Source organism: Pseudomonas mandelii (assembly GCF_002251635.1).
Classification (GTDB): Bacteria; Pseudomonadota; Gammaproteobacteria; order Pseudomonadales; family Pseudomonadaceae; genus Aquipseudomonas; species Aquipseudomonas mandelii_B.
The window spans coordinates 1-57,671 of the sequence record NZ_NMOJ01000128.1 but is presented as its reverse complement, the minus strand read 5'-3'; the positions used below and the strand labels follow the sequence as shown (position 1 = coordinate 57,671).

50 protein-coding genes and 1 pseudogene (1 of these 51 running past the window's edge) are annotated in these 57,671 nt (G+C 59.6%); 11 read left to right on the top strand and 40 right to left on the bottom strand.

The annotated features are described in order from the left end of the window. Nucleotides 1-933: the 3' portion of a lysozyme inhibitor LprI family protein gene (locus B7L09_RS17935; RefSeq protein WP_010465249.1), read on the top strand. 87 nt of this gene lie to the left of the window's left edge; the window shows 933 of its 1,020 coding nt (coding positions 88-1,020); its start codon lies beyond the left edge, outside the window; its stop codon occupies nucleotides 931-933. 147 nt (nucleotides 934-1,080) lie between these two features. Here B7L09_RS17935 and B7L09_RS17930 read toward each other — a convergent pair whose 3' ends face one another. The 26 genes from B7L09_RS17930 to B7L09_RS17800 form a co-directional block, all read right to left on the bottom strand. Beyond that, nucleotides 1,081-1,584, bottom strand: a complete 504-nt coding sequence (locus B7L09_RS17930; protein ID WP_238547505.1) for a hypothetical protein — start codon at nucleotides 1,582-1,584, stop codon at nucleotides 1,081-1,083. Nucleotide 1,585: 1 nt separating this feature from the next. Next, complete coding sequence (locus tag B7L09_RS17925) at nucleotides 1,586-3,343, bottom strand: peptidoglycan-binding domain-containing protein (protein ID WP_081853979.1); 1,758 nt, start codon at nucleotides 3,341-3,343, stop codon at nucleotides 1,586-1,588. 11 nt (nucleotides 3,344-3,354) lie between these two features. After that, on the bottom strand, nucleotides 3,355-5,787 hold the full coding sequence (tssI, locus tag B7L09_RS17920; RefSeq protein ID WP_094469965.1) for a type VI secretion system tip protein TssI/VgrG: 2,433 nt from the start codon (nucleotides 5,785-5,787) through the stop codon (nucleotides 3,355-3,357). 28 nt (nucleotides 5,788-5,815) lie between these two features. Next, the gene (locus B7L09_RS17915) at nucleotides 5,816-6,817 is read right to left on the bottom strand and encodes a serine/threonine-protein kinase (RefSeq protein ID WP_176457722.1); all 1,002 of its coding nucleotides are present in this window, start codon (nucleotides 6,815-6,817) and stop codon (nucleotides 5,816-5,818) included. Next, the gene (locus B7L09_RS17910; RefSeq protein ID WP_094469964.1) at nucleotides 6,814-7,542 is read right to left on the bottom strand and encodes a PP2C family protein-serine/threonine phosphatase; all 729 of its coding nucleotides are present in this window, start codon (nucleotides 7,540-7,542) and stop codon (nucleotides 6,814-6,816) included. Before B7L09_RS17910 ends, B7L09_RS17915 begins: the two co-directional genes overlap by 4 nt. Beyond that, on the bottom strand, nucleotides 7,542-11,081 hold the full coding sequence (gene tssM / locus B7L09_RS17905; protein WP_094469963.1) for a type VI secretion system membrane subunit TssM: 3,540 nt from the start codon (nucleotides 11,079-11,081) through the stop codon (nucleotides 7,542-7,544). The genes B7L09_RS17910 and tssM overlap by 1 nt, the downstream gene beginning before the upstream one ends. A 13-nt stretch (nucleotides 11,082-11,094) precedes the next feature. Beyond that, a complete protein-coding gene (gene icmH / locus B7L09_RS17900; RefSeq protein ID WP_010465262.1) occupies nucleotides 11,095-11,970 on the bottom strand; it encodes a type IVB secretion system protein IcmH/DotU in 876 nt (291 codons plus the stop codon). A gap of 5 nt (nucleotides 11,971-11,975) precedes the next feature. Then, complete coding sequence (tssK, locus tag B7L09_RS17895; protein ID WP_094469962.1) at nucleotides 11,976-13,307, bottom strand: type VI secretion system baseplate subunit TssK; 1,332 nt, start codon at nucleotides 13,305-13,307, stop codon at nucleotides 11,976-11,978. Between the two features lie 2 nt (nucleotides 13,308-13,309). Further along, the gene (gene tssJ / locus B7L09_RS17890; protein ID WP_094469961.1) at nucleotides 13,310-13,810 is read right to left on the bottom strand and encodes a type VI secretion system lipoprotein TssJ; all 501 of its coding nucleotides are present in this window, start codon (nucleotides 13,808-13,810) and stop codon (nucleotides 13,310-13,312) included. Nucleotides 13,811-13,815: 5 nt separating this feature from the next. Beyond that, entirely contained in the window at nucleotides 13,816-15,012 is a 1,197-nt protein-coding gene (gene tagH / locus B7L09_RS17885; RefSeq protein WP_094469960.1) for a type VI secretion system-associated FHA domain protein TagH, read from the bottom strand. A 17-nt stretch (nucleotides 15,013-15,029) separates the two neighbouring features. Next, a complete protein-coding gene (locus B7L09_RS17880) occupies nucleotides 15,030-15,170 on the bottom strand; it encodes a hypothetical protein (protein ID WP_007894589.1) in 141 nt (46 codons plus the stop codon). A 304-nt stretch (nucleotides 15,171-15,474) separates the two neighbouring features. After that, on the bottom strand, nucleotides 15,475-16,992 hold the full coding sequence (locus tag B7L09_RS17875) for a sigma-54 interaction domain-containing protein (RefSeq protein WP_094469959.1): 1,518 nt from the start codon (nucleotides 16,990-16,992) through the stop codon (nucleotides 15,475-15,477). A gap of 10 nt (nucleotides 16,993-17,002) precedes the next feature. Further along, entirely contained in the window at nucleotides 17,003-19,651 is a 2,649-nt protein-coding gene (tssH, locus tag B7L09_RS17870) for a type VI secretion system ATPase TssH (RefSeq protein ID WP_094469958.1), read from the bottom strand. A gap of 13 nt (nucleotides 19,652-19,664) precedes the next feature. Continuing rightward, complete coding sequence (gene tssG / locus B7L09_RS17865) at nucleotides 19,665-20,672, bottom strand: type VI secretion system baseplate subunit TssG (protein ID WP_010465275.1); 1,008 nt, start codon at nucleotides 20,670-20,672, stop codon at nucleotides 19,665-19,667. Further along, entirely contained in the window at nucleotides 20,636-22,423 is a 1,788-nt protein-coding gene (gene tssF, locus B7L09_RS17860; protein ID WP_094469957.1) for a type VI secretion system baseplate subunit TssF, read from the bottom strand. Before tssF ends, tssG begins: the two co-directional genes overlap by 37 nt. A 15-nt stretch (nucleotides 22,424-22,438) precedes the next feature. Next, nucleotides 22,439-22,918: a hypothetical protein gene (locus B7L09_RS32430; protein WP_255142158.1), complete on the bottom strand. Its 480-nt coding sequence runs from the start codon at nucleotides 22,916-22,918 to the stop codon at nucleotides 22,439-22,441. A gap of 363 nt (nucleotides 22,919-23,281) precedes the next feature. Beyond that, a complete protein-coding gene (locus B7L09_RS17845) occupies nucleotides 23,282-23,560 on the bottom strand; it encodes a hypothetical protein (RefSeq protein ID WP_224795533.1) in 279 nt (92 codons plus the stop codon). Between the two features lie 26 nt (nucleotides 23,561-23,586). Further along, nucleotides 23,587-24,339, bottom strand: a complete 753-nt coding sequence (locus B7L09_RS17840) for a hypothetical protein (protein WP_010465285.1) — start codon at nucleotides 24,337-24,339, stop codon at nucleotides 23,587-23,589. A gap of 5 nt (nucleotides 24,340-24,344) precedes the next feature. Next, nucleotides 24,345-24,851 carry a PAAR domain-containing protein gene (locus B7L09_RS17835; RefSeq protein WP_094469956.1) on the bottom strand — a complete coding sequence of 169 codons (507 nt, stop codon included), beginning with the start codon at nucleotides 24,849-24,851 and terminating at the stop codon, nucleotides 24,345-24,347. Between the two features lie 10 nt (nucleotides 24,852-24,861). Further along, nucleotides 24,862-25,269: a type VI secretion system baseplate subunit TssE gene (gene tssE, locus B7L09_RS17830; RefSeq protein ID WP_008150080.1), complete on the bottom strand. Its 408-nt coding sequence runs from the start codon at nucleotides 25,267-25,269 to the stop codon at nucleotides 24,862-24,864. Nucleotides 25,270-25,283: 14 nt separating this feature from the next. Next, nucleotides 25,284-26,759 (bottom strand): type VI secretion system contractile sheath large subunit, encoded by a 1,476-nt coding sequence (gene tssC, locus B7L09_RS17825; protein WP_094469955.1) that lies wholly within the window; start codon nucleotides 26,757-26,759, stop codon nucleotides 25,284-25,286. Between the two features lie 28 nt (nucleotides 26,760-26,787). Continuing rightward, complete coding sequence (gene tssB, locus B7L09_RS17820; RefSeq protein WP_019650069.1) at nucleotides 26,788-27,291, bottom strand: type VI secretion system contractile sheath small subunit; 504 nt, start codon at nucleotides 27,289-27,291, stop codon at nucleotides 26,788-26,790. 32 nt (nucleotides 27,292-27,323) lie between these two features. Continuing rightward, nucleotides 27,324-28,880, bottom strand: coding sequence for a type VI secretion system protein TssA (gene tssA / locus B7L09_RS17815; protein WP_094469954.1), 1,557 nt, complete (start codon nucleotides 28,878-28,880; stop codon nucleotides 27,324-27,326). A 651-nt stretch (nucleotides 28,881-29,531) separates the two neighbouring features. Next, complete coding sequence (locus B7L09_RS17810) at nucleotides 29,532-29,807, bottom strand: HU family DNA-binding protein (protein WP_003213368.1); 276 nt, start codon at nucleotides 29,805-29,807, stop codon at nucleotides 29,532-29,534. Between the two features lie 193 nt (nucleotides 29,808-30,000). Next, the gene (locus B7L09_RS17805) at nucleotides 30,001-31,149 is read right to left on the bottom strand and encodes an NAD(P)/FAD-dependent oxidoreductase (protein WP_094469953.1); all 1,149 of its coding nucleotides are present in this window, start codon (nucleotides 31,147-31,149) and stop codon (nucleotides 30,001-30,003) included. 22 nt (nucleotides 31,150-31,171) lie between these two features. After that, nucleotides 31,172-31,339 carry a rubredoxin gene (locus tag B7L09_RS17800; protein WP_094469952.1) on the bottom strand — a complete coding sequence of 56 codons (168 nt, stop codon included), beginning with the start codon at nucleotides 31,337-31,339 and terminating at the stop codon, nucleotides 31,172-31,174. A gap of 202 nt (nucleotides 31,340-31,541) precedes the next feature. Between B7L09_RS17800 and B7L09_RS17795 the strand changes: the two genes are divergently transcribed. Both B7L09_RS17795 and ubiA read left to right on the top strand, forming a co-directional pair. Beyond that, a complete protein-coding gene (locus B7L09_RS17795; RefSeq protein WP_094469951.1) occupies nucleotides 31,542-32,093 on the top strand; it encodes a chorismate--pyruvate lyase family protein in 552 nt (183 codons plus the stop codon). Beyond that, the gene (gene ubiA, locus B7L09_RS17790; protein ID WP_094469950.1) at nucleotides 32,093-32,983 is read left to right on the top strand and encodes a 4-hydroxybenzoate octaprenyltransferase; all 891 of its coding nucleotides are present in this window, start codon (nucleotides 32,093-32,095) and stop codon (nucleotides 32,981-32,983) included. The genes B7L09_RS17795 and ubiA overlap by 1 nt, the downstream gene beginning before the upstream one ends. Nucleotides 32,984-33,042: 59 nt before the next feature. On the opposite strand, the gene B7L09_RS17785 is transcribed toward ubiA, so the two are convergent. Then, the gene (locus B7L09_RS17785) at nucleotides 33,043-33,426 is read right to left on the bottom strand and encodes a COG4315 family predicted lipoprotein (protein WP_094469949.1); all 384 of its coding nucleotides are present in this window, start codon (nucleotides 33,424-33,426) and stop codon (nucleotides 33,043-33,045) included. A gap of 152 nt (nucleotides 33,427-33,578) precedes the next feature. Here B7L09_RS17785 and phoB point away from each other — a divergent pair, with 152 nt between their 5' ends. The 3 genes from phoB (at nucleotide 33,579) to B7L09_RS17770 (ending at nucleotide 37,100) form a co-directional block, all read left to right on the top strand. Continuing rightward, nucleotides 33,579-34,268 (top strand): phosphate regulon transcriptional regulator PhoB, encoded by a 690-nt coding sequence (gene phoB, locus B7L09_RS17780; protein WP_094469948.1) that lies wholly within the window; start codon nucleotides 33,579-33,581, stop codon nucleotides 34,266-34,268. Between the two features lie 81 nt (nucleotides 34,269-34,349). Next, on the top strand, nucleotides 34,350-35,636 hold the full coding sequence (gene phoR / locus B7L09_RS17775; RefSeq protein WP_255142165.1) for a phosphate regulon sensor histidine kinase PhoR: 1,287 nt from the start codon (nucleotides 34,350-34,352) through the stop codon (nucleotides 35,634-35,636). A gap of 123 nt (nucleotides 35,637-35,759) precedes the next feature. Beyond that, nucleotides 35,760-37,100, top strand: a complete 1,341-nt coding sequence (locus B7L09_RS17770) for a hemolysin family protein (protein WP_094469946.1) — start codon at nucleotides 35,760-35,762, stop codon at nucleotides 37,098-37,100. Between the two features lie 150 nt (nucleotides 37,101-37,250). Here B7L09_RS17770 and B7L09_RS17765 read toward each other — a convergent pair whose 3' ends face one another. The 8 genes and pseudogenes from B7L09_RS17765 to B7L09_RS17730 all read right to left on the bottom strand — a co-directional run bounded on the left by B7L09_RS17765 (nucleotide 37,251) and on the right by B7L09_RS17730 (nucleotide 48,030). Next, nucleotides 37,251-38,171 (bottom strand): peptidoglycan DD-metalloendopeptidase family protein, encoded by a 921-nt coding sequence (locus B7L09_RS17765; RefSeq protein WP_094469945.1) that lies wholly within the window; start codon nucleotides 38,169-38,171, stop codon nucleotides 37,251-37,253. 205 nt (nucleotides 38,172-38,376) lie between these two features. Next, a pseudogene (locus B7L09_RS17760) lies at nucleotides 38,377-39,326 on the bottom strand (response regulator). A 167-nt stretch (nucleotides 39,327-39,493) separates the two neighbouring features. Beyond that, complete coding sequence (gene phoU, locus B7L09_RS17755) at nucleotides 39,494-40,255, bottom strand: phosphate signaling complex protein PhoU (protein ID WP_094469944.1); 762 nt, start codon at nucleotides 40,253-40,255, stop codon at nucleotides 39,494-39,496. Nucleotides 40,256-40,368: 113 nt separating this feature from the next. After that, nucleotides 40,369-41,202 carry a phosphate ABC transporter ATP-binding protein PstB gene (gene pstB, locus B7L09_RS17750; protein ID WP_094469943.1) on the bottom strand — a complete coding sequence of 278 codons (834 nt, stop codon included), beginning with the start codon at nucleotides 41,200-41,202 and terminating at the stop codon, nucleotides 40,369-40,371. Between the two features lie 93 nt (nucleotides 41,203-41,295). Next, nucleotides 41,296-42,966, bottom strand: coding sequence for a phosphate ABC transporter permease PstA (pstA, locus tag B7L09_RS17745; RefSeq protein WP_094469942.1), 1,671 nt, complete (start codon nucleotides 42,964-42,966; stop codon nucleotides 41,296-41,298). Nucleotides 42,967-42,981: 15 nt separating this feature from the next. After that, the gene (locus tag B7L09_RS17740) at nucleotides 42,982-45,015 is read right to left on the bottom strand and encodes an ABC transporter permease subunit (RefSeq protein ID WP_176457723.1); all 2,034 of its coding nucleotides are present in this window, start codon (nucleotides 45,013-45,015) and stop codon (nucleotides 42,982-42,984) included. Nucleotides 45,016-45,498: 483 nt separating this feature from the next. Further along, nucleotides 45,499-46,500, bottom strand: a complete 1,002-nt coding sequence (locus B7L09_RS17735) for a phosphate ABC transporter substrate-binding protein PstS (protein ID WP_094469940.1) — start codon at nucleotides 46,498-46,500, stop codon at nucleotides 45,499-45,501. Between the two features lie 231 nt (nucleotides 46,501-46,731). Further along, on the bottom strand, nucleotides 46,732-48,030 hold the full coding sequence (locus B7L09_RS17730) for an MFS transporter (RefSeq protein WP_094469939.1): 1,299 nt from the start codon (nucleotides 48,028-48,030) through the stop codon (nucleotides 46,732-46,734). A 383-nt stretch (nucleotides 48,031-48,413) separates the two neighbouring features. Between B7L09_RS17730 and B7L09_RS17725 the strand changes: the two genes are divergently transcribed. Both B7L09_RS17725 and B7L09_RS17720 read left to right on the top strand, forming a co-directional pair. Next, nucleotides 48,414-48,818: an acyl-CoA thioesterase gene (locus B7L09_RS17725; protein ID WP_094469938.1), complete on the top strand. Its 405-nt coding sequence runs from the start codon at nucleotides 48,414-48,416 to the stop codon at nucleotides 48,816-48,818. 57 nt (nucleotides 48,819-48,875) lie between these two features. Continuing rightward, a complete protein-coding gene (locus B7L09_RS17720) occupies nucleotides 48,876-49,775 on the top strand; it encodes a D-hexose-6-phosphate mutarotase (RefSeq protein WP_094469937.1) in 900 nt (299 codons plus the stop codon). A gap of 134 nt (nucleotides 49,776-49,909) precedes the next feature. On the opposite strand, the gene B7L09_RS17715 is transcribed toward B7L09_RS17720, so the two are convergent. The 5 genes from B7L09_RS17715 to B7L09_RS17695 form a co-directional block, all read right to left on the bottom strand. Next, the gene (locus tag B7L09_RS17715; protein ID WP_094469936.1) at nucleotides 49,910-50,446 is read right to left on the bottom strand and encodes a DUF3299 domain-containing protein; all 537 of its coding nucleotides are present in this window, start codon (nucleotides 50,444-50,446) and stop codon (nucleotides 49,910-49,912) included. A gap of 87 nt (nucleotides 50,447-50,533) precedes the next feature. Then, nucleotides 50,534-50,779, bottom strand: coding sequence for a GlsB/YeaQ/YmgE family stress response membrane protein (locus tag B7L09_RS17710; protein WP_010465333.1), 246 nt, complete (start codon nucleotides 50,777-50,779; stop codon nucleotides 50,534-50,536). Between the two features lie 111 nt (nucleotides 50,780-50,890). After that, nucleotides 50,891-51,973 (bottom strand): 5-(carboxyamino)imidazole ribonucleotide synthase, encoded by a 1,083-nt coding sequence (locus tag B7L09_RS17705; RefSeq protein WP_094469935.1) that lies wholly within the window; start codon nucleotides 51,971-51,973, stop codon nucleotides 50,891-50,893. Nucleotides 51,974-51,984: 11 nt separating this feature from the next. Continuing rightward, the gene (gene purE, locus B7L09_RS17700) at nucleotides 51,985-52,476 is read right to left on the bottom strand and encodes a 5-(carboxyamino)imidazole ribonucleotide mutase (protein ID WP_003195648.1); all 492 of its coding nucleotides are present in this window, start codon (nucleotides 52,474-52,476) and stop codon (nucleotides 51,985-51,987) included. A 332-nt stretch (nucleotides 52,477-52,808) separates the two neighbouring features. Beyond that, entirely contained in the window at nucleotides 52,809-53,726 is a 918-nt protein-coding gene (locus tag B7L09_RS17695) for a LysR substrate-binding domain-containing protein (protein ID WP_094469934.1), read from the bottom strand. A 180-nt stretch (nucleotides 53,727-53,906) separates the two neighbouring features. Here B7L09_RS17695 and aspA point away from each other — a divergent pair, with 180 nt between their 5' ends. From aspA to B7L09_RS17680, 3 genes are all read left to right on the top strand, one after another. Next, nucleotides 53,907-55,331: an aspartate ammonia-lyase gene (gene aspA / locus B7L09_RS17690; RefSeq protein WP_094469933.1), complete on the top strand. Its 1,425-nt coding sequence runs from the start codon at nucleotides 53,907-53,909 to the stop codon at nucleotides 55,329-55,331. Between the two features lie 525 nt (nucleotides 55,332-55,856). Next, the gene (locus B7L09_RS17685) at nucleotides 55,857-57,308 is read left to right on the top strand and encodes an alanine/glycine:cation symporter family protein (protein WP_094469932.1); all 1,452 of its coding nucleotides are present in this window, start codon (nucleotides 55,857-55,859) and stop codon (nucleotides 57,306-57,308) included. A 104-nt stretch (nucleotides 57,309-57,412) separates the two neighbouring features. Then, the coding region (locus B7L09_RS17680; protein WP_176457721.1) for an asparaginase domain-containing protein at nucleotides 57,413-57,671 on the top strand (259 nt) is incomplete at its 3' end.

Sequence of the window (57,671 nt, the reverse complement as noted above, 5' to 3'; positions counted from 1 at the left end):
TTCGACTGCGCCAATGCCGCTACACCTACAGAAAAAGCAATCTGTACTGACCCATACACGCTTGGACTGGATAGTAAATTGGGGCAGGCATGGAAAACGGCAAAGGCGACAGTGAAGGACACGGTGACACTGAAGGCTGATCAACGCGAATGGATTGAACACCGCGACCACTGCGCTACCGACTTTCATTGCTTGCGACACAGTTATTTGACGCGGATTGTAGCGCTCCAACACGCAGGCAAACCTTTCAACTGGAAAGGGACTTGGCGACGTATCCCTGATGGGCGATTCGACAGCGCCGAATGGAAGATAAGCGGGCGCGCGCCAAAATTCGATTTCACAGTAAAAGCGGCTAATAAAATGGGCTCAGGAACGTTGACTGATACGTTCAACCTGGAAGGCTCCCAAGGTATTTATCGCAGCGAAGATTGCACGTTACTGATGACACCAAGCACCGGCCTCCTTTACGTCATCCAAGTGGGTGAATGCCGAGGAACTGACGCATCCTTCGGTGGACGTTATGTCGCATCCGAACAGCCACTAAGTATGAACTATGACCTGCTGTCCCTGGGACTAGTCCGCACGCAAGAAGAAGACGACGCAGCTCGGCAATTGCTTAAGGATGACTATCAAACCATTCTGGATGCCAGTGACTCGTTTTACTACGTAGACGAGTCAGCCGCAGACAACCTGGGGGCTCAAGTCGCCAAAATTCGAGTATTGGGGCTTCCGCCTCCCAACGCTGCACTACTCATGCGTGGGCGCGACGCTCAACTTTGGGTCGCGGTGCTGGTCAGCGATCAGAAGCAGAACTACCGTGTGCGCTACTACACTAACGTGCCGGGCTGGAAAGGACGTTTGCCAGGTCCGATTGAACGCTGGTATGCCGAACAATTCGATTGGCGCAAGGCGCCGCTGGACTACATGCCGTAGGCGCCAAAGGAAAGGGGACGTATTGTCCCCTTTTCCATCTAATATCAGACAACAAAGGGGACAGATTTATTTATCGAAAGCTAAACCTACTTTCCAAATAAATCCGTCCCTTTTTTGCTTCGTCCCATTTTTTCTTTTTGCTCTAAACTATTTCGACTCACCTTCGTACTGCTTCGTTTCTGGATTAAAACGCCATAGATGAGGCGTGGTTAGAGCTTCGTCTCCCTTGTACTTCACATTACCCCTACTATCCCTATCGTAGGAAAAAATCTGTATATCTTTAAACGAACCATCCCCACTTGAACTATCAAGCACCTTCACATCCGCAAAATAATCTCCGCCGACGGACCTAAGAAAACCACGACACTGAACTAAAAAACTGTATGTTAAATCTTTACTTGACCCTGCACTATCATACGAAACAAATATAGAATCCTTAACTCCATCCCCATTTAAATCTTCGCCATATACGACCCGACCTTCTTGCACCGAAAATTTTGGTCCATCTACTCTTGAAAGAGTGGCTACTGAACTACCATCCTCGGACCACTGCGATACAAAGTACTTAACCCCGTCCCTGGGGAAACAAACATCTACTGGGGCAGCACTAACTACTGGAGCAAGAAACATCAGTGCAAGTGCGAATTTCATATCAACTCTCCAGAACAAATGTATTTCGGCCAGTTCTTACAGCCCCTTGAGCTTCGCTAGCACCATGACCGATGCTGCCTGTGATTGTATCGTTCAACAAGGCAAGAGCTGTCAGTAATTTAGCGGTCAAGGCCGACTCATGAGCGTCCCCCCAACTGGTCACCGGAAGACTCCAGTTAACTCCAGTGGAGCCAGTTATCGTATTTTGAAGAACAGGTGAAACCTTATCATTGCCGTCAAAAACCACATGCGCAGGTCGATAAACATGCCATCGAAGAAGTATTGCTACTGACTTCTCGGAAGTATAAATTTTCCCTAGAGTACTATTCACAGTCGTTCCCCCAACTTGAAAACTTACCTCCCTACTCAGCATTTCCTTCAGTCTAGTTTTTGCCATTGACCACATTGCGGCTCTGTAGCTTGGAATAGTACGACCTGCCATACTCATTCGATAAAACCAATGCCAAGTCTTTAGATAGTGCGCTTCTTCTTTAGACTTAAGCAAGTCATTAAACTCACTATCAGCGTGCGTCTGCTGCGAAGGAATATGCGTATCGTTTGCGAGCCTCACCCAACCTGCATAGGTTCTAGTGTCTTCATTGTACAGCCTAGAATCACCCCAATCATACTTAGGATATAAACCAAACCCGCCAAACACCTTATTGAAAGCATCAATGTTTTGATTCTTAAGATATGCAATAAACCCTACCAGCTCACCTTTCTTGTACTCCCCATTGTCGTATAACCCCATCGTCCAATGGCAAGGCCCCGCAGAAATCAAAGCATTATCCCAAGCATTGAGAACGTCGAACCGACCGAAACATTCTGCTTCAGCTACCACCCTGATGGTCCGATATGTAGATAATGAAGGGGTATTTGTTTGTGCCGGATTTACAGCTGCCCCCGTAATATTTTGAACGGTCATGACAGTCTCAGGCGACCAGCTATGTCCTTTTGTGGCATTCGGCCCGCCGTAGGATCCAGATTGATAATAGCCTACCGACTGATACTGTGTTTGATCTCGTCCCTCTGGAAAAGAAAAGTGATTACTAAAATCCCTAACCATAATTCTCGGAGCTCCACCAGTGAAGCTATCATGGGCCCAAACATTACACCCTGAAGGAGCTAAATTTACTCTAGCCTCTTGGGTAATTGTCCAAGCCTCGAACACAACCGGGCATCTATAATCATTATCTAGCCAGTGTTCTATTGCGATTCTGGTTTTTTCGTTTACCACACCACTTATTGGCCCAGTATATCTACTAGCATTCGCTGCTGACTTAAGACCATCTACATAATAACTAACAGGACCCGCGGTACTACCGCTCACGGTAGGAGACTTCCCTGCCTTGGCAACGATATCCGCTGAACCATCATAGTAAACGTCTAAATTATTTACTTTTACAGGGGAGCCAGCCGGATCTAACAGTAGCTGCCCTCTTTTCTCATCTCTAACACATGCGACCTGACTCATCGACGCGTATATCTGAAACTCTCTAACAGCCCATTCAGTTCTGGTTCCAAAATCCCCACCAGGTTTACCGAGTACGGAGAAACCTAAGCTAATTAGATCTTCCTGAAGCTTTCGGACATGCTCGGGAACAGCTAGCGCAGCCCCACTCCCCAGAAATACAGCCGCTGTTTCTGCATTGACTAGCGTCAATACAGGGTTATCGTTACCCCCCCAACGCGGAGGTGTATTCTGGGCCGGTTTTCCATCATGATCTCCACGCCGAAGATCAAAATTTCCATAAATCATTGCTTACTCCATTATGCAATATGCTGCTCTTCCAAGCGTTTAAAGTCGCCGGCAGAGAGGTAATCTTTATCCGTTAACTCACACGAGCGATGGAAGCAACGGGTGGCGTACTTTGTTTTCGGGCCATTTTCCCCGTCGATCTTTCCGTCATAGAATCCAAGGTTCTTAAGTCGTGATTGAAGCCCCTTGATATCCGAAGCTTCCGACTGTGCTCTTAAATCCAGTTCCCATTGCCATGGCTGCGACTCTGCGCCGAATGGATAAAAAGTAAGTTTTCCTTTCTTCGCATTATGTGGAACTGGTTGATCTACAAATCCATCAGCAGATGTCGTGCCTTTATAAGTTACGCCATCCACTTCCAATATATAGGACTGTCCAGCAATTCCTTTTAGAGCTTGAGCGTTACGTTTGGCCCGGGCCAGACATTCCTTGCAGACTGGCGGTGGCGGCATTGGCGCATTGCCGAGCGCCTGTGGCGGTACCGCACCAGCGATGTCTGAATCCGCAGCGCCCGGCAGACGCGGTGGCTTGATGCCAATCCCCGTGCCACTGCCCGCCGAACCGCCGGCATTGATCTTCACCACCGGCCCAACCACAGTCACACCACTGGCATCCAGTTTGATGAAGCTGCCACTACCCTTGATGGTCAGCTCCGAACTAGCCTCAATAACAATCTTCGCCCCAGCCTTCAGATGAATCTCTTTCCCGACACTCGTCAGCTGCGCAGTCCCGAGCTTCACATGCTGGTTCTGCCCAATCGTCAGGTGATCATCCAGCCGCGTTTCAACCTTACGATCAGCAATCGTCGTGCGATGCTCTTCAGCCTTGAGTTCGGTGTAGGTGTTCTTGACCACCGTGTCATGCCGCTCATTGCCCACACGAATCTTCTGATCATGCTCAATGTTTTCATCCCAATCCCGCTGGGCATGAATAAAGATCTGCTCGGCTCCCTTCTTGTCCTCAATCCGCAGCTCATTGAACCCACCGCCCCCCGGTGAGCTGAGGGTTTTGAACACGGTGCGGGTTTTATTGGCCGGCAGTTCGTAGGGAACCTGATTTTCCTTGTGGTACAGGCAACCGGTCACCAGCGGTTGGTCGGGGTCGCCTTCGAGGAAGGTGACGAGTACTTCCATGCCGATGCGCGGAATGACAATCGCGCCATACCGATCCCCGGCCCAACTCGAAGAGACGCGCATCCAGCAGCTGGTTTTGTCATCCGCCAACCCTTCGCGGTCCCAGTGGAATTGCACTTTGATGCGACCGTATTGGTCGCAGTGGATTTCTTCGCCTTTGGGGCCGGTGACCATGGCGGTTTGGCTGCCGAGCACGCGCGGTTTCGGGTGTTGCAGCGCAGGGCGGTAGAAGACGTTCCATGGGGTGGCGAGGAAGCGGTTGCGGTAGCCCTGGTGGAAGTCGTCTTTGTTGTCGGTGGTGTCGCTGGTCACCGACTCTTCGAGGACTTGCGGTTGTTTGCCTTCGTGGACGATTTCGGTGAGCAGCCAGAGGTCGTTCCACTCGGTGCGTGGGTGGTCGGACATTTCCAGGAAGTGGCCGCTGACCAGGGTGGTCTGATCGCTTTTGCCTTCGGCTTGCTGATAGTCGGCGCGGTGGCGTTCGAGGGCGCGTTGGCTGAGGAATTTGCCGCGCGCGCGGTCGAGGAAGCGGCCTGGGTAGTCGTAGTCTTCGAGGTCGGGCTCGGTGCTTTCGCCGTCGGGTTTGTACGCGGCTTCAAGTTGCAGGCGTGGTTTTTCGAAGTCGTAGTCGCGGCGCGTGACGCGGCCGGTGCGGGTTTCCAGGCGCAGTTTGAAGCCTTTGATGACGGGCTCGTCGGCGACCATGCCGCTGCCTTGCACATAAGCCGTTGGCTGCCCGAGTTTCGGGAACACGGTCTGGTCGTCGCCGAAGACCAGCAGATGACCTTTGGCGCTGTGCTGGAAGTGGTAGTGAATGCCTTCTTCTTCGCACAGGCGCTGGACGAAGTGCAGGTCGGTTTCGTCGTACTGCACGCAGTAGTCGCGGTCCGGGTAGGGCTGGCTGAGCTGGAAGCTGTAGGCGTTGCCCTTGATGCCGTGCTCGTCGAGGATCAGCGCGATGATTTTCGGCGCGGACATCTGCTGGTAGATGCGCTGGTTGGTGCGGTGATGCAGGTATTGCAGTTGCGGCACCAGGGAGACTTTGTAGCGGGTCAGGCGCTTGCCGGCATCGCCTTGGGCGACACGGTAGATCTGGCCATGGATGCCGGAGCCCTGCGGATCGAACGCCAGGAACGCCTGTTTGTGCAGGAGTTTTTCCAGGTCCAGGTCGGGGTTTTCGCTGACCAGTTCGAGGTCGAAGCGATACGGCTGGCTGATGCCTTCGGTGCCGGTGAACGACAGCACTTGCAGGTCGCCGACGTAGTCTTCAACCGTCAGAGTGAAATGTGTTTCGTTAGCGAGGTTGAACATTGCTTGCTCCCTGTTCGGTAGTCATCCGTTACGCCCGCAGTCGCAGGCGTTGCAGCAAAGACGAAGTGGCGCCCAGGGCGTCACGCAATTGGGCGGCGGTGATGGTGCGCTTGGCCGCATCGAAAGCCAGCGCCGTTCGCAGGGCTGGCCAGCAGTGTTTCGGTAGATTGCGCGGTGCGTGCAGCTCGCGGTCGAGTTGGCCGTCGCGGGCCTCGACTGACGACAAGCGGCGGAACGGGTGTTTGCCGCCCGCCAGTTCGTAGAGCACGCAGGCCACGCCGTACACATCGGCACTGGCCGACAGCGGTTGGCCTTCGAGCAGCTCCGGGGCGGCGTAGCCCGGGGTCCAGGCGTTGAAACGGTCGCGACTCAGGTGTGGCAGGCCGGGCAAGATGCCCTCCTCTGCCTGGCCGAGGCCGAAGTCGAACAGGCGCACGCCTTCTTCGCTGAGCATCACGTTGCTCGGCTTCATGTCACCGTGCAGCACGCCGCGAGCGTGGGCGTAGGCCAGCGCGTCGAGCAGCGGCAGCGCGATTTCGCGCAGTTCTTTCCACGGCAGGCCCAGGGGGCGCTCGCAGAGTAATTTATCCAGGGTTAGCCCACGCATGAGTTCCATGGTGATGAAGGCGCGCTGGCAATCGGTGTCCACTTCAAAGGTGTGGAAGCGCAGCACGTTGTCGTGGCGCAGGCGTCGGGTCAGGGCGAACTCGCTGTAGAGCAAGGCGCTGGCGTCCGGCGATTCGGCAAATTCTTCGCTGAGGATTTTCAGCGCGATGTAAGGGTCGGGATCGCCGAACTGTTCGCTCAGCAAGTCCCGTGCGCGGTAAACCGCGCCCATGCCGCCGGCACCGAGCAGACGCTCGATGCGGTAACGGCCTGCGAGCACGTCGGGCATTTCGCCGATGCTGGCCTTGGTAGGCGCCAGCGCGGGCTCCGCCTTGTGCGGCTTTGCGAACGCAAAGTAAGTCAGGTTATTGGCTTCCTCGTCGGTCACCAGCAGGTCGTCGAGCGGCGGCATGAGTTGGGTCATTGTCGGATCACCACGGCAGTCAGGTTGTCCCGGGCCGAGCCACGCAAAGCGCCGTCGAACAGACGCTCCAGAGCAACGTGCGGCGCGGTCAGGCTCAGGGCATTGCCCAGGGCATCGCTGCTGAGCCCTTGGTACAAACCGTCGCTGCACAACAGAAACGAATCGCCGGGGTAAACCTCGAGCTCGAGCACGTCCAGCGTCAACACATCGGCGGCCCCGACCGCACGGGTCAGGGCATGGGCCGACGGATGCGCACGGGCGTCTTCGACGCTCATGTTTTGCTCGTCGATCAGTTGCTGTTGCAGCGAATGGTCCTTGGACAGCTGATACAAGCGCTGGCCACGCCACAGGTAGCAGCGGCTGTCGCCGGCCCAGATGCAGGCCGCGCGATTGCCTTCCACCAGCAGCGCCACCACGGTGCTGCCCATGATGCTGTCATGGCGCCCGGCGGTGACGGTCAACTCCTGACCCAGGCGGCGATTCAACCAGTGCAGGCACTGGCGAATGCCTTTGAGTCGTTCGTCGAAGTCGTCCTGCACCGGCAATTCCGCCAGGCTGGCGACGATCAACTGGCTGGCGATGTCGCCACCCTGATGACCGCCCATGCCGTCCGCGACCACCCACAGCCCCTGCTGTGGACAGTCGAGGAAAGCATCTTCGTTGCGCGCCCGAACCTTGCCCGGATCGGTACGCGCAGCGCTGCGCCAGGGACTGGCAACCAGCATCAGAGCTGCACCGGCATACGGAAGGTGCGCAGCACGCCCATGTCGAACGGGTTCGGCGTGCGCTGGCTGCTGAGCAGGTAATTGGCGCGCAGGCCACCCACGTCAGCTTTCAGCACCAGCACGTCGCGACCGCTCAGGTATTCGGTCTGCATCAGGTCGAACAGACGGAACAGCGACCATGGGCCAGTGTTCTTCTCAATACCGATCGGGCGTCCGGCCATTTTGTCGAGGACCAGGCTGGTGCGTCCGTCTTCAGCGTCGGTCGGCCATTTGAACGACACCGGCACGATCGGGCCGTGGCGGTATTCGATGGTCTTGTCGCCAAACTTGAACTCGGAACGGCTGACGGCCGGGTCGAGGGTGTACGGCTCCAGTTTGAACTGCACTTGCGGCTCGGCCGGGTTGACCGAGAAGAAGCTCTGGCGGATCACTTGGGCCGCGGCCATCTGGTCGAGGTAGACCTTGGAGATCGGCATGCTGTGACCGTCGATGGTGCGCAGGCGGTAGTTGCCTGGATCGCCACTGACGAACGGACGCATGTAGGTCTCGAAGAAGCGATCGTTGATGCCCTGCGCCTTGAAGAACTCGCGGAAATCGCTGATCGCAACGTCGCTGGTGCTGTGGGCGCTGAACGGGTAACGCTTGTTGATCGCCTTGCCGTAGAAGCTGTACAGCTCGCTCTGATAACGCTGGTTCAGGTACTGGTAGGAATCGTTCAGCACCAGACGCCAGGTGTCTTCAGCCAACACGTTGAACCACACGCTGACCGGACGTGGCAGACGGTTCGAGGCATTGCGCAGGGCGCTCAGCGCATCACGCTGGCCGCTCATGCGGGTCTTGGCCATTTCGAACGCGGCCTGATCCGGGGAACTGGCACGCGCCAGACTCGCCAGTTGCATTTGCAGGTCGTTGAGCGCCGTCAGTGCCGGGGTCAAATCGGCGGCCGGGCCGTTGTTGTCATCCAGCAGACGGTGCAGTGGTTCGAAGCGACGTTGCAGGGATTTCTTCGCGGTGTCCGGCAGGTTTTTCATCGCGGTCATGTCTGCGGCCTGGTCTGCTGCGGCAGACGCCAGTTTGCCCAGCTTGCCCAGTTTGCCTTTCTGATCGGCCAGTGCTCCAGCGGCATCAGCCGCTTGCTCAGCCGGTTCGGCTTCTGCCGGGAACCGGGTGTTCTCGCGCACTTCCACCAGCAGTTGCAGCACCGGAGAATTGGCCGACGTCAGGCCCGCCAGTTGCTCGGCGCCCTCGCCCGCATCGTTGATCGGTGGCAGGGCAACCTGGCCGACCGCCTCACTCCAGAAGTTGGCGTAGTCGCGGAAGTACAGTTGCTCCAATTCGACCATCAGACGACGCAAGTCCATGCCGCTGATGCCCGAGCCTTCGCCCAGTACCCAGTTGTCACGCAGGATGTCGGTGACCAGCGCAGAACCCTGAACCGAGAAGTACTGCTGATAACCCTGCTGGGTGTAGAACCCCGGGATCACGTAGTCGGTGCCGACAAACAGTGAAGCCTGCGGGCCCATGTGTTGGCTCAAACGGTATTCCGGCAGGTTGCGGGCCTGCTCGCGCAGCATCCGGTAAACCACGTTGGCCAGCGACTCGCTGCGCAATACCTGACGCGCCTGCGCCACCAGTTGATCGTTCAGCGGGTAGATAAACGGCTGCTTGAGCAAACGCTCGAAGTGCGTGTTCAGACCGTTCTGCACCGCGGTGTTGCCGGCGTAACGCTGGGACCAGTCAGTGGCGACCCAATCCTTGAGCCATGCCGCATCGCGACGATCCTTCATGTTCAGCATCAGGTACGCGCGCAGGCTGTTGAGCAAGCGTTCGCGGTCCTTCATGTTGGCGCGGATCTGCCCTTCCAGCAGCGTCGCAACCTTCGGCAGCAATTGCGCTTCGAGCTCACGCTCGTAGGCGTCCTTGACCACCGGGTTGACCTCTTCACCTTGGTACAGACCGCCACGCTCGTGGTACGACACGTCACCTTTTTTCGGGAAGACCTGGGTCGCCGCATAGCTGGTGTCGAGGGTCTTGAGCACGGCCATGGAATCATCACGCGCGGTCAGGGCCGAGCGCTGTTGAGTCCAGTTGGTGGCCAGGTTGCGCAGGTTTTCCAGACGCTCGTAGTTGGCGGAGAACCCGCCCGCCCACAGCATGCCGAACAGCGCCAGTGCCGCCAATGCGCCCACGTACAGGGCACGTTGGCCCCAATGGATGCGGCTGCGTTCGCGCTTGTCCAGACCGGCCAGATCGGCCTCGGGGAAGATCACCCGGCTGAGCAAATGGTGGATGAACCGCGAACGGCCACTGCGCAAGGTCGGCAACATGCCGGCGCTCATGCCCAGACTGGCGCCGATGCCGGCGGTGGTCTGGTCCATCTCTTGAGTCAGGTGCGGCGCGCTGGTCAGGTAGAAACCGCGCAATTGGCTGACACGCTGGTAGCGGTTGCCGGTGAACGCCATGTCGACGAACAGGCACAGGCGCTCGCCGATCTGCCCCAGCTGATGCGGGAAGTCGAGGATGCGGCCTCGGCGCTGGGTGTCGCGCTCCTGGTGCATGCGCATGATGACCTGGCTGTTCAGGCGACGCAGCAGCTCTTCGAACTCGGCGCGCAGGACGGCGACATCGGTGCCGCTCTGCTCTTTGCGGAAGCTGGTGCCGAGCACCTGATCGCTTTCTTCGCGGGTCAGTTGATCGAAGAACTCGTCGAAACCGAGCAGCTTGTCGGCCTTGCTCAGCACCAGATAAACCGGCACATCGACGTGCAGTTTCTGATGCACGTCTTGCAGACGCGCACGCACCTGGCGAGCCAGGGTATCGAGGTCCTGCTCGGTGTTGCCCAGCAGTAATTCAACCGGGATGGTCACCAGCACGCCGTTCAACGGACGGTTGCGGCGACGCTTGCGCAGCAGGTCGAGCAAGGTGCTCCAGGCGCTGCCATCGACTTCGGCATCCGGCTGGGTCAGGTAACGCCCGGCGGTGTCGATCAGCACACCGTGGTCGGCGAAATACCAGTCGCAATGACGGGTGCCGAGGGTATCGCGGGTCAGTTTGCGGTCGATCTTGTTGATCGGAAACTCAAGGCCCGAGAAGTCCAGCAGGCTGGTCTTGCCGCTGCCCTGCGGACCGATCAGCAAGTACCACGGCAAATCACTGCGCCAGCGCTCGCTGCGACCGCGATACAGGCTCGAAGTCTTCAGGGTTTTCAACGCATCCTTGAAGCGCACGCGAAGCTCTTTCTGTTCTTCGTCGATCAGCTCTTCACGGCGGATACGATCCTGACCGTCTTCGGTGTCCTCGACCGCTTTTTTGCGCACACCGGCGCGCCAGCTGACGAAGACCATGGTCAGGCCCCAGATCAGGAACAGCACGCTGATGGTCAACAAACGGGAGGTCGATCCTTCCCAGAACTTGTAGTCATCAACGGCCAGCAGCGGCCCGACGAACCACACCAGCAGCGCGAGGAACAGCACCACCAGCAAGGTCCAGACCCAGGTCTTGCGCAAGAATGCGCCGACTTTCTTGAAAAACTTTTTCATCACACGTCCCTGTTTACGGCTGCGACTGCGGCTGGACCGCGGCCGGATCTAGCTGCTGAAAAGGTTGCAGAACGGTTTCGCGTTGCTCGCCCAACACCCAGGCGAAACCCGAATACATCACCACCAGGCAGACCACGGTGAACAGCACCACCATCCACGCCGGCACGATGCGCACCAGGCTGCGGCGCTGATCGTTCAAGCCTTCCCAGTGCGGCGAAAGCTCACGTGGCACGTCGCCGCGCAACTGACGGATCTGGCGATACAAGGCGTCGCGGATGCCTTCGAGCTCGAGCATGCCGCGGGCTTGCACGCGGTACTTGCCTTCGAAGCCCAGCGACAGGCACAGGTACATCAGCTCCAGCATAGGCAGGTGCTTGACTGGGTTTTTCGACAGGCGATCCAGCAGCTGGAAGAACTTCTCGCCGCCGAAGGTTTCGTTGTGGAAGCTGCTGAGCAGGCTCATCTGCGACCACTCGCTTTCGTTGCCCCACGGCGTGGTGACGACGGCTTCGTCGACCACGGTGCAGAGCACGTAACGCGCGGCCATCACCTGGCTGCTTTCGGCGCCGTTGTGCAGGGCGCGCACTTCAAACAGTTTCAACCCGGCGGTCAGTCGCTCGTTGAGCGCGTACATGTCTTCGCGGGTGTCGCTGTGCTTGAGGCGCACCACTTCCGACAACAGATCGGACGCGGCGGCCACCAGCGAATTGAGGCTGATGTTGAAGGATTCCGCCGGGCGCAAACGCGCCGCGTAAATCATCCGTTCTTCGAGCTGTTCAAAACGCGGCGGTGCAGCGAAATCGGTCAGCGGACTCGAAGCAGGGCCGTGGCCCTGGCGGTCGAGCAGGACGGTTTTATCGTCCTGGTTATGTTCCATGTCCTTGATCATGTCGGTCAGTTCCTGATGGCCCAGAATTTCAGTTCAAGCTCGGCGAATTCGCCGGACACGTGGAACGCGAAGCCGCCGGAGCGCTCGAGTTGTGCCAGGTCTTCGGAACTGAGTTCGAGAATGAAATAGGTTTTGTTGGAGTGGAACGCGATCTGCCGCGGGGCCACCGGCAACGGTTTGACCTTGATGCCCGGCAGATGCAGGTTGACCAGTTGGCGGATGCGCTCCACCGGGCCCACCTTGAGGTGCGCCGGCAAACGATGGCGCAGTTCTTCGGAGTCGCAGTTGGCACTGGCGGCGAGCACGAACGAAGCCGAGCCCAGCAGTTTGTGGTCGTGCAACGGCGAGACGATGATCCCGTACTGACGCGCTTGCAGCACCAGTTCGATGGCGTGCTGTTCGAGCACCATCGACAGCACCTGACGAATCGCTTCCATCAGTTTGCGGAAGCTCGCGCCCTGGTCGCTGTGCTGGTAACGGCTGTCCAGACGCGGGCGTTTGCTGTCGCTGGAGAAGGTCGCCAGGTCGCCAAGCATGGTCAGCAGCGTGCGGTACAACTCTTCCGGGTGAACCTGCTCCAGGCCGAGGTAGTGGCGCAGCAGCAGTTCAGTCCGGTTGATCAGTTGCAGCATCATGAAGTCGCCGACTTCCGCACCACCGACCTTGCCGTTGGAACGGATGCGCTCGGCGATGGTGTCGCCACGGTGACCGAGCATGCTGATCACTTCTTTCAGGCACGACAGCAAGTAGCTGGAGGCATGCGCCTGAATGTAGGTCGGCACGAAATCCGGGTCGAGGCTGATCACGCCGTCGGGCGTGGTATCGAGCACTTCGCAGATCTTCAGCTTCACGTAGGCCTGGTCGCTTTGCTGCTCGCCGAGCAACAGTTTGAAATCCGGGCGGCCGCAGCTGACCTGGCTCGCGGAATCGTCACCGGCGTTGGAGTCGGCCACTTCCGCTTCATACGCGGTGTAGCGCGCCAGCACGTCGGATTGCTCCGGGCGGCGGGACTCGATGTGATTGCCCGTGACCAGCGGCAGCGCCAGGTAGATCGGCGTGTTGCCGGTGTTCGGCGGCACGTCGAGCGCCAACGGCTCGGTGTTGCCGCCGAGCTCGAACAGGCTGCCGTCCGGCAGAATCCCCGAGGCCTGGCTGATCACCAGTTTGCCCATGTTGAGGAACTGCAAATCGATTTCCAGATTGAGGAAGCCCCAGGTGTAACTGCCCAGTAACTGGGTGCGGGTCTTCATCTGGTGATCGTAATAGCGGTCGTTATGCTGGAAGTGCTGCGGACGCAGCAGCATGCCTTCCTGCCAAATGACTTTATGGGAATTCATGATCAGTCATCCGCCTTGGCGAGCGTTTCGTTGCTGTTGCGAATACCGGCCTGATCGAGGGTCAAATCAGCGTCGGTGACTTCCACCGGGGTGACTTGCACCGTGTAGCGCCATTTGGTTTCCGGCAGGTCACGGTAGGCTGCGAGGATGCCGACGTAGCGACTGCCCTCCTCCACGCTGAGCTTGAGCTCGACGGTTTCGCCCGGGCGCAGTTCGAGTTCTTCGCTGGCCACCAGGTCCGGGGCCAGGGACTCCTTGGCGCGCTCGTACAGGCTGAAGAAGTCAGCATTTTCGAAGGTCACCGGGTGCTTGAGCTCGAACAGGCGCACGACGATCGGCGACGGACGCCCGTTGAGGTCCGGGTTCAGCTGATCGCTGGCGGTGAGCTTCAGATTGAGCTTGGTGACGTGGGAATACGGCGACAGCGACGAGCAACCGGCCAGCAGCACCAGGGCCGCGAACGCCGTCAGCGTCTTGAAAAAAGCGGTCGAGCAGCGAGACATGCGCATCATCCTTGGTGGTCGGTGTGAAGGGTAGAAATCAGGCGGATCTGTTCTTCGTAGGCCTGGGCAAAGTCGCGGGCCAACAGGCGCTCGCTCCAGTCATCGTCCTGGCGCAGGGCCTGGTGATAACGACCGTAGGCTCTCCAGCGACTGCCGGACGTGGCCATGATCGGCTTGTTGTCGCGCTCGAAACGCAGGGTCAATTGCTCTGGCGAGAAGTGTTCCAGCGTGCCGCGAACGGCGGCGCGGCTGGCGGTGAGCAAGGCCACTTGATGCGCCTGCAAATCGCGGAACGCACGAGAGATCGCTTGCTCGGCCGGCAACTGACCCGGCTTGTTCGGCTGCAACAAAATGCCCAGCGCTTCACCGGCATCGACGGCAAATTTCAGCGGGTTTTTGTTTGTGCCTTGAACGATGGTCTGGGCCAGGCGCAGTTCGTTCTTCAGTTCGCTGCGGGTGCGCAGGCTCTGCTGCAAACCGCCGACGCTCTGCTTGAGCAAGCGCGCAGCATTCAGCGCGAGGGCTTCGCGGGCGTCGTGGTCGAGGCCTTTGAGGTCCACGCCCAGTGCCGCGCCGAAGTGTTCCCAGAAACCTTCGCTCTGACGCTCGACGGCTTTGGGCGGTGGCGCGGGGGCTGGCTCTGCCGGGGCGTTGATCAGCTCCGGGACCATCAGGCTTTCCATGTCGATGCGTGCGTAATCAGCGCGCTGACGGGTGTCCTCGATGGTCGTGCTCGGCGAAATCAGTTCGTCGATTTCCGAATACACGCGCTCTTGCTGATCAAGGGCGTTCAGCGGGTCGAGGTCGAGGAACGCATCGTCCGGAATGATGCTGCCGGCCGCTTGCGGACGGCCGACTTCGACGTCGAAGGTCGCCGGATCGCGCACCAGCCGTGCACGGATCTCGAAATCACCCAGTACGTACACGCTGCCGTGTTCGATGCGCATCGCTTCGCCTTTGCGCAGGCGCGCGCCGCTTTCGCTGTCCTGGATACCGTTGCTGCTGGTATCGGTCAGGAAAAACGTGCCTTCGCGGTAGCTGATCAACGCGTGATGGTTGGACAGATGACGCTTGCGGTCGGGAATGATCCAGTCGCAGTCCTCACCCCGGCCAATCACGCCACCGGCCTGCTTGAAGGTCTTCTGGCACAAATCCGTGGGCACGAATTGCTTGGTGTTCAGCATTTCGAAAACCAGTTCCATGGTGATACTCCTTGCGGTCACTTGCCGCGATTGACCGCCTGCGGATCACCCAATGGGCGATAGGTGTTGTCGTTGTATTTGTAATTGCCGCTACAGCCGCCGAGGCCGCATAGAACGACGAGGGTCAGCAGGACGGCTTGCCAGTGACGAACAGGCATCAGAGGGTCTCCATGGGTAGACAAAGCACAAAGCGCCGACCCGGTTGGGCGGCGCTGTTAGAAGCGAATGAGGTGAAATCGGTGGTCATATTCCTACCCACCGAAGTCACCCAAATTGATATTCAGGCGCCCACCCGCTCGGCTGCGCAGCAGTCGTAAATCAACGAATGCGGTTCGACTGCGACACCGCGGCGCATGGTTTTGGGGCTGCTGCGCAGCCCAGCGGGAGCAAGCTCCCTCGCCACAGGGACCCGGTTGGGCGGCGCTGTTAGAAGCGAATGAGGTGAAATCGGTGGTCATATTCCTACCCACCGAAGTCACCCAAATTGATATTCAGGCGCCCAAGGCGGTACAGCAGCGTGCGGCGCGGCAGGCCGAGTTCGCGGGCGGCGAGGGTCTGGTTGCCGTCGTTTTTGCGCAGGCAATCGAGCAGCAGGCTGCGCTCGACCTGCTCCAGGCGTTCGCGCAGGTTCAGGCTGTTGTCTTCCGGCATGGCTTCCATGCGCAGGGAAAAATGCTCGGCCAGCAACTCGCCGCCCTCGCACAGCAAAACGGCACGTTCGACCAGGCCTTTGAGTTCGCGCACGTTGCCGGGGAACGCGTAACCGGACAGGTGATCCAGCGCCGCATCGGACCAACGCACCGCATCGCGCTGCAAGAACGAGCACGCCTTGTCGGCGAAGTGGCGGGCCAGGTCGAGGATGTCGCCTTCGCGCTGACGCAGGGCTGGCAACTCGATCGGGAATTGCGCGAGGCGGTAGTACAAGTCCTCGCGGAATTTGCCTTCGCTGACCAGCACCGACAAATCCCGGTGCGTCGCGGCGATGATGCGCACGTCGATCTTGTGGGTGTCGTTGGAACCCAGCGGGCGAATCTCGCCTTCCTGCAAAACGCGCAACAGCTTGGCTTGCAGGGACAACGGCATGTCGCCGATTTCATCGAGCAGCAAGGTGCCGCCATTGGCCGCATCGAACAGCCCGGCACGGTCGCGGTCTGCGCCGGTGAACGCGCCTTTGCGGTAGCCGAACAGCTCGCTTTCCAGCAGGTTCTCGGGGAACGCCGCGCAGTTCTGCACGATGAACGCCTGGGAACGACGCGGACCGCAGTCGTGGATGGCGCGCGCGACCACTTCCTTGCCGGTGCCGGTTTCGCCGCGCAGCAGCACGGTGTACGGGCTGTGCAGGACTTTGCTGATCAGCGAGTAGGTCTGGCGCATGGCCTTGCTCTTGCCGATCAGGCCGTAACCGCTGGCGCTCGGAATGCTGGCCTTCAGCGGTCTCGTCTCACCCGCCGGCTGGCGCAAACGCTGCAACAGATGCAGTTGGCCCAGCACGAACGAACCCAATTGAGCGAGGGAATCGGCAAAGCCTTGCAGGTCGATGTGCCGGCGACTGGCGCACAGCAGCAAGCCTTCGACGGCCTTCTGCTGATTGACCAGCGGCACGCACAACAGCGACTGCCAAGGCGTGGCCTGCGGCGGCAGGAAACTGGTTTCGTGCAGGCTGCCGCTCAACTCGCTGAGGCTCACTACGCGGTTCTGGCACAGGGCGAATTGCAGCAGTTGTTCACCGTTGTAATCCGCCGGCAGGCTCGCCGCTTCCCGGGGTTGCAGGATGCCGTTGAGGCACTCGGCGTTCATCCCCAGGCATGTGTGAGTCGCGTCCAGCAAGTACAGCTGCGTCAATTCGCAACCACTGAGCTCGGCCAACCCGCGCACGAAGTCACCCAGCAGCGCAGCACCGTCCGCCGCGCGCGACAGGCTGGCGAACTGCGCCAGCAAGGCTTCGGCATAGACCAGCGGTTGCGGCACTTGAGTGAACATCACACCCACCTCAGGCGAACTCGCACGTCACGCTGGCGTTGCCGTCGAGCGTCGCGTGGACACGCTTGAGGCTTTCACCGGTGGCCATCGCGTCGAGCAAGCGATCGGCCACCAGCGGCAGCACGTGCAGGTCGAGCAAGTGGTCGATCAAACGCGCGCCGCTGTCGCTTTGGGTGCAGCGTTCGGCGAGGTGATCGACGAGGTCTTGCGAGTAGGTGAAATCCAGCTGACGACGGTTCAGGCGTTCGCCCAGACGACCGAGTTTGATTTCGATCAGCTCGCGCAGCACCGGGCCGCCCACCGGGTAGTAAGGCACCACGCGCATCCGTGCCAGCAACGCCGGTTTGAAGTGTTTGCTCAGCACCGGGCGAATGGTTTCTTCGAGGACTTCGGCCGATGGGCGTGCGCCGTTTTCGCAGAGTTCGCTGATGCGGTCGCTGCCCAGGTTCGAGGTCATCAGGATCAACGTGTTGCGGAAATCGATCTCGCGCCCTTCGCCGTCGTTGGCCACGCCTTTGTCGAAGATTTGGTAGAACAGGTTCAGCACGTCAGGGTCGGCTTTTTCGACTTCATCGAGCAGCACGACCGAGTACGGCTTCTGGCGCACGGCTTCGGTGAGCATGCCGCCTTCGCCGTAACCGACGTAGCCCGGTGGCGCACCGATCAGGCGCGACACGGTGTGCTTCTCCTGGAACTCGGACATGTTGATGGTGGTGATGAAACGATCACCGCCGTATAACAAGTCGGCCAGGGCCAGCGCGGTTTCGGTCTTGCCGACGCCGCTCGGGCCGACCAGCAGGAACACGCCAACCGGCGCATCCGGTTTGTTCAGGCCGGCAGCGGTGGCGCGCATCGAGCGGTCCAGGGCGTGAACGGCTTGTTCCTGACCACGAATGCGCGTGCGCAGGTCGGTGGCGAAACTCGCGACCTTGGCGTTGTGTTCGCGAGCCAGTTGCGCCAATGGCACGCCGGTCCAGGCGCTGATCACTTCGGCGACCAGACGCGGGCACACTTCGAAGCTCACCAGACGTTCTTTGACCTGAAGCTCGGTCAGGGCTTTGTGAGTTTCATTAAGCGCGGCTTCCAGGGCTTCGACGCTGTGCGCTTCGTCCACCGGCAGCGTTTCGATCACGGTGCCTTCGGCGTCTTCTTCGACCGTGATGGTCGGCTCGACGGCTGCGGCTTCGCGAGCCTTGGCCAGTTGCTGACGCAGGTCCAGCAGGCGTTCAGCCAGTTCTTTCTGTTCGGTCCACAGGGTTTCCAATGCGACCATTTCGTCTTCGGCGGCGGCCAGACGATCTTCCAACGCGTCCAGCGCTTCGTGATCGATCAGCAAACCGGCTTCGGCATCACGGCGCAGGGCCTGACGCTGACGTCCGCCTTCAGCCAGTTCGCCACGCAGGCGCTCAAGGCTTTCCGGGGCAGCGGCGAGGCTGATGCGCACGCGGGCGCACGCGGTGTCGAGCACGTCGACGGCTTTGTCCGGCAGCTGACGGCCCGCGAGGTAACGAGCGGACAACTCGGCCGCCGCGACCACTGCGTCATCGCGCAAGTAGATGCCGTGGCTCTTCTCGTACACCTGAGCCAGGCCACGGAGGATGGTCACCGCTTCGCTGACGGTCGGTTCGTGCAGTTGCACCGGCTGGAAGCGACGGGCCAGCGCCGGGTCTTTTTCGAAGTATTTCTTGTACTCNGCCCAGGTGGTGGCGGCGATGGTGCGCAACTCGCCACGNGCCAGGGCCGGCTTGAGCAAGTTGGCGGCGTCGGAGCCGCCGGCATTGCCGCCCGCACCGATCAGCGTGTGCGCTTCGTCAATGAACAGAATGATCGGTTTCGGCGAGGCTTTGACTTCATCGATAACGCCTTTGAGGCGGCGTTCGAATTCACCTTTGACGCTGGCGCCCGCCTGCAACAGGCCCATGTCCAGGGACAACAGCTCCACGCCTTTCAACACTTGCGGCACTTCACCGGCGGCGATGCGCGAGGCCAGGCCTTCGACGATGGCGGTTTTGCCGACGCCGGCTTCACCGACCACGATCGGGTTGTTCTTGCGGCGGCGGGCAAGGATGTCGACCATCTGACGGATCGCGCCGTCGCGGCACAGCACCGGGTCGAGTTTGCCGTCGCGGGCCTGTTGGGTCAGGTTGTGGGTGAAGCGCTCCAACAGCGATTCGCCGGGCACAGCCGGTTTGCCGGTGGCCGGTTGCTCTTTCTGCGACAGGGCGAATTCTTTCAGGCGTTCGATGTTCAGCTTGGCCAGCAACGACTGGTAGCGGCTGCCCGCATAGCGCATCGGATTGCGCAGCAGCGCGAGGATCAACGCGGCCTGCTCGACCTGGCTCTGGCCCAGTTCAAGGTTGGCCACCAGCAACGCGTCTTGCAGCCACTGCACCAGTTCCGGGGCGAACACCGGGTTGCGCGAAGCGCTGTGCTCGACCCGCGATTGCAACGCGGCACTCAGTTCACCGGCATCCACTTCGGCGTCTTGCAGCGCGCGTGCGAGCAAGCCTTGCGGGCGCTCCAGCAGGCCGAGCAGCAAGTCTTCGACGAGGATTTTGCTGCCGCCACGGGCGACGCAACGCTCGGCCGAACTTTCCAGATCACGACGGGTTTCGGCGTCCAGCGCCTGGATAAGTTGTTGCAGGTCTACGTTGATCATGGGTCATCTGTCCTTAATGAATTTTGCTGCCCAGGGTCACCACGCCGTCCGCTTTTTCGCGGCCCAGCCAACTGGTCCATCCCAGGCGACAGGCGTTTTGCTCACCGATGCGCAGTTCGCGGATTTCTTCCTGGCGCAACACCAGGCGAATGTCGTAATCGAGCGGGTCACGCAGGGTGAACCGCACCAGCGCGCACAACGGCTGGTAGCCGAAACCGATCGGCAGGAATTCGTGGAAACGTTGCCAGTCGAGTTCGCGGATGTGGATGCGGAACTTGCCGCTGCGGTCGCGCACGTGTTCGCCCAGCACCAGGTCTTCGCCGAGCAGGCTGTTGGCGCGACCGAGGCGATTGCGCTGCTCGTCGAGAATTTCCACGCGACGCTCGATGCACTGTTCGATGGTCAGTTCGGCGTGCTTGAAGTAGTAACGCAGCACCGCTTCGATCAGCGCCGCCGAGTGCGCCCGCAAGCTGAGCAAGCCGAGATACGGCAGCAGGCGTTTCCAGTTCAGTTCCTGGGCCTTGCGGATCTCTTCGCCGCCGAGGCCGATCAGCGCAAACAGCTGGGAAGAAAACGGATCGAGCGCGCCGCTCTCGAAACTGGCGCGGTAGCGGTACTTGCGCCAGATCGGCAGCATCAGCCGTTGCAGGCGATGGTGGAACAGGTCGAGGAAGTTGCGGGTCGGGTTGCCGTCTTCGCTGTCGCCCAGGGCCTGTTCACCGTAGAACGCCGGCAGTGGCGAGCCGGAACCGACCAGGCCGATCAGGTTGAAACGCAGGCGCGCGCGCATCTGCCCGTGCTCGTGGAAAAACTCCACGCGATCGACGTCGCTGCCAGGGAAACCCAGGCTCGGGTTGGCCTGGAATTCGAGCTGATCGTACAGATCGTCCTGGCTCAGGTGCGGGTGGGCCTCGCGCAGCCGGTCAACCACCAGCAGCACGGCCTGAAACAGCGAGTACTCGCGTATTCCTCGGGTCAGCCCGCTTAAAGAAGCGGCTGAAGGCCCATACGTGGTGTCCATTGGTACACCTCTCCCTGTGTGCTTTTTACTCGCAGCTCGTGGTACGAATTGAGACTGGCGTAAAGCGCGAAAAACTCGTTAAGAACCGAGGCGAAAACGAACAGGTCGCCCTCGCCGATATACCCTTCCGGGTCGATGGTCAGTTCGGTGCGCAACCCGCGAACCGGTAACCCTCGGTGCAACCGGTCGACGTGTTTGTGCTTGATCGACTTGAGCCCGCCGAGCAGGCGTTTGCTGACTTTTTCAGCGTGTTGGTCGTAGTAGCGCGGCAGGTCGTAGGTTTCCAGAATCACCTTCAACGCGTTGACGTCGGCCAGCGACAGATAGTTGAGCGACATGTTGCTGATCAGCTTCCAGAGGAAGTCGCGGTTCAGCGGCGGCGCATAACTGGGCGTGGCCGGGGTGATGTTGCGGAAACTCAGGAACTCCGGCGTGTCTTCGCAGGCCTGGCTGATGTCGCCGAGCTTGAGCTTGCGCGGCAGGTTCTGGTTGGTGCACATCAGCTCGATCGACAGGGTTTCGTGGGCTTCGGTGTGGCGGATGCCGAAGCTCAGGTACGTGTCGAGGCCGTCGTGCAACAGCGACGAACGCTGGCGGATGCTGTAATGCGGACGGCTGTTGGGCACGTCGAAACTCGGGTCGTGCTCGAAGGATTCGAACGGCACGTATTCCTGATACCCGAGGCCACCGGGCTTCCATCCCGTGACCGTTTCCACCGAGAACACGCCGCAGTTCTGCAGGTCGAATTCGGCGGGTAACAGCAGGTATTCGTCTTGCTTGCCGTCGAGGCGGATCGGCAGCGCGTCGTGCTTGAACAGGTTGACGATCGGCGTGCAGTAGAGCTTCACGTTGTCCAGCGTCGGGCGCATGCGCATGATGCCGCTCTTGCGAATGTCGAAGCGCAACTCGAGGCCGCGCATTTGCTTCAACGTGTCTTCCGGCAATGCCTTGAGCATGTCCAGACCGTTGACGTCGACGAACAGGAACTTGTCCTGGAAAGCGAAGTATTCCTGCAAGTAGCGATAGCCACGGAAGGTATTCAGCGGATACGGGATCAACGCTTCTTCTTCGGCAAAACCTACCGGCTGCACACGGTCGCCGGGCATCTTGAATGCCATCGGCATGCCGTTCACGCCATTGATCGGCTTGCCGGCGCCGTCCAGCGGGATCAGCTCGATGCCTTCCAGATTGCGCAACAGGCTGAGGTACAGCATCTGACTGATGTAACGCTCGCCAGCGAAGTGCAGACGCAGACGGCTCAACTCCAATTCACCGAGGTGACCGTCAGCGCTCATCTCCAGACGCAGGCTCAACAGCGAGCCGTCGCCCTTCACCGAGTAATTCAGCGCGGCCAGATCCAGCGGCAAGACTTCGGTCGGATAGCAGGTGCGGAAGCGGCAGCGCACGTCATCGACCGGCACGCTCTCGACTGGCGTGTCGCGCTCGACCATCAACGCAGGCCCCGAACGTTTCAACGGATCGAACTGCAAAATGCTGAACGCAGGCAGCGGCCGCATGTAGTTCGGCCACAGCAGGTGCATCAGGGAATGGCTGAGCTCCGGCAGCTCGTCGTCGAGCTTCTGGCGCAGGCGGCCGGTCAGGAACGCGAAGCCCTCAAGCAACCGCTCCACATCCGGATCTCGCCCGGCCTGGCCAAGGAAAGGCGCCAATGCCGGGCTACGCTCGGCGAATCGACGACCTAACTGGCGAAGTGCGGTGAGTTCGCTTTGGTAGTAGTGGTTAAAGGACATGGAGTAGCTGCCTGATCATGAATTTAGTGAAGTTACCGAACTGGCACGAAGCCAGCGTCGGATAATCAGTCGATGAACTAGTGAGCGTGTGAATAACGCGATGACACTCATACCTCCTGTCAGCATGCTGTATGCCATCGCACGAACCAAAAGCACATGGGCCAACCCATAAATCACCCACGGGACAGCGTAAAAAGGGATGAAGGTCAGTGGTGCGCGCCACACGCTTTTCAAAATCTGCTGTTCGGTTTTTCCGTTCAGTGCTCGCATTGCCCACAGGGCAAATGCGATGTAGGCCGGGATTCCGAATGAGAGAACGTAGATCAACAGCATTTGTTGCCAGTCCAGAACCGCCGCGTATTCGTCGCCCTGCTCGACCAGTGTCAAAGCCAACATCACCAGGAGCGGAGACCAGAGCGCTACTCTGAAAAAATTTGGATTAGCGCAGCATTCGCTTTTTCGAATGTTCTGCGCCGAATCGTTAGTAAATTTCACTGAACACCCAGTGATTGAAACTGTAAAGAGCAACAACACCTACAACGGAGGAAACCAAGAACGAAAAGCCATCGTGCGAGCGTTTATATTTGAAGAAATTCATTAGCGCTCTTACAAAATAGTAAAAAGAAAACGCCATCATCGGAATATAAAAAAACATACAAAAAACAAATAAGCCTCCGTAGACATCAACCCCAGCTATTGACCACTTAGTTTTCGGATCAGTGCACGACATCAACAGAAAAACCGCGGAGGTCAAAAAATAAAAATAGTTGATCATTTTAAGAATTTTCGACACGACCAAATCTTTCGAATGCAGCAGCTCAAGCGCAATCTTTGGAATGGGGTTAGTTTCATAACTAATCACGACATCGGCCCATCTGAAAAAAACTTCGGAAGCACGAACAACACCAGCAAACCGATTATCCAAAGCACGAGCAAATAATAGTTACTGGGCATTCTGCAGGCCATCCACCCTTTAACCACTCCATAACCAATAGCGAACTGTAATAGCAAGAACGAGATAATTCCCAGCGGAACGGAAAGCAAATAACTATAAGGCTCCGCAAACCCGAACCGGATAACCGCATAAATTTCGAACAATGCAAACGGTGCGATCAAAGCGTTGGCGATGATGATCATTGCTCTGACTGTTTTTGCGCTACCCATCAACGCAAGCCCTGTGCATAGAGGAACTTTGCCAGCTCTAGTCGGCGCTGCTCACCTGAAGGACCGTCAATACCGTAGTAAAAATGTCCCACACCTTCTTTACGCTCGCTGGACTCGGTCATCTGCGAGCCGAGCAAAGGAGCATGCTCAGCCAAGTCAAAAAATGACATGCCTGCATGAATAGGGTCGCCATGCTCCTTCAAGTCAAGAATGACTACATGCTCGATCAGGGATTGCTGCCTAACTTCCCCAAGCATTTCTTCAGAAATTGGAGAACCTATCAGTACAAGATAATCAACGGCCTGCCCTTTATCTGCGTAATAAAGAGCAGATTGGGCGGCTACCAGCGATCCAAAGGAATAACCAATAAGATTAAATTGCCCTCCGGTTGGAAAAGATCGGCTAACGCCTAACGACTTCAGACTCCAGTCCGCCTCAACGCTATACGGTCCAGTGTCCGACATGCCGTTAATTTTCTTAAGCCTGTAACGGTGCTTATTGACGCCAGCAACAGCATCAGCATATTGACCCTCAGTATTACGCCCTACTACTGCGCCACTAATACCCACCATACGCAGTGACTTAATCTGGTCATCAATATACCCACCGGTCATCCCAGCACCACCGAGATAAACAGTCAGACCTTCTTCCAGAACGATATGTTTCGGTGTCCTGTCCGCAGTAGCAGTACTGCTGGTCGAAGCAACCTTTTTAAATATCCCTGTTGATGTTTCCAACACGTCTGTCGTCATTTGCATCAATCCTCTGATGCAACGTAGATATCGACTTTTTCCGCACTCGCGTGCCGCGTCACTCGATGAGTCAAACCTGACGATGTTGAGCCGATTTTTTCTATCCCACTCTGAGAACGAATGGTGTAGTTCAATCCGCTCACCGCTTTTCCATCGGAAGTTTTAAATTCAAAAACACGATTGAATATTCCGGGAATAATCACAGGCAACGGAGGTACAAACGGCACCGGCGAATGCGAGTTCCCGATAATCACCGTCCCGGACCCAGCCGTAACCTTGTTGCCATGGGTCCCAACGGAATCCACCGTCGCAGCCGGTTTGCCGTTAATCAAAACCGTCGTCGCCAACCCGCCCGACATCGCACCACCACACGCCGAGGCATCGCCTTGGCGGGCGGCCGCGAGGCCGTCGAAGAAGACGTCGCCGGAACCGGCGGCGATCGGGTTGGTGCCGTGGCCGGGGAGCGGGCAAGCGGTGGGGTCGGATACGCGGGCTGCGGGTTTGCCGGACATACGATTCTCCTTAGTTGACCTTGACTTGACCGCTGCCATCCAGGCGCGCGGCGAAACTGACCTGGCGCTTGAAACCATCAACTTCCAGCAGGCCTTCGATGCTGAAGGACAAGCGAAGCTGATCGTGATCACGCGGCAGGGAGATGACACGCACATTGCTCAGGCGTGGCTCGTAGGCTTCGATGAAATTTTCGATGGCCAGACGGGCCTGACTCAGGGAGTCGTGCAGGCTCAGACGCATGTCATTGAGATCGGGTAGCCCGTAGTCGGACAGCGTTTGCACGCTGCCCGCACGGGTGCTGAGCATCTTGGCCAGATGGGCAGCCACGGACGCCATGGCGGAGACCTCGCGGCTCCAGCCGACGCGTTTGTCCGCGTCGCCACCCAGGCGTTCGAATAGGCTGCCGTATCCAGTCATGACTCAGGCTCCGCTTACTCTTTGTCCAGCTTGCCAACCAGCGACAGGGTGAAATCGGCACCCATGTACTTGAAGTGCGGGCGCACGTTCAGGCTGACGCGGTACCAGCCAGGCTCGCCTTCGACATCGCTGACGATGATCTGGGCAGCGCGCAGTGGACGACGGCCACGGACTTCGGCGCTCGGGTTTTCCTGGTCGGCCACGTACTGGCGGATCCACTTGTTGAGTTCCAGCTCGAGGTCGGTACGTTCTTTCCACGAACCGAGTTGCTCGCGCTGCAGCACTTTCAAGTAGTGAGCCAGGCGGTTGACGATCATCATGTATGGCAGTTGGGTGCCGAGCTTGTAGTTCAGCTCTGCGGCCTTGCCTTCTGCGCTGATGCCGAAGAACTTCGGCTTCTGCACCGAGCTCGCGGAGAAGAACGCCGCATTGTCGGAGCCTTTGCGCATGGTCAGGGAGATGAAGCCTTCCTCGGCCAATTCGTATTCACGACGGTCGCTAACCAGAACTTCCGTAGGAATCTTGGTTTCGATTTCGCCCATGCTTTCGAAGTGGTGCAACGGCAGGTCTTCAACCGCGCCACCGCTCTGCGGGCCGATGATGTTCGGGCACCAGCGGAATTTGGCGAAGCTGTCGGTCAGCTTGGTGCCGAACGCGTAGGCGGTGTTGCCCCACAGGTAGTGTTCGTGGCTGTTGGCGACGGTTTCCTTGTACACGAACGATTTGACCGGGTTTTCTTCCGGGTCGTACGGGTTACGCAGCAGGAAACGCGGCACGGTCAGGCCAACGTAACGGGAGTCTTCCGACTGGCGGAAGCTCTGCCATTTGGCGAATTGCGGGCCTTCGAAGTGATCTTTCAGATCTTTCAGGTCCGGCAGGCCGGTGAAGCTTTCCAGGCCGAAGAATTTCGGGCCGGCAGCCGCAATGAACGGTGCGTGCGACATGCAGGCTACGCTGGACACGTACTGCATCAGTTTCACGTCCGGCGAGCTTGGGGACATGAAGTAGTTGGCGATGATCGCGCCGACAGGCTGACCACCGAACTGACCGTATTCAGCGGTGTAGATGTGCTTGTACAGGCCCGACTGCATCACTTCCGGCGAATCGTCGAAATCGTCCAGCAGGTCTTCTTTGGAGACGTTGAGGATTTCAATCTTGATGTTTTCGCGGAAGTTGGTGCGATCGACCAGCAACTGCAGACCACGCCACGACGATTCCAGGGACTGGAAGGCCGGGTGGTGCAGGATTTCGTCCATCTGACGGCTGAGCTTGGCATCGATCTCGGCGATCATGCGGTCAACCATGGCTTTCTTGACCGGCTCACCGTTGTTCTGCGGCTTGAGCAGCTCTTCGATGAAGGCCGACACACCGCGCTTGGCGATGTCGTAGGCTTCGTCGTCCGGCGTCAGGCGGGTTTCGGCGATGATGCTGTCGAGAATGCTGTATTCGCCGTTCTCTTTGCTCTTTTGCTGTGCTGCGCTAGTGCTCATTGTCTTGGCTTCCTTGGCTGATAGAGACTCAGGCGTCCTGGGCTGCGGCGTTCAGGCCCAGCTCACCCAGTACGCGACCGCGGGATTCGTCGTCGGCGAGAACGCCTTCGATGGCTTTGCGGAACGCAGGCGCGTTACCCAGCGGGCCTTTGAGGGCCACCAGCGCGTCGCGCAGTTCCATCAGTTTTTTCAGCTCAGGCACTTGCTCGACCAGCGAGGCCGGGTTGAAGTCCTTCATCGAATTGACGCGCAGTTGCACGGCCAGCTCGTCGGCTTCGCCATCTTCCTGCAGACGGTTCGGCACGCTCAGTGTCAGGCTCAGCTCTTGCTTGGCCAGCACTTCGTCAAACGTCATCTTGTCGATGCTGATCGGCTTGCGATCTTCGACTTTGCGTTCGTCCTTGCGGTGGGTGTAGTCACCGATTGCCAGTAGTTTCAACGGCAGTTCAATCTCTTCCTGTGCACCACCGGTGGCAGGTTTGAAGGTGACGTTGATGCGTTCCTTGGGGGCTACCGAGCCTTCTTTGGCCATGGCTTTTCTCCTTGCGGTTGTGGCCCTGGGGCCTATTCGAGTACCACTTCGAGATCGAGGTGGCACAGCCTGCGATAAATCTCTTCCTTGCGTTCACGTACAGCATGGTTCTGCGGCAACAACTCGCAGCAGCTATGCAGTAAATGCAGCACTTCCAGCGCAAGATCGGGCTCCCAGGCGTTCAGGCCTGAGTCCTGTAATGTTTGGTCGAGTGTTTCGAGTTGGGTCCTGGCCAGTTCGTACTTCTTGGCCATGAAGCACAGCCGCGCTAAGGCGAACTGCCAGAAAAATCGCGCCCGCCCGCCTTGGGCGCCCTGCAGGCCCTGCTTGAGGATCTGCACGGCGGCCTTGAGGCCGTCCTTGCGCAGGATCGGCAGGACTTCTTCGAGGGCCACTTCCCAGGCTGGCTGGGTGTCGGCGACTTCGACCTTGCGTGGCGCACTGGCGCTTTGCAGGTGGGGCATGACGTTGGCGCTGATCCAGGCACGGGTGGCCGGATCGGCGAAGGGCGCGCCGTCGTGGAAACGCAATTCGACGATGCCGGGCAGACGCTGAATCAAAAGCGCGAAGTGGATTTCCACTTCGCGCATCGCCATCTCGGCATTCAGGCCCTGGAGGCACTCCCAGACCATTCGCTGGCCATCGAACCAGAACGGCGCCTTCGCCAGGCTCGCCTCCAGTTCCACCAGCAGGTCGGCGTATTTGGCCTGGTCGTAACGGTCCTGATAGGCCTTGAGCTTGTCGGCGGGCAAGCCGCGCAGCACGGTGATTTGCTCGGCGTTGCGCTCAGGCACCGCGTCGATGGGCAGCCACAGCAGCGTACGGTTAAGGCGCAGGGCGCGCAGGTCGGTGGCTTTCTGCTTGAGCCACCAGGCACACAACGGACGGGCGCTTTCCTGCTGAGCGCGCAGGGCCTTGTGGGCTTCTTTTTCGTTGTCGATCGGTGCGCCGGGGGTGAACAGCTGCGTGGCGGCCTGTTTGACTTGGGCCACCGCGGCGCCCACCACGCCAGGTTCCGGCTGGTTGTCGGCGGCGCGTTGCACCATATTTTTCAGGCGGCGGGAGATCGGCAGCAGCAGTGGCGCATCGTCGCCCAAGTGCTCGGTGCAAGCGGCATCGAGCCCTTCAAGGTGCTCGACCAGCCGCCGGAACATCGGCAACTGCTCTTTGATCGCGACATTTTCGGTCAGCACCTGCTCGAGACGCGGCACCAGCCAACTGATCGCAGCGGAGCGGGTACGCGCCTTGCTCGGGTGAATGTCGGCCCAGTGGTTCTCGCACAAGTGGTGCAACAAACCGAGGCCAGCCAACAGCCCCTGAAACGATTCGCGCTGGTACAAGGCCCACGTCAGCCAGGCGCCGACCCGCAAATCCTTGGACTGGGTACGCAGGAGGTTTTCGCTGTTTTCACGGATTTTCAGCCAGTCGATCTGACCGCTTTCGTGCATGGACGAGGCTTTCGCCAGCTCGCTTTCCAGCGCCTCATATTCGCTCGAAAAACGAACGTCCTCACCCGCGAAATTCTCTTTGGAAACAGAGGCTTTTGCGAGATCAAGGTAATGAGCAGAAAGTTTGCTTGAGTAGGACATCCATGGCCTTTAATTAGGATTACAGTCGAACGCCAATTGCAGTTGCAGCGGCGCGGGACAGTATCAAAGAGCTGCGATGAGTCTCATCCAATTGAGTTCGTGCTCTTTCAAGTGGGCGCATCGTACTCACGATGATGGCCACTAGCAAGCATCTGATTAAACAACAAGACGAAGTGTTGTTTATTACGTGTAGGAGATTTCCCTATATGTGCAAGGGGATTCCCTGATACCAATTAATTATTTACCCCTTCATTGGACAGCGCTGAAAGCATTGAGGCAGAGCGGTCGCCGGCACCTTCATCAAACCGGGAACGGCACCTCCATGGCAGCAGGGTTGAAGCATGCCAACAATAAAAGCGAATGAATGTAGGAACTATCCGAAAGATTGCGGTCATCTGTGAACGGAACGAAGAGCGACAACGGAGAATTAAGAAAGTGCCATCTCCGTGATGGCACTTTATATAATGCGGTCATTTTAAGGGCGAGGGCGCGAGCATTTGGATGAGGGCAGTTCTTTTCCAGAATGTATTAATCAGTCCACGAAACACATATACAAAACAAAAGGCCGTGCATAAAAAATGGGCACCCGGTTCAATCGGTGTGCCCATTTTTCTATACGGTTCTCCCCGTTATTCAGGGAGTTCGCCGCAATTATGGATTGACGCTGTCTTTCAACGATTTGCCTGGCTTGAACGCAACGGTGTTGCTGGCCTTGATTTTGACAGGCTCACCGGTTTGCGGGTTTTTGCCGGTGCGGGCGCCGCGGTGGCGTTGCAGGAAGGTACCGAAGCCAACCAATGTGACGCTGTCCTTGCGGTGCAGGGCGCCGGTGATTTCTTCGAGAACGGCGTTGAGGACGCGGTTGGCCTGTTCTTTGGTGAGATCCGCTTTTTCAGCGATGGCGGCTGCGAGTTCTGGTTTACGCATAAGTGAAGCCTCTTTGACGGTTTTTTGTTGTTATGTCCGTGCTGCTCTCTTATGGAGCAACGCCCAAGGCGCCGCAGGTGCTCTACTCTGCGGCAGACGGGAGTGAGGATGGCACGCAGCGAAGAGCCGCGCCAGTCTCGGCGCGACCTTTGTAGGGGCAAAAGCGGGGTGATTCCGACAGAACGACCGGTATTTACGCCAGCAACGGCGGAAGTTCTTTGTTCAGGGCCAGTTTTTCCATCACCGCACTGCCGGTCAGCGCGTAACCCAGCAGGCTTCCGCTGGCATCGCGGCATAAAGCCTTGATGTCCGCGCCCTGCCCTTCGACCGTCCAGACGCCCTCCAAACCGCGTGGCGGGGGCGAGACCACCAGCGGGCAGATCGGGGTTTTCACGGTGATCGGCATCGGCCCATAGCTGACGGCCGTAGCGTTGCCGGCCAGGGTCTGGGCCAGGGCTCTCGCACAGCTCATGAGGGGCATGACGTACAACAGATTCAGCCCATCGACCTCAGCGCAGTCGCCCAGCGCATAGATATTGGCATGGGAGGTTTTCAGGTGACGATCGACCACGACGCCGCGATTGACCTGCACACCGGCCGCAGCCGCCAGATCGATACGCGGACGCAGGCCAATGGCCGAGACCACCACGTCGCACGGAATCACCTGACCATCGGACAGATGCGCTTCCAGACCGTCCGCAACGCGCTGCAAGCGGTTGAGCACCGGCCCAAGGTGGAAACGCGCGCCCAAGCTTTCCAGCCCGGCTTGTACCGCTGCAGCAGCGGCTGGGTGCAGCAGGGTCGGCATGACCTGCTCGCACGGCGCTACCAGGTTGATNTCGTAGCCGCCGACGATCAAGTCATTGGCGAACTCGCAACCGATCAGGCCGGCACCGAGCAGCAACACCCGGCGCTTGCCAGCGGCTGCGGCACGAAAGCGTGCGTAATCTTCCAGGTCGTTGATCGGGTAAACCGCGTCCGCTGCGTCGCCTTCGATGGGCACCCGCACAGTTTCTGCGCCCCAGGCCAGGATCAGGTCACGGTAGGCCACTGCTTCCTCGCCGATCCACAGGCGCTTGTGGCCAGGGTCGATGCCGCTGATGCGGGTGTGGGTGCGCACTTCGGCCTTGAGTTGCTCGGCCATGGCACCCGGTTCAGCCATGCTCAGGCCATCGGCTTCCTTGTTCTTGCCAAAACCGGTGGAGAGCATGGGCTTGGAGTAGGAGCGCCCATCATCCGCAGTGATCAGCAGCAATGGGGTCTCGCTGTCGAGCTTGCGAAACTCCCGGGCCACGTTGTAACCGGCCAATCCTGTGCCGATGATCACGACAGGTGCGTTCATTCCTTTCTCCTNTNGTNNTTTNTTAGNTGATTTCGATCATTTCGAAATCCATNTTGCCGACGCCGCAGTCCGGGCACAGCCAGTCTTCAGGGACGTCCTGCCACAGGGTACCCGGTGCGATNCCNTCGTCCGGCCAGCCGTCGGCTTCGTTATAGATCAGGCCGCAGACCACACATTGCCACTTTTTCATTCAGGTACTTCCTCAGGATTCAGGCTTATTGCCGGCGCGAACGGTCGATGGTTGGAGCGCTGCCGTCGGGCTCAGGGCCGTTTTGTACTGATCGGGCCCGGCAGATGCAAGCGTGTTCGGCGCAACGGCGGCCCGGATCAATCAAAATCGCTGGCTGACATGGTAAGCTCGCCGCCTCATTTGCTGCCAATAATGACTCACTGTGCCGCACTCAAAATCCCCGCTGTGGCTCACCCAAAGCCAACTCACTCCCCTCCCCGACGCCTCAACCCTCGACTGGCTGTTCGACGAAGGCTCCCTGACCCGACGCCTGATCCGTTTGTCGAATGACGGTTTCAGCGTCACGCCGCTGTTCGAAGGCTGGCAACCGCTGCGCGCCGACGAATGTGCTGCATTGGATCTGGACGAAGGCAGTGAAGGCTGGGTGCGCGAGGTGTATTTGCGTGGCTATGGCNAGCCATGGGTGTTCGCCCGCAGCGTGGCGGCGCGCAGTGCCTTGCAGGGCGACGGGTTGCACATGGACGAACTGGGCAGCCGTTCNCTGGGCGAATTGCTGTTTTGCGATCACGCGTTCCAGCGTCGTGCGATTGAGGTTTGTCACTACCCTCAAACATGGTTGCCGATGGAGTGCCGGGCACCCGAACTGTGGGGCCGTCGTTCGCGTTTCGACCGTGGCGCCCTGAGCGTGCTGGTGGCCGAGATCTTCCTGCCGACCTTGTGGCTCGCCACCCGCGNCCATCCGGAGAACTGCTGATGTANCAGAGCCTGCTCAAGTCCCTGAACCGCCTGAACCCCAGGGCCTGGGATTTCATTCAGTTGACCCGCATGGACAAGCCCATCGGCATCTACCTGCTGTTATGGCCAACGCTGTGGGCGCTGTGGATCGCCGGCAAGGGCTCGCCGTCCTTGATCAATATCGTGATTTTCGTACTGGGCGTGGTGCTGACCCGTGCCGGTGGCTGCGTGATCAATGATTGGGCGGACCGCAAGGTCGATGGCCATGTGAAACGCACCGAGCAACGCCCGCTGGTCAGCGGCAAGATCAGTTCCAAAGAAGCCCTGGTGTTCTTCGCATTGCTGATGGGCATCAGTTTCCTGCTGGTGCTGCTGACCAACGCCACCACCATCCTGCTGTCCCTCGGCGGTTTGGCGCTGGCGGCGAGCTACCCGTTCATGAAGCGCTACACCTATTACCCGCAAGTGGTGTTGGGCGCGGCGTTTTCGTGGGGCATGCCGATGGCGTTCACCGCCGAGACTGGCCATCTGCCGGCCACTGCGTGGCTGCTGTACATCGCCAATTTGCTGTGGACGGTGGGTTACGACACGTATTACGCGATGACCGATCGGGACGANGACTTGAAGATCGGCGTGAAATCCACGGCGATTCTTTTTGGCGACGCGGATCGGGCGATCATCCTGACCTTACAGGCGCTGGCGCTGGGCTGCCTATTGCTGGCCGGGTCGAAATTCGAACTCGGGGGCTGGTTCCACCTGGGGTTGCTGGCGGCGGCGGGCTGTTTTGCCTGGGAGTTCTGGTACACCCGCGACAAAGACCGCATGAAATGCTTCAAGGCGTTTTTGCACAACCACTGGGCCGGGTTGGCGATTTTTGTCGGGATCGTGCTGGATTACGCGCTGCGCTGATAAATTGGAAGAATCGCAGCCAGCGGCAGCTTCTATTTTGCTCGGAGCGGCAATATCCGTTACATATGCTCGCGAACAACGTGCCAGACGTCCTTCATCTTGTCGCCCGTCATATCTCCAGGAGCCTTGTCCTTCATGAAGTAATACAGCGGCTTGCCGTTGTAAGCCCACTGCATCATGCCGTCGTCACGTTTGATAATGGTCCATTTTCCTTCAGCTTTGTCGCCTGCTTTTGCCTCCAGCGGTGGCCAGTTTTTTGCACACTCACCTGTACATACCGACTTGCCCCCAGTGTCCTTGTCAAACGTGTACAGGGTCATGCCCTTGTGGTCGACCATCATGTCGCCTTTCATCATGCCCGGCTCAGCCGCGAAGGCCATGGCCGGCAACGAAAACGCCGCGACCAGCAGCAGGGCCTTGAAGGATTGCGAGATGTGCTTCATGGAAACCTTCCTTTTGTGGTTGTCAGGATTCGGACTTAGAGCTTAGTTCAGGATCATGACAATCGCCGAGCTGCTAAATTGTTGTCACACGACTGCAATAATTCCGTTATCTAATGCGGCGCAAGACAGTTAAATGACAAGAGGATTTAGGCATGGTTGGCAGGAGCATTCTGATCGTTGACGACGAAGCGCCCATTCGCGAGATGATCGCCGTTGCGTTGGAAATGGCCGGCTATGACTGCCTGGAGGCGGAGAACTCCCAGCAGGCCCATGCCATTATCGTCGACCGCAAGCCGGACTTGATCCTGCTCGACTGGATGCTGCCCGGCACTTCCGGTATCGAGTTGGCCCGCCGTCTCAAGCGTGACGAGCTGACCGGGGATATCCCGATCATCATGCTCACCGCCAAGGGTGAAGAGGACAACAAGATCCAGGGCCTGGAAGTCGGCGCTGATGACTACATCACCAAGCCATTTTCNCCNCGTGAGCTGGTCGCCCGTCTGAAAGCTGTATTGCGCCGCGCCGGCCCTACCGATGGCGAAGCGCCGATCGAAGTCGACGGCCTGATTCTGGACCCGATCAGCCACCGCGTGACCATCGACGGCAAGCCGGCCGAGATGGGCCCGACCGAATATCGCCTGCTGCAATTTTTCATGACTCACCAGGAGCGCGCCTACACCCGTGGCCAATTGCTCGACCAAGTGTGGGGCGGCAATGTGTACGTGGAAGAGCGCACCGTGGACGTGCATATCCGCCGCCTGCGCAAAGCCTTGGGCGATGCCTACGAGAATCTGGTGCAAACCGTGCGCGGCACCGGNTACCGCTTTTCCACCAAGGCCTGACCCGGACCTTTCCCGCCCGACAAGCTGACAAGGACGCGTGTTCAATTGAACCAAAACTGGCATGGCACCCTGATCCGCCACATGCTGTTGCTGGTGACCGGGTGTCTGGTGATCGGCCTGATTACCGGCTACTACGGCTGGAGCCTCGCCGCGGGCCTGGGCCTTTACCTGGCCTGGACCCTCAAGCAACTGCTGCGCCTGCACGAATGGCTGCGACNNCACAAACCCGATGAAGCACCACCCGATGGCTACGGCCTGTGGGGCGAGGTGTTCGACAGCATCTACCACCTGCAACGCCGCGACCAACGGGTACGCGGGCGCCTGCAAGCGGTGATCGACCGTGTGCAGGAGTCCACCGCCGCGCTCAAAGATGCGGTGATCATGCTCGACAGCGACGGCAACCTGGAATGGTGGAACCGCGCCGCCGAGACCCTGCTGGGCCTCAAGACGCCTCAGGACAGCGGNCAGCCGGTGACCAACCTGGTGCGCCATCCCCGCTTCAAGGAGTATTTCGAGCAGGAAAACTACGAAGAAGCCCTGGAAATCCCTTCGCCCACCAACGACCGCGTGCGCATCCAGCTGTACCTGACACGCTACGGCAACAACGAACACCTGATGCTGGTGCGCGATGTCACCCGCATCCACCAGTTGGAACAGATGCGCAAAGACTTCGTCGCCAATGTGTCCCACGAGCTGCGCACACCGTTGACGGTGATCTGCGGCTACCTGGAAACCCTGCTCGACAACGTCGAGGAAGTGAACCCGCGCTGGACCCGTGCCTTGCAGCAAATGCAGCAGCAAGGCGGGCGCATGCAGACCTTGCTCAACGACCTGTTGTTACTGGCCAAACTGGAAGCCACGGATTACCCGTCGGACAACCACCCCGTGGCCATCGACGGCTTGCTGCAATCGATCACGAGCGACGCTCAGCAGTTGTCCGGCCAGAAAAACCAGCGCATCACCCTGGAAGCCGATCCGACGATTCTGCTCAAGGGCAGCGAAGCCGAGTTACGCAGCGCGTTTTCCAACCTGGTGTTCAACGCGGTGAAATACACCCCGGCCGAAGGCAATATCCGCATTCGCTGGTGGGCCGACGAGCACGGTGCGCACCTGAGCGTGCAGGATTCCGGCATCGGCATCGACGCCAAGCATCTGCCCCGCCTGACCGAGCGTTTCTACCGCGTCGACTCCAGCCGCAACTCCAACACCGGCGGCACGGGGCTTGGCCTGGCGATCGTCAAACACGTGCTGCTGCGCCACCGTGCACGGCTGGAAATCAGCAGTGTGCCGGGCCACGGCAGCACCTTTACCTGCCATTTTGCGCCCGCCCAAGTGACGAAAACGCGCGTCATCAGCACCGCCGACTGATACCGGCCAGCACTCGCTACTAGGCAATCGCCCGGTCAGCCGCTACATTGGCTGACTTGTGCCTGCCCTTCAGGCACCGCATTGACCCCCTATTCGAATACACGGAACCNGCAAAACCCCATCATGGACCCTTCCCCAGGTTTGACCCTCGCCACACTCTTCGCCGACTTTGGCATGATTCTTTTTGCTCTGATCCTGGTACTGCTCAACGGTTTTTTCGTTGCGGCGGAGTTTGCCATGGTCAAATTGCGCGCCACCCGGGTCGAGGCCATCGCCCATAAAAACGGCTGGCGCGGACAGATCCTGCGCACCGTGCACAGCCAGCTCGACGCCTACCTGTCGGCCTGCCAGCTGGGTATCACCCTCGCCTCCCTGGGCCTGGGCTGGGTCGGTGAGCCGGCCTTTGCGCACATCCTCGAGCCGTTGCTGGGCGCCGTGGGCGTGCAATCGCCCGAGGTGATCAAGGGCGTGTCGTTCTTTGCCGCCTTCTTCGTGATTTCCTATCTGCACATCGTGGTCGGTGAATTGGCACCCAAATCCTGGGCGATTCGCAAACCCGAGCTGCTGTCGCTGTGGACGGCAGTGCCGTTGTACCTGTTCTACTGGGCGATGTACCCGGCGATCTACCTGCTCAACGCCAGCGCCAACGCCATCTTGCGTATCGCCGGCCAAGGCGAGCCCGGCCCACACCATGAGCACCATTACAGCCGCGAAGAACTCAAGCTGATCCTGCACTCCAGCCGTGGCCAGGACCCGAGCGACCAAGGCATGCGCGTGCTGGCCTCTGCGGTGGAAATGGGCGAGCTGGAAGTGGTGGACTGGGCCAACTCCCGGGAAGACCTGGTGACCCTGGACTTCAACGCCCCGCTCAAGGAAATCCTGGCGCTGTTCCGCCGCCACAAATTCAGCCGCTACCCGGTGTACGACGCGGTGCGCAATGAGTTCGTCGGCCTGCTGCACATCAAGGACCTGCTGCTGGAACTGGCGGCCCTGGACCACATCCCCGAATCGTTCAACCTGGCCGAGCTGACCCGCCCGCTGGAGCGCGTGTCGCGGCACATGCCGTTGTCGCAGCTGCTGGAGCAGTTCCGCAAAGGCGGCGCGCACTTCGCCCTGGTGGAAGAAGCCGACGGCAAGATCATCGGCTACCTGACCATGGAAGATGTGCTGGAAGTGCTGGTCGGCGATATCCAGGACGAACACCGCAAGGCCGAGCGCGGCATCCTCGCCTACCAGCCGGGCAAACTGCTGGTGCGTGGCGACACGCCGCTGTTCAAGGTGGAGCGCCTGCTGGGCGTCGACCTGGACCACATCGAAGCCGAAACCCTGGCCGGTTTGATCTACGACACCCTCAAGCGGGTGCCGGAAGAGGAAGAAGTGCTGGAGGTTGAAGGCTTGCGCATCATCATCAAGAAGATGAAAGGGCCGAAGATCATTCTGGCCAAGGTGTTGATGCTGGATTGAGTCATACCCTTGTAGGAGCCGGCTTGCTGCGGGCGGCGTTCCGACGATGGGGGCGCCGCGGTGTCATGTGATACCGAGTTATCGTNNGAGCCGGCTTGCTGCGGGCGGCGTTCCGACGATGGGGGCGCCGCGGTGTCATGTGATACCGAGTTATCGTTCATCGCCAGCAAGCCGGCTCCTACTGCCCAACGCAAAGTTGGGCAATGCGCCCACCGGCTGATTGAACTGATACGGAATCGACACCAGGCCCAACCCCGTATTGCGCTGCACCACGAAGTGCAAATGCGGCCCGCTGCTGTTGCCGGTATTGCCCGACAAGGCCAGCGCACTTCCCACCGCTACCCGTTGCCCCTCGCGAACGCCCACCGAACCTTGCTTGAGGTGCAGGTACACGCCCATCGTCCCGTCATCGTGAAGCACTCGCACGAAATTGCCTGAAGGATCGGTGCCGCGTCCGGTCTGGGTATTCTCGGTTTTCACCACCACCCCGCCACGCGCCGCGATAATTGGCGTGCCTTCGGGCATGGCGATGTCCATGGCGTAGCGGTTCTTGGCACCGAAATGGCTGTATTGGCCGTTGGCGCCCTGACTCAAGCGAAACGGCCCGCCACGCCAGGGCAGCGGATACCGATAGGCCATGGCAGCCCCTGAAGGGTCGCCCAGGGAATATTCGAACCTTGGTGTATAAGCCAGCGGCCTTCCGGCCTTCGTCGCCGTGAGCAGCGCCAGACGGATGTTGCTGCGCGCCGGCATCACCCGGCGGATCGGTCGGCTCGGCGCGCCGCTGACATTGCTCAGCCCGGCAAAACTCAGCTCGATCTCGACCGGCGCATACAGGTCGTTGCGCACGTACACGTTGTCCACGCCCTTCTGCTTCTTGATCTCCAGGTACACCTGGCGCTCAAGGTGCTCGACCATACGATCACGAAAAACGAACACCTGGGAGCCTTTGGTGGGGCGGTCGCTGTAGGAGACCACGCCATTGGCGTCTTTGGACTTGTAGATCGTCATGGCCACAGCCGAGGTGGAGGCCATGAAAAGACCACAGAAAAACAGCAGGCGCGCGAGCATGGGCAAGAGTCTGTCGAGTAAGGCCTGGGAAGGAGCCTAGCAGCTGCAATGGACCCGGGTAGTCGGCAGATGTTTCAAAATGGGCAGCGAAGGAGACGTGCGGTGAATGTGATGGCCCCTTCGCGGGCAAGCCTCGCTCCTACAGGTCGGTGTGATCTGTAGGAGCGAGGCTTGCCCGCGAAGACGGACTCTCAGGCGATGAAGATTACGCGCCTGGAACGAAATGCTTCTGCGCCGTACCCCGGGCGATCAATCGGGAGATGTAGTCGAGCTTCTGCGCATCCTGGTCGATAAACCGGAAGGTCAGTTGCAGCCAGTCGCTGTCGGGCCTCGGCTCATAGGCGACGATCGCGTGCAGGTAGCCGTTGAGACGGGCGACTTCGGCGTTGTCGCCCTGCTCCAGGTCGAGCACGGCGCTGTCGAGGACTTGCGGCAGCGCGTCGGTGCGCTTCACCACCAGCAGCGCTTCCTTGATGCTCAAGGCTTTGATCACGCACTGCTGAATGCCGCTTGGCAAACGCAGCTGGCCTTGTCCACGTCCGCTGGCAGGAGCGGAAGCAGCGACCGGCGCCTTCACCGGTGGGCTGTTGAGCAAACCACGGGTCGGTGCAGGCGCCGGGGCGGGAGCGACCACGGCGGCAAACCACGGGTCGGTGCAGGCGCCGGGGCGGGAGCGACCACGGCGGCCTTGCCACCGGTCAACGCGCTCAGGGAGTCGTTGCCGAAGGCCGAGTTCATTTTGGTCGGCGCCCCGTTCATCAAGGCGTCGAGCTTGCCGACCTTGTTCAGCGCTTGCTTGACCTTGGTCAGCAGTTGTTCGTTGGTGAAGGGCTTGCTGACGTAGCCGGAAACGCCAGCCTGGATCGCCTGGACTACGTTTTCCTTGTCGCCACGGCTGGTCACCATCACGAAGGGCATGGCCTTCAGATGGGCTTGCTCACGGCACCAGGTCAGCAATTCAAGACCGGACATTTCCGGCATTTCCCAGTCGCACAGCACCAGGTCGAACGCTTCCTTGGCCAGCATGGCCTGGGCCTTTTTGCCGTTGATGGCATCTTCGGTCCGGATACCCGGGAAGTAGTTACGCAGGCACTTCTTTACCAGGTCACGAATGAATGCCGCATCGTCCACCACCAACACACTGATCTTGCTCATCCATCACCCCTCGAAAAAATCCCGGCAAGCATACCGTTTTGCTGATGGCACATTGCCAAAAACCTTCAGTCACGCCGGGACTTTTCGTTCGCGGGTGCTGCTTTTGAAGTCGAAAACCACACAAAAAAACGCCCGGCCAAAGGACCGGGCGTTTTTCTTGGGCAGTCTTACTTATCGTCAGCTTTGCCCGGAACATTAGCGGTTTCGCCACTTGTGCCTTCAACTTCTTCTTTCATGCGCTTGAGCCCCATGTGCCGTACGTCGGTACCGCGCACCAGGTAAATCACCAGTTCCGAGATATTGCGCGCGTGGTCGCCGATACGCTCCAGGGAGCGCAGCACCCAAATAATGTTCAAGACCCGCGAGATAGAGCGCGGGTCTTCCATCATGTAGGTGGCCAGCTCACGCAGTGCGGTCTTGTATTCGCGGTCGATGGTCTTGTCGTACTGCGCCACCGACAACGCCAACTCGGCGTCGAAACGGGCAAACGCGTCNAGGGCGTCACGCACCATGTTGCGCACCTGGTCGCCGATGTGGCGAACCTCGACGTAGCCGCGCGGGGCCTCGCCTTCTTCGCACAACTGAATGGCGCGGCGGGCGATCTTGGTCGCTTCGTCACCGATGCGCTCCAGGTCGATTACCGACTTGGAGATGCTGATGATCAAACGCAGGTCAGACGCCGCCGGTTGGCGACGCGCCAGAATGCGCAGGCATTCTTCGTCGATATTGCGTTCCATCTGATTGATCTGGTCATCGATCTCGCGCACTTGCTGGGCCAGACCAGAGTCGGCCTCGATCAGCGCAGTGACGGCATCGTTGACCTGCTTTTCCACCAGCCCGCCCATGGCCAGGAGGTGGCTGCGCACTTCCTCGAGCTCGGCGTTGAACTGCGCGGAGATGTGATGGGTAAGGCCTTCTTTGCTAATCATGTTGGCGTCCTTGAAGCTGTATGCCGCAAGCTACAAGCTGCAAGTTGATATGTGTCGTTGCATTGAACTGCTTTTACTTGCCGCTTGAAGCTTGCGGCTCGCAGCTGCTCCAACTAGCCATAACGACCGGTGATGTAGTCTTCGGTCTGCTTCTTCGCCGGATTGGTGAACAGGGTATCGGTGTCGCCGAATTCCACCAGCTCGCCCATGTACATGAACGCGGTGTAGTCGGAAACCCGCGCCGCCTGTTGCATGTTGTGGGTCACGATGACGATGGTGAACTTGGACTTGAGCTCGTAGATCAGTTCTTCGACTTTCAGCGTCGAGATCGGGTCAAGTGCCGAGCACGGTTCGTCGAGCAGCAAGACTTCCGGTTCCACGGCGATGGTACGGGCGATCACCAGACGCTGCTGCTGGCCGCCGGACAGGCCGAGTGCCGAATCGTGCAGGCGGTCTTTGACCTCTTCCCACAGTGCCGCGCCTTTCAGGGCCCACTCCACCGCTTCGTCGAGGATGCGTTTTTTGTTGATGCCCTGGATGCGCAGGCCGTAGACCACGTTTTCGTAGATGGTCTTGGGGAACGGGTTGGGCTTCTGGAACACCATGCCCACGCGACGACGCAGCTCGGCCACGTCTTCGCCTTTACGATAGATGTTGGNGCCGTANAGGTTGATCGCGCCTTCTACGCGGCAACCGTCGACCAGGTCGTTCATGCGGTTGAAGGTACGCAGCAGCGTCGACTTACCGCAGCCGGACGGACCAATGAAGGCGGTCACGCGCTGTTTCGGGATGTTCATGCTGACGTCGAACAGCGCCTGCTTTTCACCGTAGTACAGGCTCAGGCCTGGCACTTCGATGGCCACGGTTTCCTGGGCCAGGCTCAGGCTCTGCTTGTCGCGACCCAGGGCCGACATGTTGATGCCGTGGGTGTGGGTTTCATGTTGCATGGTCTCACTCCGTTCGTAGCTGCCAGCTTCTAGCTGCAAGCTGCAAGATTTGAGCAAAAGCGGCTTGTAGCTTGCCGCTTGTGGCTAATAGCTTTAGCTGTCCAGCGCTTTGTATTTTTCGCGCAGGTGGTTACGAATCCACACCGCCGACAGGTTGAGCGTGGCGATCACCAGCACCAGCAGCAAGGCGGTGGCGTATACCAGCGGTCGCGCNGCTTCGACGTTGGGGCTCTGGAAGCCGACGTCATAAATGTGAAAGCCCAAGTGCATGATCTTCTGGTCCAGGTGGAGGTATGGGTAGTTGCCGTCCAGTGGCAGCGACGGTGCCAGTTTCACCACACCTACCAGCATCAGCGGTGCCACTTCACCGGCGGCACGGGCCACGGCGAGGATCATGCCGGTCATCATCGCCGGGCTGGCCATTGGCAGCACGATCTTCCACAGCGTTTCCGCCTTGGTCGCGCCAAGCGCCAACGAACCTTCACGCACCGTGCGAGGAATCCGCGCCAGGCCTTCTTCCGTGGCCACGATCACCACCGGCACCGCCAGCAGCGCCAGGGTCAGGGACGCCCAGAGCAGACCCGGCGTACCGAAAGTCGGTGCCGGCAATGCTTCAGGGAAGAACAACCGGTCAACCGAACCGCCGAGCACATACACGAAGAAGCCCAGGCCGAACACGCCGTAGACGATGGCCGGTACGCCGGCCAAGTTGTTCACGGCGATACGGATAATCCGGGTCAGGGTGTTCTGCTTGGCGTATTCACGCAGGTACACCGCTGCCAGCACGCCGAACGGGGTCACAATCATCGCCATGATCAAGGTCATCATGACGGTGCCGAAAATGGCCGGGAAGATCCCGCCTTCGGTGTTNGCTTCCCGTGGGTCATCGCTGAGGAATTCCCAGACCTTGCTGAAGTAGAAGCCGACCTTGGTCAGCGTGCCCATGGCGTTCGGCTGGTAGGCATGCACCACTTTGCCGATGCCGATTTCCACTTCTTTGCCGTTGGCGTCGCGAGCGGTCAGGCTGTCGCGGTTGAACTGGGCGTGCAAGTCGGCCAGGCGCGCTTCGACGTCCTGATAACGGGCATTGAGCTCGGCGCGCTCGGATTCCATGTCCGCTTGCGCGGCGGCGTCGAGCTGGCCGGCCAGTTCCAGTTTGCGACCGTGCAGACGCACACGTTCCAGACCCGAGTTGATCGCGCCGATGTCGACCTTTTCCAGGGTCTTGAGCTGTGCTGCAAGCTTGTTCACGCGATCGACACGGGCCTGCAACTCGGGCCATGCGGCTTCGCCTTCGGCGATGACCTTGCCATCCTGCTTGACGTTGACCAGCGTGCCGTAGAAGTTGCCCCACTCACGCCGCTCGATGGTCATCAGGTTGGCAGGCTTGGTCTGGTCCTTGAGCCACTCGCCGACGATCCAGGTGAAATCGTTGCCGTTCAAGTCACGGTTGCCGACCTTGATCAGCTCGCGGGTCATGAATTCCGGGCCTTGGTCCGGTACCGGCAAGCCAGCGCTTTTCAGGCGCTCGCGCGGTACTTCTTCCTTCTGTACCACTTCGCCGATGACGATATGGTTTTCCTGGCCCGGCACGTTGTAGTTGGCCTGGATCAGGTCAGCCGGCCAGAAGTGGCCCAAACCGCGCACCGCAATCACAGCCAGCAAACCAATGGTCATGATGACCGCGATGGACACCGCGCCACCGCTGATCCAGACGCCGGGGGCGCCGCTCTTGAACCATCCATTCAGGGAGTTCTGTTTCACAGACTTCTACCTTTCTTAAAGCGACGAGTATTTCTTGCGCAGACGCTGACGAATCAGCTCGGCGAGGGTGTTCATGATGAAAGTGAACAGCAGCAGCACCAGCGCCGAGAGGAACAGCACGCGGTAGTGACTACCACCGACTTCCGACTCAGGCATTTCCACCGCGACGTTGGCCGCCAGGGTGCGCAGGCCTTCGAACAGGTTCATCTCCATCACCGGAGTGTTACCGGTGGCCATCAGCACGATCATGGTCTCGCCGACGGCGCGGCCCATGCCGATCATCAGCGCCGAGAAAATCCCCGGGCTGGCGGTCAGGATGACGACGCGCGTCATGGTCTGCCATGGCGTGGCGCCCAGGGCCAGGGAACCCAGGGTCAGGCCGCGCGGCACGCTGAACACGGCGTCTTCGGCGATGGAGTAGATGTTCGGGATCACCGCAAAGCCCATGGCCAAACCGACTACCAGGGCGTTGCGCTGGTCGTAGGTGATACCCAGGTCATGGGAAATCCACATGCGCATGTCGCCGCCGAAGAACCAGGTTTCCAGGTACGGGCTCATGTACAGCGAGAGCCAGCCCACAAACAGGATCACCGGAATCAGGATGGCGCTTTCCCAGCCGTCCGGCACTTTCAGGCGGATGGACTCAGGGAGGCGGCTGAAGACGAAACCGGCGACCAGGATGCCAACCGGCAAGAGCATCAGCAGGCTGAAGATGCCCGGCAAATGCCCTTCCACATATGGCGCAAGGAACAGGCCGGCGAAGAAGCCGAGGATCACCGTCGGCATCGCTTCCATCAATTCGATCACCGGCTTGACCTTGCGGCGCAGGCTCGGGGCCATGAAGTAAGCGGTGTAGATCGCAGCGGCGACGGCCAGTGGCGCGGCCAGCAGCATGGCGTAGAACGCGGCTTTCAGCGTACCGAAGGTCAGCGGCGCCAGGCTCATCTTGGGTTCGAAGTCGGTGTTGGCGGCGGTCGATTGCCAGACGTATTTAGGCTCGTCGTAGTTCTCGTACCAGACCTTGCTCCACAACGCGCTCCAGGACACTTCCGGGTGTGGGTTGTCCAGTAGCAGCGGTTGCAGCTTGCCACCGGCTTCGACGATCACACGGTTGGCGCGTGGCGACATGCCGAACACACCCTGGCCATCGACCACCGGGTCCACCAGCAAGGTGCGATGCGCCGTGCTGTGGAACACGCCGAACTTGCCGGACGCATCGAGCGCCGTGAAGCCTTTGCGACGTTCTTCAGCGGTGATTTCCACAATCGGCGCGGTGCCCATCTGGAAGGTACGGATCTGCTTCAGGCGCTGTTCGCCATCCGGGTCGCGCGCCATGAACCACTGGGCCAGGCCACCCTTTGAGTTGCCGACGATCAGCGAGATACCGCCCACCAGCTGGGTGCTGGCGGTGATTTCGGCGTTGCCGTCCTCGAGCAGTTTGTAGCGACCGTTGAGGCTCTTGTCGCGCAGGCTGAACACATCGGCCAGGGCGCGACCGTTGATCACATACAGCCACTGCTGGCGTGGGTCGATGAAGATCGCCTTCACCGGCTCGGTCATTTGCGGCAGCTCGATGCGCTTCTGCTCGCTGGTGACTTCACCCGTCATCATGTTTTCTTCGCTGGTCAGCGACAGGACATTGAGTTGCGAACCGGTGGAGCCGACCAGCATCAGGGTCGTATCGGTGGCGTTGAGGCTGACATGCTCCAGCGCACCGCCCGTCTCGTTCAGCGCAATCGGGGTTTCGCCATACGGGTATTCGATGGCNGGCGTAATGGTTTTCTTGCCGTCCGGGTAGGACACCTTATAGGTGTGGCGGAACACCAGCGCCTGACCGTTGGACAAGCCAACCGCTACCAGCGGATGGCCGGGTTGGTCTTCAGCAATTGACGTGACCGTGGTGCCCGCCGGGATAGGCAGATCGACGCGCTTGAGTTCGGCGCCACTGTCGATATCGAAGAACAGTGCCTGGCCCTTGTCGGAAACCCGCATGGCGACCTGGTTCTGTTCTTCGAGAGAGATCATCAACGGCTTGCCGGCATCTTGCATCCAGGCAGGCGTGATGGCGTCCTTGGCGGTCAGGTCGGCACCCTGGAACAGCGGCGCGACGACGTAGGCGAGGAAGAAAAAGATCAGCGTGATCGCGCCGAGAACGGCGAGGCCGCCCACGAGNACGTACCAACGGGTCAGGCGATCTTTCAGCGCGCGAATACGGCGCTTGCGTTGCAGCTCAGGCGTATTGAAATCAATGCGCTTGGGGGGAGTAGTCGTCATGGTGGAATTGGCCAGATCATTCATGCGCACACCCTAGCGATCCTGTATGACAGAAAGATGACAATGCAGTGACGCAACAAATCCGCCGCCAGCGGGAACTGGCAGTGGACCGGAAATTTGGGGGGTGTAGGAGCCGGCTTGCTGGCGATGGCTTCACCGCAGTGAACCTGTCAGACCGAGTCGACAGGNAGACCGAGTCGACAGGATCGCCAGCAAGCCGCCCCCTACAGGTCCGGGGCGTGCCCCGGGCCTAGGGTTTTACTTTTTTGCGACTTCAGCGCCGCCTTCCTGCAGACCCAGGTCAGCCAGTGCCTTGGCGGCAACTTTGGCTGGCAGTGGGATGTAGCCGTCTTTGACGACCACTTCCTGGCCCTGTTTGGACAGAACCAGTTTCACGAACTCAGCTTCCAGCGGGGCCAGAGGCTTGTTCGGGGCTTTGTTGACGTACACGTAGAGGAAACGCGACAGCGGGTATTTGCCGTTCAGGGCGTTTTCTTCGCTGTCTTCGATGAAGTCAGTGCTGCCTTTCTTGGCCAGGGCCACGGTCTTCACGCTTGCAGTCTTGTAGCCGATGCCCGAGTAACCGATGCCGTTCAGCGAGGAACTGATCGACTGCACGACCGACGCCGAGCCTGGCTGTTCGTTCACGTTAGGCTTGTAGTCGCCTTTGCACAGGGCTTCTTCTTTGAAGTAGCCGTAGGTGCCGGATACCGAGTTACGACCGAACAATTGCACCGGCTTGTTGGCCAGGTCGCCGGTCACACCCAGGTCGCCCCAGGTTTTCACGTCGGCTTTAGCGCCGCACAGACGAGTAGACGAGAAGATCGCGTCAACTTGTTCCATGGTCAGGTGCTGGATCGGGTTGTCCTTGTGCACGAATACAGCCAGGGCATCCACAGCCACCGGAATAGCGGTTGGCTTGTAGCCGTACTTCTGCTCGAAGGCCGCCAGTTCGGTGTCCTTCATTTTGCGGCTCATCGGGCCCAGGTTGGAGGTGCCTTCAGTCAGCGCAGGAGGTGCAGTCGCGGAGCCGGCAGCCTGAATCTGGATGTTGACGTTCGGGTATTCCTTTTTGTAGGACTCAGCCCACAGGGTCATCAGGTTAGCCAGAGTGTCGGAGCCGACGCTGGACAGGTTGCCCGAGACGCCGGTGGTCTTGGTGTAGCTCGGGATAGCAGGGTCAACAGCGGCAACCGCGTTGGCAGTCGCAACGCCAGCAGCGACAAAAGTCATTGCCGCCATCAAACGCTTCAGTTTCATGCCTTGCTCCTAGCAGATAGGGATAGTTGGTCGGGGCCAAGTATCAGCAGGCCGTGTGAACACTCTATGGCTGAAATATGACAATTGGATGAAAGGCCAGCATTCGAGTTTTTACCGAATAATTCATGCGCCCCAAATCGCTAGCAGGCTAGCCCCACATTGGAATGCATTTCAATGTGGGCGCTAGCCTGCTGGCGATTGGGGCCGGTACAGCTACAGACAATTTCGGGATCACCGCCCTTTCTTCCAGAGATAAGCCCCCACCAGAATCCCGACACCGCAAAGAACCGCCACGTAATACGACGGCCCCATCGGGCTTTCCTTGAGCAACAGGCTGACGATCATCGGCGTCAGGCCGCCAAAGATGGCGTAGGCAACGTTGTAGGAAAACGACAGACCACTGAAGCGCACCACGGGCGGGAAGGCTTTGACCATCACGTAGGGCACGGCGCCGATGGTGCCGACCAGCAGGCCAGTCAGGGCATACAGCGGGAACAACCAGTCGGGATGCGCGGCCAGGCTGTGATAGAAGGTCCAGGAGCTCAGCAACAACGCCGCACAGCCGAACACGAAGACCCGCCCTGCGCCGAACCGGTCAGACAGTGCGCCGGCAATGATGCAGCCAAAGCTGAGGAACACGATCGCCAGGCTATTGGCTTGCAGCGCCGTGGTGGGCGAGAAGTGGTACACCGTCTGCAGCACAGTCGGCGTCATCAGGATCAACACAACGATTGCGGCGGACAGCAGCCAGGTCAGCAACATGGAAATCAGAATCGCACCGCGGTGGTCACGCAACACAGCACGCAGCGGTACTTCTTCGGCCAGGGCCTTGCGCAGTTGCAGTTCGGCGAACACAGGGGTCTCGTGCAACCAGCGGCGCAGGTAAACCGAAAGCAGGCCGAACACGCCACCCAGCAGGAACGGGATTCGCCAGGCGTAATCCGACACTTGCAGCGGGGTGTAAATGCTGTTGATCGCGGTGGCGACCAATGATCCCAGAAGGATGCCAGCCGTCAGACCGCTCGTCAGGGTGCCGCAGGCATAACCGATATGACGCGCTGGCACGTGTTCGGAAACGAATACCCACGCGCCCGGCACTTCACCGCCAATCGCCGCGCCTTGAATCACCCGCATCAGCAGCAGCAGGAGCGGCGCCCACAGGCCGATCTGCGCATAGGTCGGCAGCAGGCCCATGATCAGGGTCGGCACGGCCATCATGAAGATGCTCAAGGTGAACATCTTTTTGCGGCCCAGCANGTCGCCGAAGTGCGCCATNATGATGCCGCCCAACGGCCGCGCCAGGTAGCCGGCGGCGAAGATGCCGAAGGTCTGCATCATGCGCAGCCATTCCGGCATGTCGACGGGGAAAAACAGTTTTCCGACCACGGTGGCGAAAAACACAAAGATGATGAAGTCGTAAAATTCCAGCGCCCCGCCCAAGGCAGACAGTGACAGGGTTTTGTAGTCGTTGCGGGTCAACGGGCGTGCGGGCTGGGTCGGCTGCGCGATGCTAGAGGGCGCTGTGGTCATGGCAAGGGCTTCTCTTATAGTCGGATCTGCAACCCCAACAACGCTGGCGAGGGCTTGGGCAGGTCCGGCACGATAGCAAATTGTTCGAAAAAGCACATAGAGGTGCGTATTTGACGGTCAAAATGAGAACCGGACGGTCGTCTCGGAGTCTACCGATCGATATACTCGCTGCATTGCAGCATTTGTAAGGGGTTGCTGTGCGAAAACGCGCTGGATGACTGGCAAGGTCATTGCGTGGCTCAGTCGCTTTCGCAGAGTTTCCCTTTAGGCGCCTTTCGAAAAACGTGACGAACGTAGTATGTTCGGGGCTGAATCGTTTTTCCTTGAGACGGCTATTCACCTGAAATACCCATGAAGCGTCACGGGTCAGAGGCACCCTCGGCATGATCGAACTCGAACAAGAAGATCCTATCCCGCAAGGCGACCTCGCCCTGCAAATCACCGCCCTCCCGCGTGAAACCAACGGTTTTGGCGATATTTTCGGCGGCTGGCTGGTCGCGCAGATGGACCTGGCCGGTACGGCCATGGCCAGCAAGGTAGCGGGCGGACGTGTGGCCACCGTGGCCATCGATCGCATGGCGTTCCTGGTACCGGTGGCGGTGGGCGCGCAATTGTCCTTCTATACCCAGGCTCTGGAAATCGGCCGCAGTTCGATCCAGATGATGGTCGAAGTCTGGAGCGACGACCCGCTGTCCAGCGAATGGCGCAAAGTCACCGAGGCGGTGTTTGTGTTNGTCGCGATCGATGGCAGCGGCCGTACTCGTTCGGTTCCTCCACGGGCGCGTTAAACACGGCGACCTTTCTGCGGTCCATTGCAGTCATTGTTCCTGATCGAGAGTTGCCCCATGAGCACGCCCAACGTTGAAGCCGTGAAACTGGATGAACTGAACTGCTGGCGCATCCGCCACGGTCAGGCCGAATTGCTGGTCGCCCAGCAAGGCGCGCACATCCTCAGTTATCAATTGGCCGGCCAACCGCCGCTGATCTGGCTCAACGACGAGGCCGTGTTCAAGACCGGCAAGAGCATCCGCGCTGGCGTGCCGGTGTGCTGGCCGTGGTTCGGCAATTTCCCGCGCAACCCGCAAAGCGTCCAGGCGATGCGCGACAGCGACGAACCGCCGACCGCCCACGGTTTCGTCCGGGCGATGGATTGGGAATTGGGCGGCATAGAAGCCGAGGGCGAGAGCCTGAAGGTGGAATTCGTCCTGCCCTACCCCGAAGGCGGTTTTCCAGGCTGGCCACACCAAGTCGATTTGAAGCTGAGCATCCGCCTGGATGAGCAACTGCACATCAGCTTGACCAGCCACAATCAGGGCACCGATACCGTCACCATCAGCCAGGCGTTGCACAGTTACTTCGCCGTCAGTGATGTGCGCACTGTGCATGTCGAAGGGCTGGATGGTTTGAGCTATATCGAAACGCTGGATGACTGGAAAACCGTCACCCAGGCCGGTGATTTGCATTTTGCCGGCGAGACCGACCGCATCTACCTCAATGCCCCGGCGAAGCTGAGCATTGTCGACCCGGCCTGGCAACGGCGCATCGAGCTGACCAGCAGTGGTTCGCGCACGGCGGTGATCTGGAACCCGTGGATCGAACGCGCTGCGGCGTTCAGCGACATGGCCGACGATGGCTGGCAGAAGATGCTGTGCATCGAGACGGCGAATGTGATGGATGATGTGGTGACGCTGAAACCAGGCGCCACCCATACCCTCGGCGTCAGCATCGCCAGCAAATCTTTATAAGCAACACCCTGAACAACTGTGGGAGCGAGCTTGCTCGCGATGGCGGTGTAGCAGTCAACTCAGATGCTGAATGTTATGGCCTCATCGCGAGCAAGCTCGCTCCCACAGTTTTTTGTGTCAAGCCAACTGGCGTGCTACAAATCCGACTCCTGCACCACCCGCACCTTCGCCGCATCCAGCGCATACGCCGCGTCAGCCAAATCGTTGTTCACCTTCTCCACCTTCAACGCGCCCGTGACCCACAGCGGTGTGTAGATATCATCCAGCTTCAACCCCTTGGGATAACGCACCAGCACCAACTGGTTAGGCGGCGGTGGCGGCACATGGATGCAGGCGCCCGGGTAAGGCACCAGGAAGAACAGCGTGCTGCGGCCTTTGGCATCGGTTTCCAACGGCACCGGGTAACCGCCGATACGGATGTTCTTGCCGTTCATGGCGGCCACGGTCTTGGTCGAATACATCACCGCCGGCAAGCCTTTGCTTTGCTTCAAGCCACCTTTGTCGGTGAACGTGCCTTGGGCTTCGGGGGAGTTGTGGTCGATCTCGGGCATGGCTTCGAGGGCTTTCTGATCCGACAGCGGCATCAGTTCGAGCCAGTCGGTTTCCGGCAGTTCGCCGGCATGGGCCAAACCGCTGCCCAAAAGGAGGAGAGTCAAAAAAAGACGGCGCATGGAGGTGCTCGGTAAGGAAAGGACGGTGTAACGCCGAGCATTCTAGCCCTCCCCGCGCGCGCCGCAGAGAGGACTTCGTCGCTTGAATCAGTTCTTTCTGATCAAGCCGTAGATCACCAGCAACACCACCGCGCCGACCAGCGCACCAATGAAGCCTGCACCTTCGCCCGCGTGATAGATGCCCAGAGCCTGACCGCCGTAAGTGGCCGCCAGCGAACCGCCGATACCGAGCAGGATGGTCATGATCCAGCCCATGCTGTCATCGCCCGGTTTCAGGAACCGAGCCAGCAGGCCGACGATCAAGCCGATAAAGATGGTTCCGATAATTCCCATGGCACTTCCCTCTGATTGAATGGCAATGCCCAAAGCCTAGACAGACTTTGGCATCCTGCCATGAGAGAACGGCGGACCTTGAATGGTTCCGCCGCTGCCACATGAAACTGTTTATTCGGCGATGAGCGCTTCGACCTTGAGGATCTGCTGCTCCAGCGTGGCCCTGTCGGCGCAGCGCAGGTTGGCGTGACCGACCTTACGGCCGACCTTGAACGCCTTGCCATAGTGGTGCAGATGGCAGTCGGCGATCGCCAGGACCTTCTCGGTCTCTGGCACTTTACCGATGAAGTTGAGCATCGCGCTCTCGCCGACCTTGGCCGTGGAGCCCAACGGCAAGCCNGCCACCGCCCGCAGGTGGTTTTCGAACTGGCTGCACTCGGCGCCTTCGGTGGTCCAGTGCCCGGAGTTGTGCACCCTCGGGGCGATTTCGTTGGCCTTGAGGCCACCGTCGACTTCGAAGAACTCGAACGCCATCACGCCGACGTAATCCAGCTGCTTGAGCACACGGCTGGAATAGTCTTCAGCCAGGGCCTGCAACGGATGGTCAGTGCTGGCCACGGACAGCTTGAGGATGCCGCTGTCGTGGGTGTTGTGCACCAACGGGTAGAAGCGGGTTTCGCCATCACGGGCACGCACGGCGATCAGGGAGACTTCACCGGTGAACGGCACGAAGCCTTCCAGCAGGCAGGCAACGCTGCCCAGCTCGGCGAAGGTGCCGACCACATCGGCAGCCGTGCGCAGGACTTTCTGGCCCTTGCCGTCGTAACCCAGGGTGCGGGTTTTCAGCACGGCCGGCAGGCCGATGGAGGCAACGGCGGCGTCCAGGTCGGCTTGGGACTGGATGTCGGCGAACGCCGGCGTCGGGATGCCCAAATCCTTGAACATGCTCTTCTCGAACCAGCGGTCACGCGCGATGCGCAAGGCTTCGGCGCTCGGGTACACCGGTACGAACTGCGAGAGGAAGGCCACGGTTTCGGCCGGGACGCTTTCGAACTCGAAGGTCACCAGGTCGACTTCGTCGGCCAGTTGGCGCAGGTGATCCGGGTCGCTGTAGTCAGCCCGCAGGTGCTCGCCGAGTGCCGCCGCGCAAGCGTCGGGCGCCGGGTCCAGGAAAGCAAAGTTCATCCCCAGCGGGGTTCCCGCCAAGGCCAGCATGCGGCCCAACTGGCCGCCACCGATTACACCGATCTTCATCGTCAACAACCTCAGGCGATGCGTGGGTCTGGATTGTCCAGCACGCTGTCTGTCTGCTCAGCACGGAATTTTTTCAGCACCGCATGGAACTGCGGGTGCTTGGCGCCCAGGATGCTGGCGGACAACAACGCGGCGTTGATCGCGCCGGCCTTGCCGATCGCCAGGGTCGCCACCGGGATACCGGCCGGCATCTGCACGATGGACAACAGCGAATCCACACCCGAGAGCATCGACGACTGCACCGGCACGCCGAGCACCGGCAGGTGGGTCTTGGCCGCACACATGCCTGGCAGGTGCGCCGCACCGCCGGCACCGGCGATGATCACCTCGATGCCACGGGATTCTGCTTCATCGGCATACTGGAACAGCAAATCCGGGGTGCGGTGGGCAGAGACCACTTTCACTTCATACGGAATGCCGAGTTTTTCCAGCATATCGGCGGTGTGGCTAAGGGTGGACCAATCGGACTTGGAGCCCATGATCACGCCAACCAATGCACTCATCGTCGTGCCTCTTCTCTCTGGGCGCCCGCAGGCGCGTCAAAAAACAACAAGCCACGCGGGAAATGCGTGGCTTGTTGTACGAAATTTGGCCGGTTGGACCGGCCGAAGGCCGCGCAGTATACCGTAATAATCCAGATAAACAGCCCCTGAAACGACCATCTGTCATACAGCGCAAAGTGCCGGTTTTATTGACTCCCAGGTCAGCGAAAGAACAACACAAATCCAATGTGGGAGCGGGCTTGCTCGCGAATGCGGNGTGTCAGTCANTACATCTGTNACTGACCCACCGCATTCGCGAGCAAGCCCGCTCCCACATTTNGTCTTCAGTGGNTTCAAGANCCGGTTGTGCCTTGCGCTGCGCCGCCTTCCAGTTTGCGCCACAACAACCGCACGTTCGCCTTGCGCACCAACGCGCAGCGATACAGGCGAATTTCCAGCGGTACATGCCATTGCGGCCCGCCGCAGACCACCAGTTCGCCGCGCGCCAGTTCGGCCCGCACGCTCAGTTGGGGCACCCAGGCAATCCCCAATCCCTCCAGCGCCATGCTTTTCAGGCTGTCGGCCATGGCGGTCTCATAGATGGTGGTGAAGCGCAGCGCACGCTGGCGCAGCAACATGTTCACCGAACGCCCGAGAAATGCCCCGGCGCTGTAGGCCAGCAGCGGCACACTGCCCTCGCCTTCCAGGTCGAACAACGGCTTGCCGTCGGCATCGGCAGCGCACACCGGGAGCATTTCGGTATTGCCCAGGTGCAGCGACGGGAAGATCTCCGGATCCATCTGCATCGCCGCATCCGGGTCGTAGAACGCCAGCATCAAATCGCAGCCACCTTCGCGCAGCGCATGCACAGCGTCGCCGACGTTGGTCGCCACCAACCGCGTGGCAATGTTCAGGCCTTCATTGCGCAACTGCGCGATCCAGCGCGGAAAGAAACCCAAAGCCAGNGAGTGAGCGGCCGCCACTTGCATGACTTCGCCCTGCCCGCCTTCCAAGTGATGCAAATGGCGCAGCACTTCACCGAGTTGCTCGACCACCGTGCGCGCAGTCACCAGGAACAACTGCCCCGCCGCCGTCAATTCGACTGGCGTGCGCGAGCGGTTGACCAGGGTCAAGCCGAGCGCGGCTTCCAGGCTGCGGATTCGGCGGCTGAACGCGGGCTGGGTCACGAAGCGGCGTTCCGCAGCCTGCGAGAAGCTGCGGGTGGCGGCCAAGGCGCTGAAGTCCTCGAGCCATTTACTTTCCAGATTCATCACGTCCTCCCGGACACGCACCAAATTAGGTCACACGCTCGCCGCACACACGGCGTCACACAGACATTATGCCGAATGTGCATAGGCCAGTGTTTAACAGCATTGGCCGAAAATTCNCCACAAGCCTAGCATTCGCAGCGTTCCGGCCAGTTCCGGGTCCATATCGAGATGATTTCCGTCATGTCCTCCGCTGCATCATTCCGCACAGAAAAAGACCTGCTTGGCGTACTCGAAGTACCTGCTCAAGCGTATTACGGCATCCAGACCCTGCGAGCGGTGAATAACTTCCGCCTCTCGGGCGTTCCGATTTCGCATTACCCGAAATTGGTGGTCGGCCTGGCAATGGTCAAGCAAGCAGCCGCTGACGCCAACCGCGAGTTGGGCCAGCTCAGCGAAGCCAAGCACGCTGCCATCAGCGAAGCCTGTGCCCGCCTGATCCGTGGCGATTTCCACGAAGAATTCGTGGTGGACATGATTCAAGGCGGCGCTGGCACTTCAACCAACATGAATGCCAACGAAGTCATCGCCAACATCGCGTTGGAGGCCATGGGCCACAACAAGGGCGAATATCAGTACCTGCACCCCAACAACGACGTGAACATGGCGCAGTCGACCAACGACGCCTACCCGACCGCGATCCGCTTGGGTCTGCTGCTGGGCCATGACGCGCTGCTGGCCAGCCTCGACAGCCTTATCCAGGCGTTCGCCGCCAAGGGCGTCGAGTTCAGCCACGTGCTGAAAATGGGCCGCACCCAATTGCAAGACGCCGTGCCGATGACCCTCGGCCAGGAATTCCGCGCCTTCGCCACCACCCTCGGTGAAGACCTGGCCCGCCTGAAAACCCTGGCGCCTGAGCTGTTGACCGAAGTGAACCTGGGCGGCACCGCCATCGGCACCGGCATCAACGCCGATCCGCGCTACCAGGCCCTGGCCGTACAGCGCTTGGCACTGATCAGCGGCCAGCCGCTGGTACCGGCTGCCGACTTGATCGAAGCCACCTCCGACATGGGCGCCTTCGTGCTGTTCTCCGGCATGCTCAAGCGTACCGCGGTGAAACTGTCGAAGATCTGCAACGACCTGCGCCTGCTGTCCAGCGGCCCACGCACCGGCATCAACGAGATCAACCTGCCGGCACGCCAGCCAGGCAGCTCGATCATGCCCGGCAAGGTCAACCCGGTGATCCCGGAAGCTGTTAACCAGGTGGCGTTCCAAGTCATCGGTAACGACTTGGCCCTGACCATGGCAGCCGAAGGCGGCCAACTGCAGCTGAACGTGATGGAGCCGTTGATCGCGTTCAAGATTTTCGACTCGATCCGCCTGCTGCAACGCGCCATGGACATGCTGCGCGAGCACTGCATCGTCGGTATCACCGCCAACGAAGCACGCTGCCGCGAACTGGTGGAGCACTCCATCGGCCTGGTGACCGCGCTGAACCCGTACATCGGTTATGAAAACGCCACCCGCATTGCGCGCATCGCCCTTGAAAGCGGTCGTGGTGTGCTGGAGTTGGTGCGCGAAGAAGGCTTGCTCGACGACGAAATGCTCGCCGACATCCTGCGCCCGGAAAACATGATTGCTCCGCGTCTGGTGCCTTTGAAGGCTTAACCGAACGCAGGCTCTTGCTCTTTTAACGAAGAGCACCAAGAGCCACAACGCTCACCAGGTCGAGGGACTAGACACCTCTCACCTTTTGAGGGCTTGGGGATTTATTCCCCAGGCCCTTTTTTTTAACTCATTTAGCAGCAACGCAGAACCTGTGGAAGCGGGCTTGCCCGCGATGAAGGATAACGCGGTGTACCGGAAAAACCGCGGCGCCTGCATCGCGGGCAAGCCCGCTCCCACAAGAACCGGACCTCCAAAGGGTCAGGTGTTTCAAAGGCTTCGTTTCGTCGCTTGCACCACAACCGTGCAGACGGACGGCACTCTCCTAGGTATAGTGCCGCCCCTCTTCGCGTGAGCGGTCGTCGGTAACGAGGCCCAAACCCATGCGAAACCCGAACTAATAACAAACCTGCGATATGGGCCCGGGACGAACACTCGCCTCACTGTTGTGCCACGTGCACACCGGTGTAACGCGATGTTTCTGCCTGCCCAACATTTGCCTACACAAAAAACAGCGAGGAATAATCCATGCTCGAAGTCATCAACGACTTCCTCTCAGGGAAAGTACTGATCGTGCTCATTGTCGGGCTCGGCGGTTATTTCACGATCCGCTCGCGTTTCGTTCAATTGCGTCACTTTTTCCACATGTTCTCGGTGTTTAAAGACAGCCTGAAGAGCAGCGCCGGCCAACTCAGCTCGTTCCAGGCGCTGATGCTCAGCCTGGCCGGCCGCGTCGGTGCCGGTAACATCGCCGGTGTCGGCATTGCCGTCACCCTGGGTGGCCCAGGTGCGGTGTTCTGGATGTGGGTGACCGCACTGGTCGGCATGTCCAGCAGCTTCTTCGAATGTTCCCTCGGCCAGCTCTACAAGCGCTGCGATTCCGACGGAACGTACCGTGGCGGCCCGGCCTACTACATCCAGCACGGCCTGCATAAGCGCTGGCTGGGTATGGTCATGGCGTTCCTGTTGCTGGTGACCTTCGGTTTCGCCTTCAACGGCCTGCAAGCCCACGCCGTGACCCACTCGCTGAACAATGCTTTTGGCCTCGACACCACCTACACCGGCCTCGCGCTGGCCGTATTGCTGGGCCTGGTGTTCATCGGCGGGATCAAGCGTATCGCCTCGATCGCCGACCTGCTGGTACCGGTCAAGACCCTGGTCTACATCGCCGTGACCCTCTACGTGATCGTGCTGCAATTCGACCACGTGCCGGCCATGCTCGCGACCATCGTCAAGAGCGCTTTCGGTCTGGACCAGGCCTTCGGCGGCCTGATCGGCAGCGCCATTGTCATGGGCGTCAAGCGCGGCGTGTTCGCCAACGAAGCCGGTTTGGGCAGTGCGCCTAACGTGGCAGCCGTGGCCTCGGTAGAACACCCGATCGCCCAAGGCGTGGTCCAGGCATTCAGCGTGTTCCTCGACACCTTCGTGATCTGCACCTGCACCGCGTTGCTGATCCTGCTCTCCGGTTTCTACACCCCAGGTTTTGAAGGCGACGGCATTGCCCTGACCCAGAACTCCCTGGCAGCCGTGGTCGGCGACTGGGGCCGCATGTTCATTTCGGTGGCCCTGGCGTTGTTCGTGTTCACCTCGATCATGTACAACTACTACCTCGGTGAGAGCAACCTGCGCTTCCTGGTGGGNAAAAACCGCAAGGTGCTGATGGGCTACCGCGCGTTGGTGCTGGTGCTGATTTTCTGGGGTGCCATCGAAAACCTCGGCACGGTGTTCGCCTTCGCCGACATCACCATGACCATGCTGGCGTTCGTCAACCTGATCGCGCTGTTCCTGCTGTTCAAGGTCGGCATGCGCATCCTGCGTGACTACGACGACCAACGCGCCGCCGGGATCAAGACGCCGGTGTTCGACTCGAGCAAGTTCCCGGACCTGGACCTGGACTTGAACGCCTGGCCAGCCAATCCGCCGGCCGCTGCTCCAAAGGCAGAAGCCGAGCTGCAAGGCGTACCCGCAGCGCAACGCTGATGGGTAAACGACGGGCGCATCCTCTGCGCCCGTCAGTTAAAGTGCACAACTTGTGGGAGCCAGCCTGCTCGCTCCCACATGTCATCTCTTGCGGAGACTTTCCCATGGTTCCCAACTCCTACCCTGCCGCCCAGCACGTCATGGTGCTCTACACCGGCGGCACCATCGGCATGCAAGCCAGCGCCAATGGCCTGGCCCCGGCGTCCGGTTTTGAAGCGCGGATGCGCGAGTATCTGCACAGCCAGCCTGACCTTGTCGTGCCGCAGTGGCGCTTTCGCGAAATGTCGCCGCTGATCGACAGCGCCAACATGAGCCCGGCGTACTGGCAGCAACTGCGTGANGCTGTGATTGAAGCCGTGGATG

Bases quoted from the DNA above. Each gene is read 5' to 3' on its own strand.
- B7L09_RS17925 (WP_081853979.1), bottom strand. From the start codon at position 3,343: ATGATTTATGGAAATTTTGATCTTCGGCGTGGAGATCATGATGGAAAA.
- B7L09_RS17845 (WP_224795533.1), bottom strand. From the start codon at position 23,560: ATGATCATCATCGCCAACGCTTTGATCGCACCGTTTGCATTGTTCGAA.
- B7L09_RS17770 (WP_094469946.1), top strand. From the start codon at position 35,760: ATGGACCCTTCCCCAGGTTTGACCCTCGCCACACTCTTCGCCGACTTT.
- tssM (WP_094469963.1), bottom strand. From the start codon at position 11,081: ATGAAAAAGTTTTTCAAGAAAGTCGGCGCATTCTTGCGCAAGACCTGG.
- tssF (WP_094469957.1), bottom strand. From the start codon at position 22,423: ATGTCCTTTAACCACTACTACCAAAGCGAACTCACCGCACTTCGCCAG.
- B7L09_RS17785 (WP_094469949.1), bottom strand. From the start codon at position 33,426: ATGAAGCACATCTCGCAATCCTTCAAGGCCCTGCTGCTGGTCGCGGCG.
- tagH (WP_094469960.1), bottom strand. From the start codon at position 15,012: ATGGAACTGGTTTTCGAAATGCTGAACACCAAGCAATTCGTGCCCACG.
- B7L09_RS17810 (WP_003213368.1), bottom strand. From the start codon at position 29,807: ATGCGTAAACCAGAACTCGCAGCCGCCATCGCTGAAAAAGCGGATCTC.
- B7L09_RS17930 (WP_238547505.1), bottom strand. From the start codon at position 1,584: ATGAAATTCGCACTTGCACTGATGTTTCTTGCTCCAGTAGTTAGTGCT.
- B7L09_RS17840 (WP_010465285.1), bottom strand. From the start codon at position 24,339: ATGACGACAGACGTGTTGGAAACATCAACAGGGATATTTAAAAAGGTT.
- B7L09_RS17910 (WP_094469964.1), bottom strand. From the start codon at position 7,542: ATGCTGGTTGCCAGTCCCTGGCGCAGCGCTGCGCGTACCGATCCGGGC.
- B7L09_RS17915 (WP_176457722.1), bottom strand. From the start codon at position 6,817: ATGACCCAACTCATGCCGCCGCTCGACGACCTGCTGGTGACCGACGAG.
- tssI (WP_094469965.1), bottom strand. From the start codon at position 5,787: ATGTTCAACCTCGCTAACGAAACACATTTCACTCTGACGGTTGAAGAC.
- B7L09_RS17875 (WP_094469959.1), bottom strand. From the start codon at position 16,992: ATGTTCACTCAAGTGCCGCAACCGCTGGTCTATGCCGAAGCCTTGCTG.
- tssE (WP_008150080.1), bottom strand. From the start codon at position 25,269: ATGACTGGATACGGCAGCCTATTCGAACGCCTGGGTGGCGACGCGGAC.
- tssG (WP_010465275.1), bottom strand. From the start codon at position 20,672: ATGGACACCACGTATGGGCCTTCAGCCGCTTCTTTAAGCGGGCTGACC.
- tssB (WP_019650069.1), bottom strand. From the start codon at position 27,291: ATGGCCAAAGAAGGCTCGGTAGCCCCCAAGGAACGCATCAACGTCACC.
- tssK (WP_094469962.1), bottom strand. From the start codon at position 13,307: ATGAATTCCCATAAAGTCATTTGGCAGGAAGGCATGCTGCTGCGTCCG.
- aspA (WP_094469933.1), top strand. From the start codon at position 53,907: ATGTCCTCCGCTGCATCATTCCGCACAGAAAAAGACCTGCTTGGCGTA.
- purE (WP_003195648.1), bottom strand. From the start codon at position 52,476: ATGAGTGCATTGGTTGGCGTGATCATGGGCTCCAAGTCCGATTGGTCC.
- tssA (WP_094469954.1), bottom strand. From the start codon at position 28,880: ATGTCCTACTCAAGCAAACTTTCTGCTCATTACCTTGATCTCGCAAAA.
- B7L09_RS17735 (WP_094469940.1), bottom strand. From the start codon at position 46,500: ATGAAACTGAAGCGTTTGATGGCGGCAATGACTTTTGTCGCTGCTGGC.
- B7L09_RS17715 (WP_094469936.1), bottom strand. From the start codon at position 50,446: ATGCGCCGTCTTTTTTTGACTCTCCTCCTTTTGGGCAGCGGTTTGGCC.
- tssJ (WP_094469961.1), bottom strand. From the start codon at position 13,810: ATGTCTCGCTGCTCGACCGCTTTTTTCAAGACGCTGACGGCGTTCGCG.
- B7L09_RS17720 (WP_094469937.1), top strand. From the start codon at position 48,876: ATGAGCACGCCCAACGTTGAAGCCGTGAAACTGGATGAACTGAACTGC.
- B7L09_RS17710 (WP_010465333.1), bottom strand. From the start codon at position 50,779: ATGGGAATTATCGGAACCATCTTTATCGGCTTGATCGTCGGCCTGCTG.
- tssC (WP_094469955.1), bottom strand. From the start codon at position 26,759: ATGAGCACTAGCGCAGCACAGCAAAAGAGCAAAGAGAACGGCGAATAC.
- B7L09_RS17880 (WP_007894589.1), bottom strand. From the start codon at position 15,170: ATGCCTGTTCGTCACTGGCAAGCCGTCCTGCTGACCCTCGTCGTTCTA.
- B7L09_RS17765 (WP_094469945.1), bottom strand. From the start codon at position 38,171: ATGCTCGCGCGCCTGCTGTTTTTCTGTGGTCTTTTCATGGCCTCCACC.
- B7L09_RS17835 (WP_094469956.1), bottom strand. From the start codon at position 24,851: ATGTCCGGCAAACCCGCAGCCCGCGTATCCGACCCCACCGCTTGCCCG.
- icmH (WP_010465262.1), bottom strand. From the start codon at position 11,970: ATGATCAAGGACATGGAACATAACCAGGACGATAAAACCGTCCTGCTC.